Genomic DNA, 50,802 nt, shown 5'->3' with positions numbered 1-50,802 from the left:
AGCCCGCACAAGGCGGGCTTCTATTGGTGCCAGGTAGCGATAAATCGCCATAGGCCAACTGATTCTGGTGCGGAGACAGGAGTCAAATCGCGCTTCAATGTATTGATTAGATTAAAAAAACACCAAAAAATAAAATCTCTACCCTTAAAATTATCCTAATGCTGCTCAGCATTAACTATGCTATTAATTCAACCGATCAGACCGACTACCGGCATTTGCAAGAGGCCTGAGACTACTCAATGCAATTTTTTAACAACTGTAGCTTAACCGCAATATTCACAGCTAGCATTTCGCTGAACAACAAATGCTCCAAAATCAAAATTTTTAAGGCTAAATTCCAGACGCTTATTTGTTACACCCATGAATTCTAATGGAGCACCAAATATCACTTTTATCGCTTCCGTCGCTGTAATCGATGCAGAGAGGCTGCAGAGAGGACCCAAGCTTCCAATTTTTCTATGCTTTCTATTCAGCTTTTTCACGCCAAACAACTCCATCGCATTGATCGGAGCAAGAACCCTGTCAAAACAATGAAAACAAGCTGTAGCGCCTGGAATGACAACCTGCCCTACTAACGTTAGATGCAGATTGTAGCCTCCACCGATAATGTGCGATATTCTATTTTTCAAACAATAATCAGAAATAATCTTAGACGTCTGGTCAACGCTCGGATAATCAGCGCAGTTTATAACCATGCCTGGCAAGCTCTGAAGCTGCTCCAGATCCTCAACTGACTGCATTCTTTTCGTGCAAATAGTCAACTCAACGCCGTAGCAGCGCTTTATATTTTCATAAGCAGCGACTACCTTTGGAACCCCGATATTTTCCTCAAAAAAAAGATCCTGCCTATGGAGATTTGACTCCTCAACGACATCATCATCCATGACAGTAATATTTTGTACGCCTGCCTTGACCAAGCAATGCAAAACCCAAGTACCTACTGCGCCGAGCCCCACAATCAAAACAGCTTTATCCGCTCCTTTCTGGAGCGACTTGTTGACTTCTGACGTAGAGTGAAAAAAGCCTTCGAGTGTATTTATTATCCTAGGAAACGAACATAGAATAGACTGTTCGTACTCCTCATCAACCTCAATCAACACATACTTAGATTTAAGAAACAGTACAAGACTACATAGTTCATCTAGCAACACCTCAGGAAACAGGTCACCAATTGAACTTACTGTCATTACACCATCAAATTGATGAAGCAATTCAATGATACCTGAGTACTCCAGCTCAATTGAAAATCCAACTCGAAGGTTACTGTCAAAAAACTCAACTGTTCCAGCACGATGAACAAGTGCAATGCAGCTTCTAAGCCTAAAAACTTTATTTTCCACAGACATTGCAATTATCCCTAGCTGAAATCTGCACCCACTCAATTTCACCTTTCCCAGTCATAAACTCTCCTCGCTCGGATAGTCTAGACCGATATGCATCACCACCAGCAAGATAACTCAGAAGTTGCATACAAGCGTACGATGCTGCGAATAGGGCCATACTGCCAAGCCCACCACTACCTCCAATTACATGAGTGTCAGTGGTGCTAGACTCATGAACTTTATAAGACGGCTTCCAATCAGCTAATGCTACAGTAAAAAAGCTACTTGAGCAGTCAACACAATTCGACTCACCGGGAATATAAAAGTCCCCTGTACTCATCAGATGGGCGTCAAAACCACCAGCAACATAGAGCGGAATATTCTTCGCCCACAAATAGCGCCCTAGCTTTACTGAAGTGTGACCAATATACGGCTCATCTGCAGTATTGACGATCAATGAGGTGCCATCTACAAGTTCGGAAAGTTCAGTAGATGGCAGTAACTTCTCTTGCACACACACCACATTAACTTCCGAGTTGATTTTCCGAAGATAACGTTCTAATACGTGTACTTTTGGCTGCCCCACATCATGCGTTGAATAGTATAGATGCCTCTCATAAGATTGCAACTGAAGCTTCTTATGATCAACAATCGTAAATTTTGACACACCTGCTCTCGCAAGGCTTATAGCGATTGCCGAGCCAACTGCACCAACCCCAAAAATTACACAGTGAGCATCTACTATTCGCTTATGGGCAACTTCTGCCGGCAACCCAAAAATCCAATCTGACAGGAAGTTTAGTTGCCGCGAATATCGAGAGCTTTGGTCTATATTTGATGGCGACTCAAGGACACCATTATCGATCAAATATTTTAACACTGACACTAGCTCATCGAGATCAAACTCAAATCCCAACTTCTCTATGTGCTCGGATACCGTACTAACACCATCAAGCGCCGACAGCAATTCACTAAAAGCGGGGTCAATCTGGATAGATAACTTTTGCCTAGTGTTTATATGGTAAAACTGAATACTGCAAACATCGGCATCAGACATGGACACGTAAACATCCACGCTATCTTTAATTTTTAAGACAGTATCCTGTATGAAAGCTTCCATTCTTAACCCTACCGAATAAGAAAAGGTGCCAACCTATTGGCACCTTCCCAAAATCAATATTGCAATACGCCAGCGTTTGCCTCGAGATATTCATCCCAAGAATCCAGACTACCGTCGTCGGAACCGATAGCCGGACGAGTGCATACTCTGGTACAGCAATCGCTTCTGCTGCCGGAACAAGTAGTGGTGTACTTCGTTCCAGCTTCAGGGTGTTCATTCACCTCAGAAAATTTTAAGCTAACCTTCTTTTTGACCATTGCTAACTCCGTTTACGTTATGGACACAGAGCGAAAACGATACCATAATGGCATAGTCATGTCACTCACAGATTTTAAACCTGGAGTTACCAATGCAAGGAAGTTCAAAAGAGAGACAATTCGTCGTAACTGGCGCAAAAACAAACAACTTGAAGAATTTAAATGTCGCTATAAATTTAAACACTATCACAGCTATAACAGGCATTAGTGGCGGCGGAAAATCATCATTAGCATACGGTACAATTTTCTCGATCTGCAAACAACAATTTAGCCAGCTTGAGCATGGATCATACGACCATGCAACATATAATGCAGATTCATTTCATGGCGCCCTTCCTGCAGTGGCGCTAACCCAAAATAATTTTAACTCAAACCCAAAGTCTACTATCTACTCGTATTTAGATATACCTAGCTATCTCTATTCAATGGCACCGAGCACTCACACTGACATTGATCAAACCATTCTTCGCTTAAACAAGCCAGGCAATGAGTGTTCTCATTGCGGAGGAAGCCGACACTCGTTTTCACTATGTGAGGACTTATTGGTAGATCACTCCAAGTCTTTAGAAAGGATGCCATTTAAATGTTGGACAGGCGCCAACCTTTCTAAACACGGAGCACTACTTCGAGCCTTTTGCGAAGACGAAGGAATAGACTTAAAGAAAACCATCTCGGATCTGCCAGTTTCACACCGAAAAAAGCTATTGACTGGCGAGTCTTCCAATAAATTTAGAATCAGCTTTACGTTTTCGGGCAAGAGAAGAACTAGAGAAGAACGCTATGTTGGGCCAATGAAAATATTGGAGCAGTGCTCCCAGAGCAATAAAATTTCCGAATACGATCTTTTTAGAAAGTTCTCGAAACCCTCTCCTTGTATTCATTGCGATTCTACAGGGATAGATCGTGAAAAATTTATCAAAAGTAAGCTTTACAGCATTTCACTATTCGACCTCATAAGACTTCCAGTCTCAGATCTTGCTGAGAAATTAAAAAAAGTACGGCATAGCTCTTCTCCACCTCTCAACTCACTAATAAGGCAACTGGACACATTAATAGAGCTTGACCTAGGATACCTTACACTAGCTCGCCAAATCCCAAGCTTATCAGGAGGGGAACTACAAAAGGTCCGGTTTGCCCAGATATGCAACACACAAATATCAGGCATACTATTCGTCCTTGACGAAATATCCTCCCAAGTTTCCAAAAACCATCACCAACTCCTAATCCAAAAAATGAAGGAAATTTGCGACCGCGGAAATACGATCGTGATGATTGAACACAATGACTTCTTCATAAGCGCTGCTGATAATATTATATGTGTAGGCCCCGCCCCGGGAGATGAGGGTGGCTATATAGTTCCGTACACCCCTCCTCCTCCCATCGAAGCTAGGAAATACGAAAAGACCACAGAAAGTGACTTGATTCCCCTCCCGAAAGTTAGCCATAACAATGTGAAAGACATTTCGGCATCAATACCGAAAAACTCAATAACTGCCGTGTGTGGTGTTTCAGGCTCTGGTAAATCTTCATTTGCGCTCGCAATCTCCCAAACCCTACCACAAGTAAACTATGTATCGCAAAAACAGATGCGTGGAAATATTAGATCTACAATTTCAACCGCGTTAGACTTGAGCAATACAGTTGCAAGTATTTACTCCAAAATCATGGGGGTATCAAAAGACTTTTTCCTGCTGCAACCAGGTAAAGCTGGCTGCTGCACTGAGTGCGGCGGCACAGGATTAGTTGAATTCAGTAGAACCTTCGAAAAAACACTGAAAATTTCTTGCCCGACCTGTGATGGAGCATCATTCTCAAACGTAGTTGATGACTTCCGAATATCAGAGCTAAACATAAAAGATTTCTACAGTCGAGAGCTTCACTCTTTCCCTAAAGAGATTTTAGATCAGAGCAAGAAAATCTCCAGCATTGTAAAGATTTCCGAGGCACTAGGAATATCTCACCTAAGTATAGGTAGAAAAGTCGGAAGCTTATCTGGCGGAGAGTCTCGTCGAGTAAAACTTCTACAAGCTCTAATCTCGCCCAACAAAGAAAAAATTCTGATTATAGATGAACCTGGGGCAGGGCTTGACAGCTTATCAGCTGTAAAGGCCATAGGCCATTTACATCAGTATGCTAAGAGCTTTAAGGCGATCTTAGTTATAGATCATAAACCTGAAATCTTAAACCAATGTGACTACCTTTTAGAATTCGGCCCTGGGGCAGGTCCCGACGGTGGCAAGATAATATATGCCGGCCCCCCAGCGTTTAATGCTTAGGCTCTGTACGAAAAGAGTTGTCGCGAACACCGCATTGAACAAGCCAGTGAGACCATGGCGACATAGCTTTTCGCGAGCTTGTCGAAGCGTGTGACGATCCTGCGATTCTCTTTCAGCCAGCCAAACATGCGCTCAATGATGTTGCGCTGCCAGTACTTGGGCCGATCAAAAAGTCTGGGTAAACCAGGCTTGGGTTTGCGCTTCATTGAGCGCAGTGGGATGACAGGCTGCATCCGATATTGACCGCAGTCGCGGCGTAACGCTTCGGCGTCGTAGCCCTTGTCGGCAAGCAGCCATTTATAGCGTTTACGCAGACGACCACGTTGGCTTGAGGGAATGCTGACTCCGTCACTCAGAGGCTGGGCGTAGCTGATGTCACTGGCTTGACCTCCAGAGGGAAGGAAGCGCAGCGGTATCCCGTTGGCGTCGCAGAGCATGTGAATCATGGTTGTCAGGCCGTCGCGACTTCGACCTAGAGCGTGATCGGCCGGCTCGTCAGGCCCCATTTTTTCCGAGCGCCAGATGAGGCTCGGGTTGCGCGTACTGCGGTTGAGTCGATCATCCAGGTTTTCAGTTCGATCAAACCCTGCTCATTTAACCTCAGGTGCAGACGTTTGAGCATCTGATCGAATGTGCCCTGATTTCGCCACACCCGAAACCTTTGATACACCGTTGACCACGGGCCGAAGCGCTCCGGCATATCTCGCCACGCCGCACCCTAACAGAGCACCCTGAGCACGCCATCGAGCATTAGTCGGTCGCTAAGGCGCAGGCGCCCTCGGCCATGGGTTTCGATGAGGAGATCGGAGACCAAACCCCAGGTCTCGACCCAGAGTTCGTAACTCTTTGCCATCACAGAATTCCTTTCCGTCGATGGCGGGGAACTCTACAAAATCTCAACGTTCAAGGCGCGGCGACTGGGTTTCTCAGGATTTCGTAGAGAGCCTAGGGCGCGTGTAAGCAACTCCTACTTATGCTAGCTTTTTGATATGATAGGGATTTGTGGCATCTAAGGATGAGTGAGCTTCCACATGCCCTTGTTAATACCTGAGGATCTAACGGAGCCTGGCACCCACGCCTTGGTCATCGGCATCAGCGCTTACCAGTTCCTGGAAGGCGGTGACGACGTAAACACCGATAACGAACACCTAGGATTAAAGCAGCTATCGTCTGCCGCCCGTTCGGCATCGGAGTTCGCCGCCTGGCTCTTGGACGGCCACAACATGCCTGAGCTTCCTTTGCGCAGCCTGAGGGTGCTCCTTGCTCCTGCACCGGGGGAGGTCATCCACCCTGCGGTTCAGAGCCTGATGAAGGGCGTTCACGCGCCAACCCGTGCGAACGTTGAACAAGCCATACTCGACTTCATGAATGCTACCGAGAGCCATTCCGAGAACATGGCAATTATTTATGTCGCCGGACATGGCGTTCAGTTTACGAACGAAGGTGCCGTATTACTGCTGAGCGACTTTGGAAGCCCGAGCCACAAGCGTAGCAAATATGCCGGTGCGGTTGACATGACCGCTATCCACAAAGCGATGAATTATGAGGATAACGCAAATACGCAGTTTTGGTTCTTGGACTTGTGTCGGGGTCTTGCACCAGACACCGAAGACTACGACAAACTAGGCGGAATATTCGAGCTAGACATAAACCGAGGCGAACCGACTAACGCCTCGCCCATGTTCTTATCCTCCTCCAGTGGTCAAGCCTCCTACGGAACACCTAATAAAGTCACGCTCTTTAATGAAGCGTTGATGGTGGGACTGAAGGAAGGTTACGCTGCAAAAACAGACAAGCCAAACGACCCAACATGGCGCGTATCCACTACCAGTCTCATAGAATATCTACCATCCGCTGTCGAAATTTTGGCCGCCGCAAATGGAAGAATACAAAAAGTCGATATTAGTGGTCGGGTTATAAATTCCTGCCTCCATGAATGCCTTTCTCCTCCAAACGTAGATCTCACTGTTACCATTTGTCAAACTAAGAACCCCAGCAACTATTCAGCCGAACTCAGTTTCAGAGGGAAAAAAGTAGGCCACACATTAACAAGCTGGCCTACCAAGACAAAAATTCGAGCTGGATTATATCTAGTCAAGGTAACTACAGCTTCACCGCCAGATATTCAAATGGATCCCTATAGCATTGAGCCCCCTACTAGCGAGATGGAGCTACCTCTATAATGATCTCCGAGAGCACAAAATATGGGCAGCTAAAGGTTGATATTTTTTCAAAGGTCAACTTTGGTGGAAAAGCCACCCCAATCGAAATCAGAAATGATGAGCTTGTACTGATAGAATCTTCATCCAATCAGCGTCTTTTTGACCTTCCTGTAGGTATCTACGAAGTAAGCGCTGTGCTTGAAGATGGACGGCGACAGAAACATACGGTGGAAGTAAACGAGTCTGAGACCGCTAATGTTTCGCTAAAACCAAATCTATCAACCCAGCCCGAGGCTCCAGTATTTGCGTTCAGCTTTATGTCAGCTGAAAAACTACAGACCCTTGAAAGTCCGACCCAAGATGTCAAATTAATTCGCGCTAGTCGAAATGTTACAATTTACCCTGAAAATGGTTTTTGGATCGTCCGTCACCGGGAAGAAATGGAGCAGGTTGCATATGCAATCATTCAAAAAGGGGAAGATGTATACGACGTAAGCCTTCCCATTAGCGCCGGCGACCACCATCTATCCGTTACGTGCCATATTAAAACGTCGACTCAGCCCCCCAATAACAAGTTGCAGATAAATATCTCCCAAAGTAGAAGTTTATCGGCCGCCTTGGAAAGCATGTTCATTTCGGGGCAAATTGGCTCTGGCGCAAGGCTTGCAGGCAGCGCAGTCACGACCTTAATGAAAAGATATGTAGATCCCACTGGTGCCATACTAGCTGCACTCGTACTCAAGAAAGCTGGAAAGCTTGGTTTGTACCAGAGACAGTTAGAACAAATCATCGCTCAATTTCCCTGGCTACCGGACGCCAAAATATTACTTTCCAGCATCTTGATGGCGAAGCCAGGCGAGCGCGAAAGGGCCATTCAATTGGCTTATGAGGCAAGCCAGGAACGAATCCTTTACACCGAATCATTCTCCATACTGATGAGCCTGCTTCGTTACGCACCTGAAACTGATAACAGTGCCCTTTGCAAAAAAGCGCTGACGAATATTGCCAAGACCGCGCCCGAAGTAGATTGGAGTTCAATTTACCTGTGCAAGACCTTCACGGACAATAGCCATGCTTGAAATTCAATTCCTCCCGGCTCGTGAAGGTGATTCAATCTGGCTGCGATGGGGAGATGATTTGGCCTTCCAAATGCTAGTTGACATGGGAACGGCGAAAACAGGACTTGCGCTTCGTAAGCGGCTAGAAGCCCTTCCTGAAGACAGGCGAAATTTTGAGCTTGTAGTCATCACCCACATTGATTGTGATCACATCAACGGCGTACTCTCAGCGCTGGTTGACAATGCACCTATTCCTGGTCTGTCTGTAAAAGACTTTTGGTTCAATGGCTTAGCTCATCTCGAATACACCCCTAGTTCCGATCCGCTTGAGGAACTGGGTGCAGTGCAAGGTGAAAAGCTTGGTGAGTGGCTCAAAGACAAACCATGGAATTTCCAATTTGGTGGCGGGCCGGTATGCAGAGACCCTAACCAAGCGCCCCCGGTGGTAGAGTTAGCTGACGGGCTGCAGATTACGGTATTAGGACCCACGCCACAGCGCCTCAAGCAACTTCTACCGACTTGGCAAAAAGAATGGCGGGAGGCGCTCGCCAAATACAAAGACAAAGAAGGCGATGAAGGCTGCAAACTTGAGGCCCTAGGCGCATCTAAGCAACTCACATTAACGGACACCTTAAGTCTAATAAAGCTTGCCAACAAGCGAACCAAATCAGACAACAGTCGAGCAAACGGTAGCAGCATTGCATTGCTGATAGAATATAAAGGTAAACGCGTATTGTTGAGCGGCGATGCTTTTGCATCAGATTTGGTGGAAGCAATCCAAAGCATTGATGCAAACGATCCTATTAGGCTGGATGCATTCAAACTTCCTCATCATGGTAGCAGCAAAAATGTCTCCCGCGAGCTAGTTAAGAGCGTTGTGTGCGATCATTGGATCATTTCAACAGACGGCAATCGTTTTCGACATCCTGATGATGAGGCAGTAGCAAGGCTGATCTATTACAGCGCTGCACGTCCGGCACGTCTCGGCTTCAACATCCAGAGCGAGATAAATGAGAGATGGGATAATGAAGCGTGGCGTAAGCAATTCGGCTACGTTACGAGCTATGGTGACAGCGAGAATGGGCTCACACTGACCTACGGCCCACCTAAGCCTGTGTAAGTGCTAGTCAAGCGTCCTCAGCGGAGGGCTTCGAGGCGCTCTTGCCGTGGAATTGCACGCCGCGATCACATAACTGATCGCACTGACGATCTTTGGTCAGGTGGGATTTATGGAGCGCTTACGCAAAGTCCGCCAACACATTCCGACTGCCGCGCATCACTAATACCGGGCCCTTGGTCGGATCAGCACCATTTCACGAAAGGTAACCACCTATCACAGTGCTCCTTGACGCTGCCGTAGTGACCGCCGCCGAACATGTCTTTCAGCGCCTGAGGTCCTGCGTAGCTCAACTGCCTGCCGTAGCCGAAATTGCGGCCATCACGTCTACCCAGCAATGCCATTTCAGTCACCTCATCGTCCGTTCTCCGATCCTCGCCCCACGTCATCCCGCCAAGAGTGCTGAGTGTTATCAGGGATCAAGGCCCCTGCGACCTGTGGGGATGTCCTCTAACGCAGGACTGGCGGCTCCTTACGACCGGGAGCAAGGGCATCTCATGATCTGGCCTCCTGGACACCGTTACCGGTGGGCGGGTGGAGGCTGCACTGGCTGACGAAACCAGCGCCTGAAGATCCTGAGCCGGGTGAACGCAGCAATGCGATGACCGGGGCATGCCTGACTGTCAGTCAGGTGCAGTCCATTCCTTGGTCTGCGGCACCATCATCTACATCGCTGTTGCTGGTGACATCGGCGTTTGTCACGCCGATTGTCACGAGTGAAGTTGCCGCAAAGCCAAATGCGATGAGGGCTGCAGCAGTGTTAGACGCGCCCGTCTCTTTCCAGGAGAAAGAGACGGGCGCAGGTTGGCGCAAGATTCGGCCAAGCGGATAGGTTGCTGCAGAGCAGCGAAATAGGAAGTGTTGTCTGGCACACGAGGGCCATGATCTGAAGTAGGCATCCATCACCGGGGAGGTGACCGGGCGAGCTGCCGGATGCGAATCGCCATTTGGGGGGAGAACCACCGCAGGAGCGGCGTGACCTTGAAGGCTCGGGTCACCTGGGGCGCTGTCAACGACAGCCTTTGCACTGTCTTTTCTACGCTCGCAATCCGAGAGGGTCAAGCGACTCGCCCGCTGGATTTTGCAGTTGAAAATGACGTTGGGCGTGTACGGAATCCCGTGGTTTCCAGTGGCCGATGTGGTGCTTTTGATCTTTTTAGGTAAGGTCCATCCAAACAGGGCGGCTTTGCAGCCCTGTTTGGATGGACCCGCATGGAAAGCGGATCATCGAAACTTCAAAGCCGTGCGCTCACTCGACTGCGCCACGCCTTGCTCTTAGGCTAGAAACGTTTGCCCCGGTCTGATTCGCGAACTCATGCGGCGAGATATGCTCCCGCCGGTTCGCTTCGAGGTAACGGCTCCACCAACTCATAATCATTCGACGTTCCTCCAGGAACTCGGCCTTGTGGATATACGCCGCCCGTACATTGTTGCGCTCCCTGTGGCTCATCTGCCGCTCGATAGCGGTCTCTGACCACAGCCCGGACTCGACCAAGGCACTGCACGCCATGGACCGAAAGCCATGCCCGCAGATTTCGGTCTTGGTGTCGTAGCCCATGTTCCGCAAAGCGCTGTTGACCGTGTTCTCGGACATTGGCTTCCATGAACGAGCGTCACTGGTGAACACCAAATCGAAGTACCCCGTGATCGCATGAATCTGTTCGAGCAACGCCACCGCTTGCTGTGAAAGCGGGACCAGATGGATGTCTCCCGCCATCTTCGTCCCTCTGGTCGAATACGGAACGCCATCCAACGCGGGCCGCGTGTCAGGTATCTCCCAGATACCCCGCTTCAGGTCGAACTCACTCCAGCGCGCGAAGCGCAGTTCGCTGGACCGGACAAACACATGCAGCGACAGCATGACTGTCAGCCGAGTGAGCGTGCGTCCCTTATAGTTCTCGATGCGGTCCATTAACTCAGGCAGGCGTGACAGAGGGAGTGCAGGCCGGTGCGTAACCCGTGGTGCGCTGATGAAGCCCTCAAGGTCATATGCAGGGTTCACCGTGATCAGCCGCTGCCGCTTCGCCTCACGCATGATGCTTTGCAGGTAGTTTTGTACCCTCAAGGCCACATCGATCGTGCCGCGTTTCTTGATCTCTTCCAGCGGCTGCATGAGGTCGAAGGTATCCAGATCAACAATGGCGCGTGCGCCGAGCAGCGGGAACACGTGAGTCTTCAAACGAGTCAGCACAGTCCTCGCATGGCCAGGCGCCCACTTCACGGACATTTCCTTATGCCAGTCCAAGGCAACGCGCTCGAATGTGTGGCCTCTGACAACCGCCTCGGCCTTGGCCTGCTGCTTGGACGCAATCGGATCAATGCCTTCAGCCAGCATTCGCTTAGTCTCCAGACGCTTCTGCCGAGCATCTGCGAGACCGATGACGGGATAGTTGCCAAACGAGGTCAGCCCCTCTCGCCCATCCGGTTTCACATACCGGAAGCGCCAGCCTTTGCGGCCATTGGGGTAAACGAGGAGGTAAAGACCGTCACCGTCGAAAAGCTTGTATGGGCGGTCAGTAGGTTTGGCCGAGCGGCATGCGGTGTCGGTCAGGGGAGCAGTAGTACGAGCCATAAGGGTAAACCCCTTTATCGAATCGACTTTATCCCAAATGTTACCCCTAAATCGGCTGGCAGCTGTCGGAATCCGACGGAACGCCATAACGAAAAAACCCGCCAGAAGGCGGGTTTTACGGGGGTTCCAGAGATTTTGGTAGCCTTCGCTGGAACCTGAACTGGTGCCGGAGACAGGAATCGAACCTGCGACCTTCGCGTTACGAGTGCGCTGCTCTACCGACTGAGCTACACCGGCGTGTAGCGCAACGTACCACTGCTCACACCCGCAACGCAAACCCCTGTTTCCGCTGGTTTATTGCCCTGCCCTCAAGCCCCCTTGCACCCTTTGGGCGCCAGGTCTTCCTCGATGTCGGTCGTGCACGCCCAGCCGCTGGCCGAACGCGTCAGGGTCAGGGCCTTGCCCAGCGCGTTGGCAGGCGCATCCACCAGGGTGCAGACAATACTGCCGCTGCCATCTGCGGCCTTGCCGCTCGCCGTAATCGCACAATGCGCGGTCGCCGGCTGGCCACCCAGGGCGGCAACATCCGCTACATCCTTTCCATCATTCAACCGCAGATCCATCGCCGTCTTCAGCGCGCTGATCTCCAGCAACCCGGCCGCGGCCTTGGAGCGTGCCTGGTGGTTGGTGTACATCGGTAAGGCGATGGTCGCCAGAATGCCGATGATCGCGACGACGATCATCAGTTCGATCAGGGTGATACCGCGTTGCCCTTTCATGAACGTAGTTCCTTTTTGATTCGCTTACACATTGAGGTCAGTTGCGCCCCAACCGGCAGCGGCGCAGTAGGCCTGAACAGACACCTTTTGTCACCCCTGCCCGCACGGGCGTCATCTTCGCTGAACTACTCTAGTGAGCATCACGGACGCGTGCCCTTGCATGGACGCGGCAAGCTGTTTCCAGGCTTGTCGCCGGGGCTGAACAAGGACCTTTGCATGACTTCATCTTCACTTCTCTACCGCTGGCACGGCACCGACGCCAATGGCACGCCGGTCAGCGGCCAAACACCCGGGCGCAGCCCGGCTTATGTGCGCGCCGGGCTGATTCGCCAGGGCATCACGGTGGCGAGTTTGCGGCCGTCCAGCGGGCTGGCGTTCAGCTTGCCAAAGCGGCGCGAAAAGGCTGACCCGGCGGGGTTCAGCCGGCAGTTGGCGACGTTGCTCAAGGCCGGGGTGCCGCTGCTGCAGGCGTTCGAGGTGATGGGCCGCAGCGGTTGCGATGCGGCGCAGGCGACGTTGCTGGAAAGATTGAAACAGGATGTGGCCTCGGGCCTGGGGTTGGCGGATGCGTTGCAGCGTCACCCGGCATGGTTCGATGCGCTGTATTGCAACCTGGTACGGGTGGGCGAGCAGTCCGGTACGCTCGACCGGCAGCTGGAGCAGCTGGCCGGCATGCTGGAGCAGCGTCGGGTGCTGCACAAGAAGGTGCGCAAGGCGATGATCTACCCGCTGCTGCTGTTGCTGACCGGGCTGGGGGTGTCGGCGATCTTGTTGCTGGAGGTGATTCCTAAATTCGAGAGCATGTTCTCGGGCATGGGCGCGGCGTTGCCGACATTTACCCAATGGGTGATCAACTTGTCCACAGGGCTGAGCCGGTTTGCGCCGCTGCTGCTGGTGATGGGCTTGGTGCTGGGTGTTGCCGTGCGCCAGCTTTACCGGCAGCACGCGCCGGCGCGCCTGTGGATATCTCGGCGGGTGCTGGGCTTGCCCGTGTTTGGCAAGTTGCTGGGGCAGGCCGCGCTGGCGCGGTTTGCGCGTAGCCTGGCAACGTCCTACGGCGCCGGGGTGCCGTTACTGGATGCGCTGGGGACGGTGGCGCGGGTAACGGGTGGCGACCTGCACGAGCAGGCGGTGTTGCGGCTGCGCCAAGGCATGGCCAATGGGCAAGGGCTGAACCAGGCGATGGCCGGTGAACCGTTGTTTCCCCCCTTGCTGGTGCAGTTGACGGCCATCGGTGAATCCAGCGGCACGCTGGACCAGATGCTGGAAAAAGCCGCCAGCCATTACGAGGAACAGGTCAGCCAGGCGCTGGACCAGTTGACCAGCCTACTGGAGCCGGCCATCGTGCTGATCCTGGGCTTGCTGGTGGGTGGCCTGGTGGTGGCGATGTACCTGCCGATCTTCCAGTTGGGTAGTTTGATCTGAACATGACTTTATGGGCTTTGCTGGCTGAACAGCCAGCGTATTTCCTCTCCCTTGCCACGGTGCTCGGCCTGCTGGTGGGCAGCTTTATCAACGTGCTGGTGTATCGCCTGCCGATCATGCTGGAGCGGCAATGGCAGCGTGAGGCGCAAGAGGTATTGGGGCTGCCGACCACGCAGCACCCGCGTTTCGACCTGTGCCTGCCGGCCTCCCGGTGCCCACACTGCGCGCACCGGATTCGTGCGTGGGAAAACATTCCGGTCATCAGCTACCTGGCCTTGGGCGGGCGCTGTTCGTCCTGCAAAAACCGCATCAGCCTGCGTTACCCGCTCGTTGAAGTGGCCAGTGCGCTGCTGTCGCTGGTGGTGGCCTGGCGCTTCGGCGCTTCAGTAGAGGCGTTGCTGGCGTTGCCGCTGACCTGGTGCCTACTGGCGCTGAGCCTGATCGATGCGGACCACCAGCTGCTGCCGGATGTGCTGGTGCTGCCGACCATGTGGCTAGGGCTGATCGTCAATGCCTTTGGCATCCATGTGCCCCTGGCCGACGCACTGTGGGGCGCAGTGGCCGGGTACCTCAGCCTGTGGACGGTGTACTGGGTGTTCAGGCTGGTCACCGGCAAGGAGGGCATGGGCTATGGCGATTTCAAGCTGATGGCGCTGATTGGGGCGTGGGGGGGGTGGCAGGTGCTGCCGTTGACACTGCTGTTGTCGTCAGTGGTGGGGGCGCTTGTTGGCCTGTACCTGCTGCGTTTTCGCCGGCATGCCATGGGCAAGGCAATCCCGTTTGGCCCTTATCTGGCAATTGCGGGGTGGATTGCCGTGCTCTGGGGTGATGAAATATACGCCTCATACATGCAACTGCTTGGATACTGATGACCACTGCGGCCTTTACCCCCTGGATTCTCGGCCTGACCGGCGGCATTGGTAGCGGCAAAAGCGCCGCTGCCGAGCGCTTTGTCGAGCTTGGCGTACACCTGGTCGATGCCGACCAGGCGGCGCGCTGGGTTGTCGAACCTGGTCGCCCGGCCCTGGCCAGCATCGTCGAGCGCTTCGGCCCGGGCGTGCTGCAGGGCGACGGCCAGCTCGATCGCGCCGCCCTGCGCCAGCTGATTTTCGCCGACCCGGCGCAACGCAAATGGCTGGAGCAACTGCTGCACCCGCTGATCGGTCAGGAGATTTTCAGCTATCTGGCCAAGGCGCAGTCGCCTTATGCGGTCTATGTGTCGCCGCTGCTGATCGAATCGGGCCAGCACCATAAGACCCAACGCGTACTGGTGATCGATGCGCCGCAGGACCTGCAAATAGCCCGTACCCTGGCGCGGGACAACACCAGTGCCGAGCACGTGCAGGCCATTTTGCAGGCGCAGTTGGCCCGTGAGGATCGCCTGCGCCATGCCGATGATGTGGTGGTCAACGACGGCGGCCTGGCCGCGCTGCATGAGCAGATTGACCGCCTGCACCACTTTTACCTGACTTTGAAAGGAGGCCAGCCATGAGCCAGCCATTGACCGTCGATTGCCCAACTTGCGGCGCGCCTGTGGAATGGAGCGAAAAAAACGCGTTCCGACCGTTTTGTTCGGACCGTTGCAAGCTGATCGACCTGGGCGCCTGGGCAGCCGAGGAGCACAAGATTGCGGGGTCGGAAGGGTCCGAAGATGAGCTGTATTCGGGGGACCTGGAGCCGCGGCATTGAGCTGATCCACAAATACAACGCGGGCCCACAACCCGCGCGGTACCTGTGGGAGCGGGCAAGCCCGCGAAGCAGGCGGCGCAGTGGATGGCACGGGCTTCGCCCGTGTTCGCGGGCATGCCCGCTCCCACAGTGAGAGTGCAACCTCTGAGTGCTGTGCATTACCCCCGAAGAGGCCGGCACAGCCACCACACATTCACCGCTCATCTTCCTTCCAGGGCGCCTGCAAATACCGTGTGCGGTTGAAGGTTTCCAGCCACTCGGGGCAAAACACCACCAGCGCACTGATCACCATGCCGTTGATGAACGCCTCGGGGAACATCATCAGCCACAGGTAGCCGACAAAGTCGCTGAGCCACTCCGGCAGGGCAAAACGCCCGTCCAGCCACAACACCCCTAGCGCTGCGGGGACGCAAATCAGCACGGTCAGCGCTGCCGGGAAGAACCCCGAACAGAAGATATAAACGAACAGGTTTCGCGGCTGGGCGCGCTCGACCACTATCGCGCACACTTCGGTAATCAGCACTGGCAAACCAATCAGCAACAAGCCGTTCACCCCCAACGCCGCCAGGTCTTGTCGCCCAAGCGCCAGCAAGCCAAGCTGGGCCATGAAGCCACCCAGCACCGCCAGCGGCCAGTCCAGCAACAGGGTGACCGCCGTCATGCCAATAAAGTGGTACGACACCCCGGTATCAAAGTCGCGCCGCACCAGCCACAGCGCAAACAGGCAGAACACCGTGCCAAACAGCAAATGCTGGCGGCGCCGGTCGGTAAACAGTTCCACCCAGCGAACCCGGCTCACCGCCCAGATCAACAACGGCACATAACCCAGCCAGCCAAGGGTAAGGGTGGTGCCGGATAACACCTGCGCGCTGATCACCTGAACAATACCCTTTGCGGCCATGTGGATAAAACCGAGTCTACACCCATTCTCCCATTCCTTCGGCTGCGGTAGGCTGACGCTTCCATTCGATGCAGGAAGCATTGGTCATGCTGGAAGGAACCAACCCCGCCCTGCTACTGGCAGCGGCACTCAACGCCATCATCGGCGTACTTCACCTGGCCATCATCGCCGTAGGGCCGCGTTGGTACCGTTTGTTCGGGGCCGGTGAGCGCATGGCGGTGGCCGCCGAAAAGGGCCGCTGCTACCCGGCGCTGATCACCGCCGCTATCGCCTGCGTGTTGCAGGCCTGGTCGGCCTATGCGCTGTCGGCTGCCGGGGCGATCGGGCGGCTGCCCTTGCTGCTGCCAGTCATTTGCCTGATCACCCTGGTGTACTTGCTACGCGGCCTGCTGGGGCCAGTATTGCTGGCGGGCACCGGGCGTTCGCAGCGTTTTATCGTGGTCAGTTCGCTGATCTGCCTGGGCTTTGGCCTGGTGCATCTGGTCGGGCTGGTGCAGCAGTGGCCAGTGCTGGGCTGATTCTCACGCTTAAACAGCATCTTACCGTCATCGATTAGCGGCTAAGCTTGTCTGCATGGATGACTCAGACTACCTGCGCCTGCTTACCATCCAGGCCGAACAAGCCAATGCCTTTCTCTCCAACGCCCGTAAGTGGGAGCGGGAGCGTTGGGTGTGCCAGCGCCTGTTGCAGGGGCTGAACATTCCCTACCGCAGCGAGGACTTCACCCCGGCGGGGCAGGAGCCACCAGACGTGCTGTTCCGCGACGCCGCCTTCGAGGTGTTTTTCGTGCTCGACGAGGGCCGCCGGCTGAACGATGAATGGCGCGAGGAACTGCAGCGGCGGCGCAGTGCGTTTTCCCTGGCGCAGCTGGTACGCCGCGAAGCACGCCCACGGCGCATCAGTGCCACCGAACTGCTGGGGCGCCTGGCGCCCACCTTGCGCAAGAAGGCGCACAATTACCGGGAACGCGGGCTGGAGCTGAACGAGCTGGACATCATCGCGTTCTCCAGCCTCAAGCGCGAAGTGCTCGACCTCAACACCCACTTCCCGCCGCCTACCGAATACCTGCGCCAGGGTTGGCGCTCGCTGTCGCTGGTTGGGCCAACCTTTGCCCGGGTACTGTTTGCCCACCCCGATGCGCCGGATTTCCTGCGCGGCAACCTGGGCCGCAGCATCGTCTTCGACGTAGGCATCAGTCTTTGATCCAGTGCAGCGACTGTTTGCGATGGCGTACACTCGGCGCCAGGGATAGAAAGCATTATCATTTGTTTCAAGCGCCTGCGCGAACGCTGTAGCGTTTGCGCAGTCACAAACGTCTACCTGACGAGGCCCACCATGACCAGTCGCCTGAACCCGGAAGATCAGCGTCGTGTCGATGAGTATCTGCGAGCCCCCCAGCACCAAGTCGAGCGCAGGCCCTTCCGGCCGTGGCTGCTCCTTGTGCTGGTGCTGGCCGTGACCATCGGGTTGGGTCTCATCAGCCGCCTGCTGAGTGGACTGGTGCTATGAGCTGCTTCGCGCTCGCCCTCCCCTCATGCAGTTTGCGGCCGGCCCCCAGGGCCACGAATTCCGTAAACCTTATGAGATATTCCCATGACTCATCGCATCGTGATTGTCGGCGGCGGCGCCGGCGGCCTGGAACTGGCGACCCGCCTGGGTAAAAGCCTGGGCAAGCGCAAGCAGGCCGAAATCACCTTGGTGGACACCAACCTCACGCACATCTGGAAGCCACTGCTGCACGAAGTGGCCGCCGGCTCGCTGAACTCCTCGGAAGACGAACTGAACTACGTGGCTCAGGCCAAGTGGAACCACTTCAATTTCCAGCTGGGGCGCATGAGCGGCCTGGACCGTGAAGGCAAGCAGATTCAACTGGCTGCCACCCTCGACGAAGAGGGCCGCGAGCTGCTGCCTGCGCGCACCCTGGGCTACGACACCCTGGTGATTGCCGTGGGCTCCAACACCAACGACTTCGGCACCCTGGGCGCAGCGCAGCACTGCCTGTTCCTGGATACCCGCAAGCAGGCAGAGCGTTTCCACCAGCAACTGCTGAACCACTACCTGCGTGCCCACGCCGGCGACGTGGCCAGCGAGAAAATCAGCGTGGCCATTGTCGGCGCCGGTGCCACCGGTGTAGAGCTGGCGGCCGAGCTGCACCACGCTGCCCACGAGCTGGCGGCCTATGGCCTGGACCGCATCCAGCCCAAGGACATGCACATCACCCTTATCGAGGCCGGCCCGCGCGTTCTGCCGGCGCTGCCGGAGCGCATCAGCGTACCGGTTCACAAAACCCTGGAAAAACTCGGTGTGAAGGTGATGACCAACGCCGCAGTCAGTGAAGTGACCGAGGACGGCCTGAAAACCAAGGACGGTGAGGTGATCCAGGCCAGCCTGAAGGTGTGGGCAGCCGGTATCCGCGCGCCAGGTTTCCTCAAGGACATCGATGGCCTGGAAACCAACCGCATCAACCAGCTGGTCGTGCGCCCTACCCTGCAAACCACCCGCGACGACAACATCTTCGCCTTCGGTGACTGCGCCGCCTGCCCGCAGCCTGGCAGCGACCGCAACGTGCCGCCGCGCGCACAGGCGGCGCACCAGCAGGCTTCGATGCTGGCGCAAAGCCTGAAGGCGCGCCTGGAGAACAAGGCCCTGCCGACGTACGAGTACAAGGACTATGGCTCGCTGGTGTCGCTGTCGCGCTTCTCGGCGGTGGGCAACCTGATGGGTAACCTGATGGGCAGCGTGAAGCTGGAAGGCTGGCTGGCGCGGATGTTCTATGTGTCGCTGTACCGCATGCACCAGATGGCGCTGTACGGGTTCTTCCGCACGGCGTTGATGATGCTGGGCAGCAAGATTGGCCGGGGTACCGAGCCGCGCCTGAAGCTGCACTGACAGGCGCCCCATGCCCTGTAGGAGCGGGTTTACCCGCGAATGCGGCAGTGCAGCCACCATCGCATTCGCGGGTGAACCCGCTCCTACAAAGGGGCGGTGTGGCAAACAGGTGGGTTTGCACCGATGGGCACATTTTTCGAGGCAAAAGAAAAAGGGCATCTCATGCGAGATGCCCTTTGTTCATGGTGGGTCGTGTAGGATTCGAACCTACGACCAATTGGTTAAAAGCCAACTGCTCTACCAACTGAGCTAACGACCCAAAAATGGTCGGGGTGAGGGGATTCGAACTCCTGACATCCTGCTCCCAAAGCAGGCGCGCTACCGGACTGCGCTACACCCCGAGTGTTTCAAAAAAAAGGGCATCTCTTTGAGATGCCCTTTTCTACATGGTGGGTCGTGTAGGATTCGAACCTACGACCAATTGGTTAAAAGCCAACTGCTCTACCAACTGAGCTAACGACCCGGAAAATGGTCGGGGTGAGGGGATTCGAACTCCTGACATCCTGCTCCCAAAGCAGGCGCGCTACCGGACTGCGCTACACCCCGAGATTGGCTCCGCGACCTGGACTCGAACCAGGGACCCAATGATTAACAGTCATTTGCTCTACCGACTGAGCTATCGCGGAACTGAACTTCGGTACAACTCCGAAGACTGTGTTCGCTTCGGACTCTTTAGCTTCTTCGCTTTCGCGTTGTCGCTGCTGAGGCCGGCTATTCTACATTCTTCGTTTTGCTTGTCAACCACTTTTTTTCATTCAACTTACTGATTTGTAAGTTGTTTTGCGATCACTGATGTTGCTGGTGATTCGCTTAGTGCCTGACAACGCGGCGTATATTAGGGGCACTCTAAATTTGATGCAAGCAAAAATTTCAAAAATTTCAGGCGGTTATCCAAGATTGGCGCAAAGGCCCGAAATAGCTGGGCTGTGCCGGCCCTTTCACGGCTAAACCCGCGCCTACGAGGGGCTGCCTAGCCTGCAAAAATCTGCGCAGGGTTGGCCGCGAAGGGGCCGGCATGGGCAACAGGCAGAAAAAAGCCCCGCAAACGCGGGGCTCATGGTGCAACACAATCAGCCAAAGACGATTTCGTCGCCTTCCACCTTGGCGGTGATCGCCGTACCGGGCAGGAACTTGCCGGCCAGAATCAGCTGCGCCAGCGGGTTCTCGATCCAGCGCTGGATCGCCCGCTTCAGCGGCCGCGCGCCGTACACCGGGTCGTAACCCACGGCAATCAGCTTGTCCAACGCCTCTGGGCTCAGGCTCAGCGACAGTTCGCGCTCCAGCAGGCGGCTGCGCAGGCGGCCGAGCTGAATTTCGGTAATACCGGCAATCTGCTCGCGGCCCAATGGCTCGAACACCACCACTTCGTCGATGCGGTTGATGAACTCCGGACGGAAGTGTGCCCCCACCGCATCCATCACTGCCGCACGCTGTGCCTCGCGGTCACCTACCAGTTCCTGAATCTGCGCCGAGCCCAGGTTGGAGGTCATCACGATCACGGTGTTGCGGAAGTCCACGGTGCGCCCGTGGCTGTCAGTCAGGCGGCCGTCTTCCAGCACCTGCAGCAGCACGTTGAACACATCCGGGTGGGCTTTTTCCACCTCATCCAGCAGCACCACCGAGTAAGGCTTGCGCCGCACGGCCTCGGTCAGGTAACCGCCCTCTTCATACCCTACATAGCCTGGTGGTGCACCGATCAGGCGCGCTACGGAGTGCTTCTCCATGAATTCGGACATGTCGATGCGCACCATCGCCTCTTCGGTGTCGAACAGGAACTCGGCCAGCGCCTTGCACAGTTCGGTCTTGCCCACACCGGTCGGGCCGAGGAACAGGAACGAACCACTTGGCCGGTTCGGGTCGGACAGGCCGGCACGCGAGCGGCGCACGGCGTTTGCTACGGCGGTTACCGCCTCGCTCTGGCCAATCACGCGCTGGTGCAGCAGCTCTTCCATCTTCAGCAGCTTCTCACGCTCGCCTTCGAGCATCTTGGCCACAGGAATGCCGGTCCACTTCGACACCACTTCGGCAATTTCTTCCTCGGTGACCTTGTTGCGCAGCAATTGGTTTTCGGTCTTGCCGTGCTGGTCGACCATCTGCAGGCTGCGCTCCAGGTCCGGGATCACCCCGTACTGCAGTTCGGCCATGCGGTTCAGGTCGCCTTTGCGACGGGCGGCTTCCAGCTCCTGGCGAGACTGCTCGATCTTTTGCTGGATCTGCGCCGAGCCCTGCACTTCAGCTTTCTCCGAAGCCCAGATTTCTTCCAGGTCGGAATACTCACGCTCCAGCCGCTCGATTTCCTCGGTCAGCTTCTCCAAGCGCTTTTTCGCCGCTTCGTCTTCTTCTTTCTTCAGCGCCTGCGACTCCACCTTCAGCTGGATCAGGCGGCGATCAAGGCGGTCGAGCACTTCTGGCTTGGAGTCAATCTCCATGCGGATGCGGCTGGCCGCTTCGTCGATCAGGTCAATGGCCTTGTCCGGCAGCTGGCGGTCGGTAATGTAGCGGTGGCTGAGCTTGGCCGCAGCGATGATTGCACCGTCGGTGATGGCCACCTTGTGGTGCACTTCATAACGCTCTTTCAGGCCACGCAGGATGGCGATGGTGTCTTCCTCGCTCGGCTCCTCGACCAGCACTTTCTGGAAACGGCGCTCCAGGGCGGCGTCCTTTTCGATGAACTGGCGGTACTCGTTCAGCGTGGTGGCACCTACGCAATGCAGCTCGCCGCGGGCCAGGGCCGGCTTGAGCATGTTGCCGGCGTCCATGGCACCCTCGCCTTTGCCGGCGCCGACCATGGTGTGCAGTTCGTCGATGAACAGGATGATCTGGCCTTCCTGCTTGGACAATTCGTTCAGCAGGCTTTTCAAGCGCTCTTCGAACTCACCGCGGTACTTGGCACCGGCAATCAGCGCGCCCATGTCCAGCGCCAGCAGCCGCTTGCCTTTGAGGCCGTCGGGCACTTCACCATTGATGATGCGCTGGGCCAGGCCTTCGGCGATGGCGGTTTTACCCACGCCAGGCTCACCGATCAGCACCGGGTTGTTCTTGGTACGGCGTTGCAGCACCTGCACGGTACGGCGGATTTCATCGTCACGGCCAATGACAGGGTCCAGCTTGCCCTCTTCGGCACGCTTGGTCAGGTCGACGGTGTATTTGTCCAGCGCCTGGCGCGATTCCTCGGCGTTGGCGTCATTCACTGCCGCGCCGCCACGCAGGTTGTTGATGGCATTTTCCAGCGCTTTCTTGCTCACGCCCTGGCTCAGCAGCAGCTTGCCGAGCTTGCTGTTTTCGTCCATGGCGGCCAACAGCACAAGCTCGCTGGAAATGAACTGGTCGCCCTTCTGCTGTGCCAGGCGGTCTGCCTGGTTAAGCAGGCGTGCCAAGTCCTGCGACATGTTCACGTCGCCGGTAGGGTTCTGTATTTTTGGCAGTTGGTCGAGCTCTTTCACCAGCCCCTGGCGCAGGCCATTGATGTCGAAGCCTACCTGCATCAGCAGCGGCTTGATGGAACCGCCCTGCTGTTCGAGCAGCGCCTGTAACAGGTGCACGGGCTCGATGGCAGGGTGGTCCATGCCAACGGCCAAAGACTGGGCATCGGATATTGCAAGTTGCAGCTTGCTGGTTAAACGGTCTATTCGCATGGTGTACCTTCCTTTAAAGGGCAGGTCGGAGCGATGGACAGCGCCTGTTTATAAAGAAACCTGCCTGAGATGCCTTTATAGATAAGGCTGATTCTGGAAGATTCAAGCGTAGCGGGGTTGACCAAAGTCAACCTGTTGGATTAATGGGGGCCATTCGCGGGCATGCTCGCCCCCACAGGTACACCACCGGTTTCAACGTTTGCGGAATCTCTGTAGGAGCGGGCGTGCCAGCGAAGAGGCCGGTACAGGCTAGCGCGGGTCCAGCCAGACCAACGATGCAAAACGCCCACCCTGCGGGGTACGGCGATAGGAGAAGAACCGCGCATCACTGACCGTGCACAAACCACCGCCATAAACAGCAGTCACGCCACGGGCAGCCAGGCGAATACGCGCCAGCTCATAGATATCCGCCAACAGCTTGCCTGGCCGTTCGCCGTCGACGAATGCCCGAGCTGCTTGCGGGTGCACGGCGGTAAACGCATCACGCACTTCCAGCCCCACTTCGAACGCTTGCGGGCCGATGGCAGGCCCCAACCACACCAGCACCTCTGCTGGCGGCAGCGCCAGCCGGTCCAGCGTGGCTTCCAGCACGCCACCCGCCAGCCCGCGCCAGCCCGCATGTGCCGCCGCCACGCGTGTGCCGGCACGGTCGCAGAACAGCGCAGGCAGGCAATCGGCGGTCATCACGGTGCAGGCAATGCCAGGCTGGCGGGTCCAGCTGGCATCGGCCTCGGCGACCACCGCCGGGTCGGCATCCGCCACCACCCGCCCATGCACCTGTTTGAGCCAGGCCGGTTGGATGGTGAACTGTTCGCTCAGGCGGCGGCGGTTCTCGGCGACCGCGGCAGGGTCATCCCCAACATGGTCGCCGAGGTTGAAGGTTTCGTAAGGCGGCAGGCTGACGCCGCCCTGACGGGTGGTGACACAGGCGCGTACCGAGGCCGGGGCCGGCCAGTCGGGGAACAGCAACGCCTGCGTCAGGTCACTCATCCGATGAAGCTCTCGCGGTCCTGGTTCAGCAGCGACAGCAACCAGACGAAGTCATCCGGCAGTGGCGATTCCCACTTCATGACTTCACCGGTAATCGGGTGGGCCAAGGCGAGGAAACGCGCATGCAGCGCCTGGCGCGGGAAGGTCTTGACCGCCTCGACCATGGTCGGGCTGGCAGCGGGCGGAATACGGAAGCGCCCGCCGTACGTCTGGTCGCCAACCAGCGGGAAACCCACGTGGGCCATGTGCACGCGAATCTGGTGGGTACGGCCGGTTTCCAGCTTGACCCGCACATGGGTGTGCGAGCGGAAGCGCTTGAGTACGCGGTAGTGGCTGACCGCCGGCTTGCCGCCGTCGGTTACAGCCATGCGCTGGCGCATGCCGCCGTGACGGCCGATGGGCGCGTCGATCTTGCCACCGGCGGTCACCACCCCAATCACGATGCACTCGTAGATGCGGCTGACCTTGCGGGCCTGCATCTGCTCGACCAGCTTGGTCTGCGCCTGCAGGGTCTTGGCCACCACCATCAGGCCGGTGGTGTCCTTGTCCAGGCGGTGCACGATACCGGCGCGCGGCACGTTGACGATGTCTGGCACATGGTGCAGCAGCGCGTTGAGCAGGGTGCCGCTGGCATGCCCGGCCGCCGGGTGCACAACCAGCCCGGCAGGCTTGTTGATCACCAGGATGTGGTCGTCTTCGTAGACGATATCCAGTTCGATATCTTCTGCGATCCACTCGCCCTGGGCCTCTTGCTCGGCCTCCAGGGCAAGCTGAGAGCCACCATGAACAAGGTCTCGAGGGCGCACGACTGCACCATCGACCGTCAGGCGGCCCTCTTTGATCCACGAAGTTAGCCGCGAACGCGAGTACTCGGCGAACAATTGGGCGGCGACCTGGTCGAGGCGTTGGCCGCCCAGTTCGGACGGTACCTCTGCGCTAAGTTGAATGATCTCGGACATGCTCGATTCGGCGGGCGCACAGCCTTTGGTTTCGGCTGCGAGCTTGTGGTTAAATACGGCTTCTTTTGTCCCGGGGTTGGCCGGGGCGCTCATCATAACAGGACGGCACCGCCCAAGACAGCGGCCGTCAAAGGGACGCAAGCCGCCATGCGAGTGAAACACCTGCTGCTGATCGCCATCCTCGGGCTTACCGCGGCCTGTTCCTCTAATAAAGAGGTCATTGACGAGAACCTCAGCGAGGCCGAACTGTACCAGCAGGCCCAGGCTGATCTGGACAACTCCAGCTACACCAGCGCCGTGAACAAGCTCAAGGCCTTGGAGTCGCGCTACCCGTTCGGCCGCTATGCCGATCAGGCGCAGCTCGAGCTGATCTACGCCAACTACAAGAACTCTGAGCCCGAGGCCGCCAAGTCGGCCGCCGAGCGCTTCATCCGCCTGCACCCGCAGCACCCGAACGTCGATTACGCCTACTACCTCAAGGGCCTGACCTCGTTCGACCAGGACCGTGGCCTGCTGGCGCGCTTCCTGCCGCTGGACATGACCAAACGTGACCCGGGCGCCGCCCGCGACTCGTACAACGAGTTCGCCCAGCTGACCAGCCGTTTCCCCAACAGCCGCTACGCGCCAGACGCCAAGCAGCGCATGATCTACCTGCGCAACCTGCTGGCTTCGTACGAAATCCACGTGGCCGACTACTACCTGAGCCGCCAGGCTTATGTAGCGGCTGCCAACCGTGGCCGCTACGTGGTCGAAAACTTCCAGGAAACCCCGTCCGTCGGTGACGGCCTGGCGGTGATGGTCGAGTCGTACCAGAAGCTGCACCTGGACGAACTGGCCGCCACGAGCCTGGAAACCCTCAAGCTCAACTACCCGGACCACCCGAGCCTGGTCGATGGCGAGTTCCAGCCCAAGCAGACCGAGTCTGACGGCCGCGGCTGGCTGTCCAAGGCCACCTTGGGCCTGATCGAAACCGAGACCCCGCTGCCGCCAGGCGAAACCCGCGCCAACCAGGACGTGGTCAAGCAGTTCCAGGACGCGCGCGACGAGATGCCGCGAGAGCTGCTGCCTAAAGACGAGAACGGCGACCCGATCGTGCCGGAAGGCCCGAAAGAAGCCGAGAAAGACCGTTCCTGGTTCAGCTACATGACCTTTGGTTTGTTCGACTGACCTTCAGCGGTGAATGAAAGGGAGGCCTTGGGCCTCCCTTTTTTATTGGCCGCGTCCTAGACTGTTGGCTTCTTCAATCGACAAGCTGGACACCATGGTTCGCCTACTTTTCTGGATCGCCCTGATCGCCGCCGCGTTCTGGCTGTGGCGCAAGTTCAAAGTCAGCCAGCAGTCGCACCCCGAGGCGAAGCTGGATGCGCCGCTGAAGATGGTGCGCTGTGCCCATTGCGGCGTCCACCTGCCCAACGACCGGGCGCTGCAGCAGGGTAATGAGTGGTATTGCAGCCAGGCCCACCTGCAGCAGGGCCCTGGCCACCAAGGCTGAACACGATGTCTGTTCAATCCTGAAAACAATTCGAAATCTGTGGGAGCGGGCTTGCCCGCGAAGCAGGCACCACGGTGTATGGCACCGGCTTCGCCGGTGTTCGCGGGCACGCCCGCTCCCACAGTTTTTATCTGCAATTTCGTGTTCCACATATCCCTCCCCGACCCTTTCACACCATTTACGACCCCTCCCCCAGCACCAGCATTGACCCGCCCGGCCAAAATTCGCTAAATCCTATTTATCCGCATAAATATGAAAAATAGCGAAATGCTCAAACCCAAACGCAAGCGCCAGAAGCTGTCCGATGTGATCGTCGAATCAGTCAAGCGCTCGATCGTCACCGAAGCGCTGCACCCCGGCGACCGCCTGCCCACCGAACGTGAGCTGATGGAGCATTTCGAATGTTCCAAGGGTACCGCCCGCGAAGCGCTCAAGGCGCTCGAAGTCGAAGGCCTGGTCAGCACCCGCACCGGCCCGACCGGGGGCGCCTACCTGAACGAAGTGGGCACCGAGCCAGCCAGCCGCGCGCTGCGCAACTACCTGCATTTCCAGCACCTGGATGGCGAACAGGTGTACCAGCTGCGCAAAGTCATCGAGGTAGAACTGGCGGTGTCGGTGATGGGCAAGCTGAGCGAGGCCGATTATGCCGCGCTGCAGGCCAACATCGACTTCTGCAGCGCGCCGGAAGACAGCGAAGAAGGCCAGCGTGAGCAGCGCCTGGCGGAGCTTGAATTCCACACCCTGCTGGCCGACCGCTGCCCCAACCCGTTGCTGCGTTTCATGGCGGTGTTCCTCAACGACCTGCTGCGCGACCTGGTGGTGCTGAAAAAGGCCTACCTGCCCAAGCGCCAGCAGTTCGCCGCCGCCAACATCGGCTACCACAAGCAACTGCTGACCGCCTTGCGCACCAGCGACGAACCCGCCGTACGCCGGCTGATGCACGAACACATGTGCGACGCCGAGCACCACATGACCGCGCTGGAAGGCGAGGTTGCCCGTAACTTCCTGCTGGAGTTCGATCACCACCACTGATGCGCCTGTAAAGAGGCCTGCACACAGGCCCGGCCGTACCCGCTTTGTCATTGCCACTCCTGCCTAATAACCACAAACAAGGAGTTACTCATGCAAAGACGTACCCTGCTCAAGGCAGGCCTTGCCCTGGGTGCCTTAGGTAGCCTCCCCTTGGGGGCACACCGGGCATTCGCCGACCAACCGCTGACCTTCTATGGGCTCAAGTCCATGTCGGGCGCCTTCGCCAGCTACGGCAAGTACGCCGACATGGGCTCGCGCCTGGCCATCGCCGAGCACCCGCAGTTGCTCGGCCACCCGCTCAAGTACAAAGTCATCGACACCGAAGGCAACGCCGGCAAGGCGGTGCGCAAGGTGCAGGAAGCCATCGGCCAGGATGGCGCACGCTTCTTCCAGGGGTGCACCCTGTCGTCTTCGGCACTGGCGGTGTCCAAGGAAATCCACAAAGCCGGCGGCGTGTTCATGACGCCTGTGGGCGCCGATGAAATCACCGGCAAGGACTGCAATGCCTCAACCTTCCGCTGGTCGGTGCCCACCTATGGTGCCATCCGCGAAACCCTGGTACCGATGAGCCGCCAACTGCCCCAGGCCAAGCGCTGGTACACCATCACCCCGCAATACGTATTCGGCGATGCCCTGCTGGACAACGCCCGCAAAGTGTTCGCCGAGCTCGGCGTGGAACACATCGGCAACAGCTACCACTCGCTGCAGGAGCAGGAATTTTCCGGCTACCTGACCAACGCCATCGCCGCCAAGCCCGACGTGCTGGTGCTGCTCAACTTCGGTAGCCAGGCCTCCAACGCCCTGCGCCAGGCGGTCAACTTCGGCATCAAGGACCGCATGAAAGTGCTGATGGTGTGGTCTGCGGGCCTCGACCAGTTCCAGGAGCTGGGCAGCGACGTGCTCGAGGGCGTGTACCTGGGTGCGCAGTACTGGCACCAGGTCGACACCCCGCTGAACAAACAGTTGGTCGCCGCCACCCGCAAGGCCTATGGCATCAACCCCAACTACCCGCTGGCCGCCGACTACATCGGCACCAAGGTGATGCTCGAGGCCATCGTCAAGGCCGGCAGCCTGGACGGGGCCGCCGTGTCTGCGGCATTGCAGGGCATGCGCTTCCAGGGCCCGACCGGCGAAGAACTGATCCGCCCGGGTGACCACCAGGTGCTCAAGGATTACTACCTGCTGCGCGGCAAGCCCCAGGGGCAGATGCGCGACGAGGACGACCTGGCCGAAGTCATCAGTTCGGGCCGCTCGTTCGTCGAGGTCGATCACACCGGTTGCGCCCTGGCCTGAAGCTGCGGCGTTAGTCACAAACACTTGTACAGGCAGCCGCCCGGCGCGCTGTCGAGGGCACGCTCATGCTCGATTTGTACCTGTTCCAACTGCTCAACGGCCTGGGCCTGGGGATGATCTACTTCCTCATCGCCGTGGGCCTGACGATCATTTTCGGCCTGCTCAACTTCGTCAACTTCGCCCACGGCGCGTTTTTCTTGCTGGGCGCCTACCTGTGCTACACCGCCGTGGCCGTCACCGGCAACTTCTGGCTGGCGCTGCTGATTGCGCCACTGGTGGTGGCCGCGCTGGCCTGGGCGGTCGAGCGCCTGTTGATCAAACGCATCTACCACCTGCCGCACACCTTCCAGATCCTCGTCACCCTCGGCATCGCGCTGATCATCCAGGAAGCGTCGGTGCTGATCTGGGGCCCGGTGGGCAAGAACATTGCCGTGCCACCTGAACTGCGCGGGGTGCTGATACTCGGCGACTTCATCTACCCCTACTACCGCTTGTTCCTGATCGGCTTCGCAGCGCTGATCGGTATTGGCCTGTGGCTGCTGCTGGAACGCACCCGTTTCGGCGCACTGGTGCGGGCCGGTAGCGAAAGCACCGAAACCGTGTCGCTGTTGGGCACCAACATTTTTCGCCTGTTCTCCCTGACATTCGCCCTGGGCGTGGGCCTGGCAGGTGTGGCGGGTGTGCTGTTTGCGCCGCTACGGGGCGCCCAGCCCTTCGTCGGCCCGGAAATCCTCGGCATTGCCTTCGTGGTGGTGGTGATTGGCGGCATGGGGTCGTTCGGCGGGGCGCTGGTTGGCGGCCTGCTGGTGGGTGTGGTGCAAAGCATGATGACCAGTCTCTGGCCGCAAGGCGCCAGCCTGATGATCTATGGCGCCATGGCAGCAGTGATTCTGGTCCGTCCCTACGGCCTGTTCGGGAGAGCCTGAGATGAGCGAGAAAAACCCATTGCCAGTCGCCAAGGGCCGCGCCCCGGCGCTGCTGTCGCTGGTAGTTGCCAGCCTGGTGGCGCTGCCGCTGTTGCTGCCCTCAGCCACCCTGGCCACCGAGATCCTGATCTTTGCCATGGCCGCACTGGCCTGCAACCTGCTGCTCGGCTACACCGGACTGCTGTCGTTCGGCCAGGGCATCTTCTTTGGCGTGGGCGCCTATGGCGCAGCGCTGCTGATGATCCACCTGCAGTGGGGCATGTTCGCCGCGCTGCTTGGCGCAGCTGTGTTCGGCGCCTTCCTCGCGCTGCTGGTGGGCGCACTGGCGATCCGTCGCACGGGCATCTACTTCGTCATGCTGACCCTGGCCTTCAGCCAGATGGCCTACTTCCTGGCCTATACCCTCAGCGGCTGGACCGGCGGTGACAACGGCCTGCTTGATGTGCCACGGCCGAATATCGAAATCGCCGGCCATGTGCTGGTCGACCTGGCCGATCCGCGGCACTTCTATGTGTTCGTCGCGGTGCTGTTCCTGTTGATCTTCGCCGCAGCCCTGCGGGTGATCCGTTCGCCATTCGGCAGCACCCTGCTGGCTATCCGTGAGAACGAGACCCGCGCCGCCGCCATCGGCTACGACACCCGCCATTTCAAGATTCTGGTGTTCATGCTGTCGGGCGCCATCACCGGCATCGCCGGGGCGCTGTACGCCATGCTGCTGCACTTTGCGCCGCTGTCGAACATCGACCTGATGATGAGCGAGAACATCCTGATCATGACCATCGTCGGCGGCACCGGCTCACTGTTCGGCTCGCTGCTGGGGGCCGGCGCCATCGTGCTGCTGGGTGACGTGCTGTCGGAACTTTGGCCACGCTGGCTGATGCTGCTGGGGGTGATCCTGATTCTGGTGGTGGTGTTCATGCGTGGCGGCCTGTGGGGCGGCCTGACCGAACTGGGCAAGCGCCTGCTGGCCACCCGCAATGCCGATGACAAACCCCAGGCCAAGACCAAGGAGACCCTGTGATGAGCGACTACCTCCTGGAAACCCGCGACCTGGAGCTGGCCTACGGGCCGTTCAAGGCGGTCGCGGGCGTTGACCTCAAAGTGCGAGCCGGCACCATCCACACCATTATCGGCCCCAACGGCGCCGGCAAGACCAGCCTGTTCCACTGCCTGACCGGCGAACGTCAGGCCACTGCCGGCAAGATCCTGTTCAATGGCCAGGACATCATTCGCAAGCCGTCCCACGGGCGGGTGGCACTTGGCATGGCGCGTTCGTTTCAGCTCACCAGCCTGTTCCAGAACCTTTCCGTGCGCGAGAACCTGCGCCTGGCCGCCCAAGGCCGTGATGGCCTGGGCGCGCTGAACTTCTGGCGCAGCGTCGAGCACAAGCGCAGCCACTGGAACACCGCCGACCAGGTGCTGGAGCGCCTGAAACTGAGCGCCCGTGCCGAAACACTGGCGGGCGAGCTGTCGCACGGCCAGCAAAGGGTGCTGGAAGTGGGCATGTCGATCTGCGCCAAGCCCACCCTGCTGATGCTCGACGAACCCACTTCGGGCATGGGCATCGACGACATCCCGGTGATGACCGACCTGATCAGCGACCTTGGCCGCGACCATACCGTTCTACTGATCGAGCACAACATGAGCATTGTCATGTCGATCAGCCAGCGCATCACGGTGATGAGTCACGGCCAGATCCTGGTCGAGGGTACCCCTGAACAGGTGCGCAACGACGAGCGCGTACGCACCGCCTACCTTGGAGAGGCCGCCTGATGCTCAACGTCGATTCGATCCATTCCTACTACGACAAGAGCCATGTGCTCGAAGGTGTCTCGCTCAAGGTCGAGGCAGGCGAACTGGTAACGCTGCTGGGGCGCAACGGCGCAGGCAAGACCACCACCTTGCGCAGCATCCTCGGCATCGTCCGCCCACGACAGGGGCAGATCAGCTTCAACGGGCAGCAACTGGTCGGCCGCGAAATCTTCGATATCGCCCGGCAGGGCATTGCCCTGGTGCCGGAGCACCGCGGCATCTTTCGCCAGCTCAGCGTCGAGGAGAACCTGAAGATTGCCGTGCGCAAGACCAGCCGCTGGCAGTTGGAGGACGTGTACAGCATGTTCCCGCGCCTGAAGGAGCGTCGCCGCAACGGTGGTTTTGCCCTGTCCGGTGGCGAGCAACAGATGCTCGCCATCGCCCGCGCCCTGCTCAACGGCCCCAAGCTGCTGATCCTCGACGAACCCACCGAAGGCCTGGCCCCGGTGATTGTCGATGAACTGGTGAAGATCCTGCGACGGATCAAGGACGAAGGGCTGTCGATCCTGCTGGTGGAGCAGAACCTGATGGTCTGCGATGCCCTTGCTGATCGCCACTATGTGCTGGAGCAGGGCCGCGTCGCTTACCAGGGCAGTGCGGCGCAGTTCCGCGAGGACCCGAGCATCAAGAACCGTTACCTGGCCCTTAGCGCCTGACCCGACCGTGCTTACCTGTACCGGCCCTTTCGCGGGCAAACCCGCGCCTACAAAGGTGTCCCCCCCCCAGCCCTGCGAGGCCTTTGTAGGAGCGGGTTCACCCGCGAATAGGCCGGTACAAGCCACCCAGTAATTTCAGGAGAGATGAACCATGAACACCCGCATCGATCCCTCGCAGCACCTGCTCGGCCAAGGCCCGTTGGTCAGCCGCGAGCGCCTGTGGCAATCATTGATGGACCTGGCCCAACTCGGCGCCACCGCCAAGGGCGGCGTATGCCGCCTGGCCCTGACCGACCTCGACCGCCAGGCGCGCGACCTGTTCGTGCGCTGGTGCGAAGAAGCCGGCTGCACCGTCAGCATCGACGCCATCGGTAACATCTTCGCCCGCCGCCCCGGCCGTAACCCTGCCCTGGCGCCAGTGATGACCGGCAGCCACATCGATACCCAACCCACCGGCGGCAAGTTCGATGGCTGCTATGGCGTCATGGCCGGTCTTGAAGTCATGCGCACCCTCAACGACCTTGACCTGGCCACCGAAGCCCCGCTGGAAGTGGTGGTATGGACCAACGAAGAAGGTTCGCGCTTCCCGCCCTGCATGATGGGCTCGGGCGTGTTTGCCGGTAAGTTCGGCCTGCAGGAAACCCTGGAAAAGATCGATGACCAAGGTCTGTCGGTCGGCGCCGAGTTGCAGCGCATCGGCTACGCCGGCCCGCGCGTGCCCACCGGGCATGCCGTGGGCGCCTACTTCGAAGCGCATATCGAGCAAGGCCCGGTGCTGGAAGACCAACGCACCACCATCGGCGTGGTCCAGGGCTGCCTGGGGCAAAAATGGTTCGACCTGACCCTCACCGGCGTCGAGGCGCATGCAGGCCCCACGCCCATGCACCTGCGCAAGGACGCATTGGTCGGCGCAGCCGAGGTGGTGGCTGCGGTCAACCGCGTCGCTCACGCGCACCAGCCACATGCCTGCGGCACGGTCGGCTGCCTGACCTTGCACCCAGGCTCGCGCAACGTCATCCCCGGCCAGGTGCACATGACCATCGACCTGCGCCACCTCGACCCTGGGCACCTCGACGCCATGGTCAGCGAAGTGCGCGCAGCCATCGAAAACAGCACGGCGAAACATGGCCTGAGCTATCAGCTGACCCCGACAGCCGACTTCCCGCCGCTGTACTTCGCCGAGCAGTGTGTGGATGCCGTGCGCCAGGGGGCGCGTGCGCTGGGCCTGAGCCACATGGATATCGTCAGTGGCGCCGGTCACGATGCAATCTTCCTCGCCGAGCTGGGCCCGGCCGGGATGATCTTCGTGCCATGCGAAGGCGGCATCAGCCACAACGAAATCGAAAATGCCGCGCCCCAGGACCTGGCCGATGGTTGCGACGTCCTGTTGCGCGCCATGTTCCAGGCCGCCAACCCGGGAGCCCGTTGAAATGACCCAGAAAACCGCGATTGGCGAACTCACCGCCGTCGAACTGCTCGAACTGTACCAGCGCCGCCAGTTGTCACCCGTCGAGGTGGTCGACGATGTGCTGGCGCGCATCGACCTGCATAACCCGGCGGTCAACGCCTACTGCCATGTAGACGGCGAAGGTGCCCGCGCCGCCGCCCGCGCCAGCGAACAACGCTGGCAGCGCGGCGAGCCCTGTGGCCGACTGGATGGCGTACCCGCCTCGATCAAGGACCTGACCCTGACCCGCGGCATGCCCACCCGCAAAGGCTCGCGTACAACCTCGGGTACCGGCCCGTGGGAAATCGATGCGCCCTTCAGCGCCTTCATGCGTGAAGCCGGTGCTGTGCTGGTGGGCAAGACCACCACGCCGGAGTTCGGCTGGAAAGGCGTGACCGACAACCCGCTGTACGGCATTACCCGCAACCCTTGGGATACCAGGCTGACTGCCGGTGGTTCGTCTGGTGGTGCTGCGGCAGCCGCCGCGCTGAACCTGGGGGTGCTGCATCAGGGCAGCGATGCCGGTGGTTCGATTCGCATCCCTTGCGCCTTCACCGGCACCTTCGGTATCAAACCGACCTTCGGCTATGTGCCGCAATGGCCGGCCAGCGCCATGACCGTGCTGTCGCACCTGGGGCCGATGACGCGTACCGTGGACGACGCGGTGCTGATGCTTGACTGCGTAGCGCGCCCCGATGTCCGCGACGGTTTGGCCGGCGCACCCCGGCAGGCGCCTTGGCTCAGCCAGCAGCAAGATCTGAGTGGGCTACGCATCGCCTACAGCGCCAACTTCGGTTACGTGCAGGTCGACCCACAGATCCAGGCACTGGTGGCGCAAGCGGTGCAGCGCCTGGTGCGGCTGGGTGCGCAGGTAGAGGAAGTGGACCCGGGCTTCAGCGACCCGCTGGAAACCTTCAATACCCTGTGGTTTGCCGGTGCGGCGCGGTTGGCCAGTGCCTTGAGCGATGAGCAGAAAGCGTTGCTTGACCCGGGGCTGCGCTGGATTGCCGAACAAGGCGCACAGATCAGCCTTGGCGAATACACCCAGGCGCTAGAGGCACGGGCAGAATTGATTGCGAAGATGAATGCCTTTCATCAGCGATATGACGTGCTGGTATCGCCGATGCTGCCGTTGGTGGCGTTCGAAGCCGGACACAACGTGCCGCCTGGGTCGGGGATGGCGCAATGGATGGAGTGGACGCCGTTCAGCTATCCCTTCAACCTGACCCAACAGCCAGCAGCCTCGGTGCCCTGCGGGTTTACCCGCGAAGGGTTGCCGGTGGGTCTGCAGGTGGTGGCCGGGCGCTTTGCCGATGAGCAAGTGCTGCGGGTGTGCAAGGTGTATGAGCAGCATTATCCGAGCCGGCACTTGCAAGCACCGATTACTGGCTGAAATCTGTATTGGCTTATGCGGCCCTTTCGCGGGTGAACCCGCTCCTACACGTACCGATTACTGGCTGAAATCTGTATGGGCTTCTGTGGCCCTTTCGCGGGTGAACCCGCTCCTACACGCACCGATTACTGGCTGAAATCTGTATGGGCTTCTGCGGCCCTTTCGCGGGTGAACCCGCTCCTACACGCACCGATTACTGGCTGAAATCTGTATTGGCTTCTGCGGCCCTTTCGCGGGTGAACCCGCTCGTGTGGGAGCGGGTTTACCCGCGAAGAGGCCCTCAGCCCAAACGCCCTTCTGGCGCATACGGCGCCGGGTCGATAATCGGCTCGGCCCCTGTCAGCAAATCGGTAAACAGCTGGCACGAAGCCGGCGCCAACACCAGCCCATTGCGATAATGCCCGCAGTTCAGCCACAACCCTTCATGCCCTGGCACAGGCCCAATGTAAGGGATGCCTTCTGGCGACCCCGGCCGCAGCCCCGCCCAGTGCGCCACCACTGTGGCGCCTTCAAGCTCAGGCAACAACTCCACCGCCGATGCCTTCAGGCTTTCCAGCGCATCCCCGGTCGGGGTCTTGTCATACCCGGCGTGTTCTAGCGTGCTCCCCACCAGAATGTGCCCGTCACGTCGCGGGATTGCATAACGTCCCTTGGCCAGCACCATGCTCGGCAAGAAGTCTTCAGCACACTTGAACAGGATCATCTGGCCCTTCACGGGCTCCACCGGCAGTTCAAGGCCAAGGGTACGCAACAGGTCGCCACTCCAGGCGCCTGCACTGAGCACAACCTCATCCGCCGCCAGTACGCCATCAGCCGTCTGTACACCGGTCACGCGCCCCTTTTCCTGCACGAAGCCGGTGATCTGGCAGTGTTCGCGCAAGGTCACGTTTGGCAGCGCCAGCAACGCCGCTTTCAGCGACTTGACCAAGCGTGGGTTGCGCACATTGGCCACGCCAGCCATGTAGATGGCGTGCTTGAAGCCCGGGCCCAGCACCGGCACCGCATCGTAGGCCGCCGAAATATCCACGGCACTCAGCGGCCGCTGCTCGCGCGCGGCCCAGGCCAACGCTTCAGCCTCGTCGTCCAGGTCGAGCCAGTACAGCCCGGTGGTGTGAACTTCGGGGTCGACGCCAGTGCTGGCGAACAGACGCTCGCCCAGCTGTGGATAAAAGTCCTGCGACCAATGCGCCAGAGCGGTCACTGCGGCGCTGTAGCGCCACGGGTACAACGGCGAGACAATGCCTCCGCCAGCCCAAGACGACTCTCGGCCAACCTCACCCTGATCGCACACCACCACCTGGCCGACCTTGGCCGCCAGGTTGAATGCCGTCAGCAGGCCGATCACCCCGCCGCCGACCACCACTACTTGCTTGCTCATCTGTCGATCCAACACCTGAAGTAAAACCGCGATGCACTGGGCATCATTGAACCTTCAGCTTCCCCAGCAGTGCGTGCTGTGCTCAACGGCACCCGGATTGCGCTGCATGCCAGCCTGGTCGAGCTGGAAATCGCCACAGCCATCCTGCGCCATCAGCCCATGCGGTAGCCGCCGGGCGCGCAGCGTGAAGGTGTCACTGTCGCGCTGGGCCTGAAGGTTGTAGTAGCGGGTACCTTCGGGCAAGACCAGGTCGCCCTCGGCGTATTGGCCAGTGCGCACGCGGTGGCGCTCCAGGCGCAGGGCGGCATCATGCAGCAGGCCAACCACTTCGCTGCGCGCGGCTCGCCGAAGCTGGTCGCTGTAACTGGGGTAGGCAATGGCTGCCAGAATGCCGGTCACGGCCAGCACAATCAACAACTCGATCAGGCTCAAGCCTTGCTGCATGTCAGTCTCCTCGCAATCTTTGCCGCCAGGTGATGCGTTGGGTTTGATTGCCGGCCACGGCGTAGACCGCTTCCAGCACATGCCGTGAGCGGCTTTGCTTGCTGACGGCGGTAATCCGGAACAGGCGAACCGGCTGCCCTTCGGGCATGTGCGCGGCACATTTGCTGACACCCAGGTTCTGCAGCTGGAAAAAGCCGGTCTGGGTACCTTGCCACTGCCCAACCAGGTCGTGCGGCCTGGGCGGTGGCAGACACGCGTTACAAACGTCAGGGGGCGCCCGTTCAAGTTCGCGTACCCCGGCCAGCAAAGTGGCCTCAGCCTCTTCCAGCGCCAGCAGGCCATCGCTCAGGTAGCCGGTCATCCGTGTTTCCACCAGCGCGTCACGCAGGGCAGATGTGGCAAGCAGGCCCAGCAGGACGCTGAGCACCAACGCCAACAACAGGACAACACCCCGCTGGCGGTTCATGAAGCCGGCACCGGGTTACGCAATGCCACGCTCAGCGCATGGTGCTGCTCAAGCTGCAAGGTCGGCTCATACAATGTCAGCTGAAGATCGATCCGCTCTCCAGCCACCTGCACCACACGCAGTTCGCGCACGTGATCGACCAAGGGCTGATTGCGGTCGCGCCGCTCGAAGTAAAGCGTACTTCCAACGTGAACATAGCGATGCCGGCTGACAGGCACAGCCATAAGCGTGTCGCTACCTTGCGCGCGCTCCTTGTGTACCTCCACCGTGTTGATACAGTTTGTCAGCAAGGTCCAGTCGGGGTCACCGGCATACCCTGGTAACTCAGCGACGACCAGGCTCAAACTTGACGGGCCGCTCGCCAAGGGCCGGGCAAAGGCCTGCTCCGCGCCGGAGACCAGAAAGTCGTCTGGGCTCAGGCGCAGGCAACCGAACATCCCGGCCATGCGGATATCCTGCGCCATGCGCAGCAATGCAAGCCGAGCAGAATCCTGCATGCGCACTGCCGTACTTTGCAGGCGCCAAGTCTGGTGCGCGGAGACAAAAAGCTGGCTGGCCGCCGCCAGCAGCATCAATCCGATCGCCAGCGCCACCACCATCTCAAGCAAGCCAAACCCTGCCTGACAGCGCCTCATCGCCGCCTGCGCTCATGTTCGCTGTGCAGCGCCATCGCCGCCTGGCCATCCCGGCGCGCGCTGTCCGCAGCCTGCAATGCCTGCAATTGCATCGCAGCCGTTGCGAACAGACCTGCGGCCACGATCACGATCGCCAACAGCACTTCCAGAAGCGTCATGCCCCCTTGCCTTGCGTGCATCCCTGCACCTCCTGCGACTTTTCCGGTCATTGCTTTCAACTAGGGCGACTGGACCTCTTGTCCAACCGCCAGGAAGCTATAGCCAAGCACGTCCAGGGAGGAATGCACGGTGAAGCAACGCGGCGTAACACTGATACAAATGTTGTCGGCCTTGGCCGTGGCGGTCTTGCTGACCCAACTGGGCATGCCGGCCTACGCCCGAATGAGCGATGACCTGCACCGGGCGGCGGCTGCCCGAGATCTGGCGCAGGCGCTGCGCAGTGCACGCAGCCATGCCATGCTGCAAAGCCAGCCGGTGCTGGTGCTGGCGCTGGACGGTAATTGGGGGAATGGTTGGCGGGTAGTGCTGGAGCATAACCGGCAGGTGCTACGCGAACAGCGCCTTTCAAAGCCGCTGAAAATAACCAGCAATCGCGGCGAGCAGTTCAAATTCAGTGCGCTGGGCGTGCCAATGACGTCGGGCAACGGCTGGTTGGGCGCAACACTGGAAATGTGCGAACGCGCCGCTGCTCGCAGCCGATATCAAGTGGCGCTGGCATCAAGCGGCAGAGTCAGGTTGCTTACGGAGGACCGGAGCAATGACCGCTGCTAGCGCGGTCATTGCAGGAACAGTCTTGAGTCGCGCAAGGGCTGCAAAGCAGCCCCTGCATTGGCAGCGGTGCAGCCCGTTAGATCAGCGAGCGAACCCGCAGCTCTTTGGGCATTGAAAAGGTGATGTTCTCTTCGCGCCCATCCAGCTCTTCTGCGCCGGTAGCGCCCCAGGCCTTGAGCTGTTCGATCACACCACGCACCAGCACTTCGGGTGCCGAAGCACCGGCGGTGATGCCGATCCGCGCGGTCTGGTCAAACCAGCCGCGTTGCATGTCCTCGGCACCATCGATCAGGTAGGCCGGGGTGCCCATGCGCTCAGCCAGCTCGCGCAAACGGTTGGAGTTGGAACTGTTCGGGCTGCCCACCACCAGCACCACGTCGCTCTCGCCGGCCAGTTGCTTGACGGCGTCCTGGCGGTTCTGGGTGGCGTAGCAGATGTCGTCCTTGCGCGGGCCACCGATGTTCGGGAAGCGCGCACGCAACGCATCGATGACGCGGCTGGTGTCGTCCATCGACAGTGTTGTCTGGGTGACGAAAGCCAGGTGGTTCGGGTCGCGCACCTGCAGGTTGGCAACATCTTCCTCGTCTTCGACAAGGTAGATGGCGCCGCCGTTGCTGGCATCGTACTGGCCCATGGTGCCTTCGACTTCCGGGTGCCCTTCGTGGCCGATGAGAATGCACTCACGGCCATCGCGGCTGTACTTGGCCACTTCGATGTGAACCTTGGTCACCAGCGGGCAGGTGGCATCGAACACTTTCAGCCCACGGCCAGCAGCTTCCTGGCGCACAGCCTGGGAAACACCGTGGGCACTGAAGATGACGATGACATCGTCCGGCACCTGGTCCAGCTCTTCGACAAAGATGGCGCCGCGGTTACGCAAGTCTTCCACCACGAACTTGTTGTGCACCACTTCGTGACGCACATAGATCGGCGGGCCGAAGACTTCCAGCGCGCGGTTGACGATCTCGATCGCCCGGTCGACCCCGGCGCAGAAGCCGCGCGGGTTGGCGAGTTTGATTTGCATGCTCGGCTCCAGGCTTACAGGGCCTTCACCTCGAGGATCTCCACCTCGAAGGTCAGGGTCTTGCCAGCCAGTGGGTGATTGAAGTCGATGGTGACCTGGTCGTCATCGAACGCTTTGACCACACCCGGCAGCTCGGTGTTGGCGGCGTCGTTGAAGATGATCAGCAACCCTTCGGACAACTCCATGCCTTCGAAGTTGGACCTCGGCATAACCTGTACGTTCTGCGGGTTAGGCTGGCCAAAGGCGTTCTCCGGGGCAACCACCACGGTGCGCTTGTCACCGGCCTTGAAACCGAACAGGGCGTTTTCAAAACCCGGCAGCAGGTTGCCATCACCCACTTTGAAGGTGGCCGGGGCTTTATCGAACGTGCTGTCGACGGTGTCGCCGTTTTCCAGGTGCAGCGCGAAGTGCAGGGTGACTTCGGTGTTCTGGCCGATACGGGTGTCAGTCATGGACCGGATCCTCGGACTTCTTGCTCTTGAACATATCCAGCGCCAGCATCACCGCACCAACGGTGATGGCGCTGTCGGCCACGTTGAAGGCCGGGAAGTAATGACGGTTCTGCCAGTGCACCAGGATGAAGTCGACCACATGGCCCAGCACGATGCGGTCGTACAGGTTGCCAATCGCCCCACCCAGCACCAGCGCCAGCGCCACGGCCAGCCAGGTCTCGTTGCGCCCCAGGCGTTTGAGCCACACCACCAGCACCGCGCTGACCACCACGGCGATCAGGGCGAACAACCAGCGCTGCCAACCTGCACCATCAGCCAGGAAGCTGAACGCGGCACCGGTGTTGTAAGCCAGGGTCCAGCTGAAGTAGTCAGGAATGACCACGATCTGCTGGTACATGGTCAGGGCGTTGTTGAAGTACAGCTTGGTGGCCTGGTCGATGACCAGGACCAGCAAGCTCAGCCAAAGCCATGCAAGGCGCCCGAAGCGCCCCGCTGCAGGGTTAGGCATAGTGGCGCACCTCACCCTGGCCGCTCAGGTTGTCGACACAACGGCTGCAGATTTCCGGGTGCTCCGGGTGGCTGCCGACGTCGGCGCGGAAGTGCCAGCAACGGCCGCACTTGGCGTGACCGGACTTGACCACTTTCAGCTTGAGGCCTTCGACTTCGGTGGCTACGGCTTCGGCCGGCGCCTGTGCGAACGGCACCACGCTAGCGGCCGAGGTGATCAGCACGAAGCGCAGCTCGTCGCCCAGCTTGCCCAGGTCGGCACTCAGGCCTTCGTCGGCGTACAGGGTCACTTCAGCCTGCAGGTTGCCGCCAATGACCTTGGCGGTACGCTGGTTCTCCAGCTCTTTGTTCACCGATGCCTTCACCGCCATCACGCGGTCCCAGTAAGCGCGGCCAAGCTCGGTGCCTTCCGGCAGCTCGCTCAAGCCTTGGTACCAGCCGTTGAGCATGACCGACTCGTTGCGCTCGCCCGGCAGGTACTGCCAGATTTCGTCGGCGGTGAATGCCAGGATCGGCGCGATCCAGCGCACCAACGCTTCGCTGATGTGGAACAGCGCGGTCTGGCAGGAACGGCGGGCGACACTGTTGGCGCCGGTGGTGTACTGGCGGTCCTTGATGATGTCGAGGTAGAAGCCGCCCAGTTCCTGTACGCAGAAGTTGTGCACTTTGGAGTAGACGTTCCAGAAACGGTACTCGCTGTAGTGCTCTTCCAGCTCGCGTTGCAGCAGCAGGGTGCGGTCCACGGCCCAGCGGTCCAGCGCCAGCATGTCTTCCGAGGCCAGCAGGTCGCGGGCCGGGTCGAAGCCGGACAGGTTGGAAAGCAGGAAACGCGCGGTATTACGGATACGCCGGTAAGCATCGGCGCTGCGCTGCAGGATCTGCTCGGAAACCGCCATTTCACCGGAATAGTCGGTGGCCGAAACCCACAGGCGCAGGATATCGGCACCCAGGGTGTTGTTGACCTTCTCCGGCTCGATGGTGTTACCCAGCGACTTGGACATCTTGCGGCCGTTCTCGTCCACGGTGAAGCCGTGGGTCAGCAGCTCGCGGTACGGCGCGTGGTTGTCGATGGCGCAACCGGTCAGCAAGGACGAGTGGAACCAGCCGCGGTGTTGATCGGAACCTTCCAGGTACAGGTCAGCGCGCGGGCCGGTAGCGTGGCCGATGTCGTGCGAGCCACGCAGTACGTGCCAGTGGGTGGTACCGGAGTCGAACCACACGTCGAGGGTGTCAGCGATCTTGTCGTACTGGTCGGCTTCAGCGCCCAGCAGTTCGGCGGCGTCCAGCTTGAACCAGGCCTCGATGCCTTGCTGCTCGACACGCTTGGCCACTTCTTCCATCAGTTCGACAGTGCGCGGATGCAGCTCGCCGGTCTGCTTGTGCAGGAAGAACGGGATCGGCACACCCCAGTTGCGCTGACGCGAGATGCACCAGTCCGGGCGGTTGGCGATCATCGCGTGCAGGCGCGCCTGGCCCCAGGCCGGGACGAACTTGGTGTCTTCGATGGCTTTCAGCGCACGCTCACGCAGCGGCTCGCCAGTGCTCGGCTGCTTGTCCATGCCCACGAACCACTGCGCGGTCGCGCGGTAGATCAGCGGAGTCTTGTGGCGCCAGCAGTGCATATAGCTGTGGCTGATGGTTTCGGTGTGCATCAGCGCACCGACTTCGCTCAGCTTCTCGACGATGGCCGGGTTGGCCTTCCAGATGAACTGGCCGCCGAAGAATGGCAGCGACTCGACATACACGCCGTTGCTCTGCACCGGGGTAAGGATGTCGTCGTTGACCATGCCGTAGCGCTTGCAGGTGACGAAGTCGTCTTCACCGTAGGCTGGCGCGGAGTGCACCACACCGGTACCGGCGCCCAGCTCGACGTAGTCAGCCAGGTACACTGGCGACAGGCGGTCGTAGAACGGGTGACGGAAGTTGACCAGCTCCAGCGCCGAACCTTGGGCGGTGGCAAGAACCGAACCTTCCAGGTTGTAGCGCTTCAGGCACGACTCGACCAGCTCTTCAGCCAGCACCAGCAGGCGCTCGCCGGTGTCGACCAGGGCGTACTTGAATTCCGGGTGGATGTTCAGGGCCTGGTTGGCCGGGATGGTCCACGGGGTGGTGGTCCAGATCACGATGGCGGCCGGCTTGGTCAGCGAGGCCAGGCCGAAGGCGGCGGCCAGCTTGGCCTCATCGGCAACCGGGAAGGCCACGTCGATGGTCTGCGACTTCTTGTCGGCGTACTCGACTTCCGCTTCAGCCAGCGCCGAACCGCAATCAAAGCACCAGTTCACCGGCTTCAGGCCCTTGAACACGAAGCCTTGTTTGACCATCTCGGCCAGGGCGCGGATTTCACCGGCCTCGTTGGCAAAGTTCATGGTCTTGTATGGGTTGTCCCAGTCACCCAGCACGCCCAGGCGAATGAATTCGGTCTTCTGCCCTTCGATCTGCTCGGCAGCGTACTCGCGGCAGAGCTCGCGGGTACGGTCGGCGGAAAGGTGCTTGCCGTGGGTAACCTCGACCTTGTGCTCGATCGGCAGGCCGTGGCAGTCCCAGCCTGGCACGTACGGCGCATCGAAGCCGGCCAGGGTCTTGGAGCGGACGATCATGTCCTTGAGGATCTTGTTCAGCGCATGACCGATGTGAATCTTGCCGTTGGCATAGGGCGGGCCGTCGTGCAGGACGAACTTGGGACGATCCTTGCCAATTTCGCGCAGCTTCTGGTACAGGCCAATGCTGTCCCAGCGCTGCAGGATCTGCGGTTCGCGCTGAGGCAGGCCGGCCTTCATGGGGAAGGCGGTGTCCGGAAGGTTAAGCGTGGCTTTGTAGTCGGTCATTTCAGGCTCTTCGTTAGCGGTTGAGCGTGCCAATGTGCACGTGCGGCGGCGATATCCGCATCGATCGCCGACTTCAGCGCCTCCAGGGAGGCGAATCGCTGCTCTTCACGCAGCTTGTGGTGGAACTCCACCGTCAGGCGCCGGCCGTAAAGATCGCCGGCAAAGTCCAGAAGATGAATCTCCAGGTGCGGGCGCCCATCACCGGCAACGGTGGGGCGCACGCCGATATTGCCGACACCCGGCCAAGCTTTGCCGTCGATCACGATGCTGGCCAGGTATACCCCGGACAGCGGCACGCGACGGCGCTTGAGCTGGATGTTGGCGGTTGGTGTGCCGAGCTGGCGGGCCAGCTTCTGGCCGTGCAGCACGCGGCCTGTAATGCGGTACGGGCGGCCCAGCAGGTGTTCGGCCAGCTCGAAGTTGCCCTCGGACAAGGCCTTGCGCACTTCGGTGCTGCTGACCCGCAGGCCATCCTGGATGACCGTGTTGGCGGCCTCGACGGTAAAGCCATACGCGTTGCCGGCCTCGACCAGGAAAGCGAAGTCGCCAGCGCGGTCGCAGCCGAAGCGGAAGTCATCGCCCACTTCGAGATGACGCACGCCCAGGCCGTCGACCAGGATGGCTTTGACGAAGGCATCGGCACTGAGCTTGCTCAGACGCTGGTTGAACGCCAGGCACAGCACCCGGTCGATACCTTCGGTCGCCAGCAGCTCTATCTTGTCGCGCAGCCGGGCCAGGCGCGCTGGCGCGGTATCGGGTGCGAAGTACTCGCGTGGTTGCGGTTCGAAGATCACCACGCAGGTCGGCAGGCCCAAGGCCTGACCGCGCTCGCGCAGGCGCGCCAGGATTGCCTGGTGGCCGCGGTGAACCCCGTCGAAGTTGCCAATGGTGGCGACACAGCCCCGGTGCTCGGGGCGCAGGTTGTGAAGACCTCGAACCAGCTGCATAACGCGCTTCTTGCTCATAAAGTGGCCGATTATAACCACACCCGGGCGCTGGTGACAGGCAGCAGCGCCCAAGGGCGGCGTGGAATGCGAAAAACCGACGCCTGACCCGCCAAAAGCCTCAGTGCAAGGCCTTGCGAGCGAAATGCCGGGGTCTGAAGCCACACAGGTACAGGCAGCCAAAATACGTCACGACGCCCGCCAGGATCAGCGCCCCAAGCCGCAGGAAGCGCTCAAGCATGATGCCCTGCTCCCAGGCCGGCATATAGTGCATGCCCGCCAGCAGTACTGCCGACATCAGCGTCACCGCCAACACAAGCTTGAGCAGGAACACTGCCCAGCCAGGCTGAGGCTCGAACAGCTGCTGACTGCGCAGCTTCCAGAACAGCAAACCGGCATTCAGGCAGGCACCGAGGCTGATCGCCAATGCCAGGCCGGCATGTGCAAGCGGGCCGACCAGGGCAAGGTTGAACAGCTGGGTGCAGACCAAGGTGAAGACTGCGATCTTCACCGGCGTGCGAATATTCTGCTGCGCATAGAAGCCAGGTGCCAGTACCTTGATCAAAATGATCGCCAGCAAGCCCACGGAATAGGCGATCAACGCCCGCTGGGTCATGGCCGCATCAAACGCGCTGAACTTGCCATATTGAAACAGCGCAACGGTCAGCGGCTCGGCAAGAATGGCCAAAGCCAGGGTGCAGGGCAGCACCAGCAGGAAGCACAGGCGCAGGCCCCAGTCGAGAATCCGTGAGTACTCCTCGCGGTCCTTGTTGGCATAGGTCTTGGCCAGGGTCGGCAGCAGGATGGTGCCCAGGGCAACGCCCAGCACACCGGAAGGCAGCTCCATGAGGCGGTCGGCGTAGTACATCCACGACACCGAGCCGGCCACCAGGAAGGAGGCGAAGATGGTGTTGATGATCAGCGAGATCTGGCTCACCGACACCCCCAGGATCGCCGGCAGCATCTGCTTCAGTACCCGCCACACACCAGCGTCCTTGAGGTTCAGGCGCGGCAGCACGAGCATGCCGATCTTCTTCAGCGCTGGCAGCTGGTACAGCAACTGCGCCAGGCCACCCGCCAGCACGCCCCAGGCCAACGCCATGATTGGCGGGTTGAAGTACGGCGTCAGCAACACGGCGAAGGCGATCATCGCCACGTTCAGCAAGGTAGGCGTGAAGGCCGGCACCGAAAAGCGGTTCCAGGTATTGAGGATCGCTCCGGCCAGGGAAGACAGCGAGATCAGGAATATATAAGGAAACGTCACCCGCAACAGGTCGGTGGTCAGCGCGTATTTTTCGGTGCTGTCGACAAAACCCGGGGCCGTCGCCCACACCACCCACGGTGCAGCGAGGATGCCGATGGCGGTCACCAGGGCCAGCACCAGGGTCAGAAGGCCGCTGACATAGGCAATGAAGGTGCGCGTCGCCTCCTCGCCCTGCTGGGTCTTGTACTCGGCCAGAATCGGCACGAAGGCCTGGGAGAATGCGCCTTCGGCGAAGATGCGCCGCAACAGGTTGGGCAGTTTGAACGCGATGAAGAAGGCATCGGTAGCGACACCAGCACCAAAGATGCGGGCCAGGATGGTGTCGCGAACAAAGCCCAGCACCCGCGAAATCATGGTGATCGAGCTTACTGCAGCCAGGGATTTGAGCAGGTTCATCGAAAAGATTCACGCCAATGACAGAGGACGCTGCCAGACAGCGTCCGAATGTGCGATACTCCCGCGCCTTCGCAGGGGAGCCAAAAATTCCCGAGTGTACAGGTCGCGCAGCAGAAAGGAATCTTTCCCGCTTGTTGGCGCACCGCTCGGCGGAACCTTGCAGGTGGCCTTGACATCCGCTCGACTGATCGGCATGATTCGCGGCCTATTTTGTTTGCTATTTACCTAAAGTCTTTCGAGGAGCTCGACGGTGGCCAACACACCTTCCGCCAAGAAACGTGCAAAACAGGCTGAGAAGCGTCGCAGCCACAACGCCAGCCTGCGTTCCATGGTCCGCACCTACATCAAGAATGTAGTTAAAGCCATCGACGCAAAAGACGCCGAAAAAGCGCAAGCCGCTTACGTTCTGGCTGTACCTGTAATCGACCGTATGGCCGACAAGGGTATCATCCACAAGAACAAGGCTGCTCGTCACAAAGGCCGTCTGAATGGCCACATCAAGGCGCTGAAAGAAGCTGCAGCTGCCTAAGCGACGCGCTAGTCGAAAAACCGACCCTAGGGTCGGTTTTTTGTTGCCTGCGATTTATGCATGCGGGCCCAGCTCCATGTGGTACTTGATCTCTGTGGGAGCGGCCTTGCGTCGCGGAAGAGCTGCGGGGCAGCCCCGGCAAGCTCAGCTTCTGCGCTGAGGCCGAGGGGCCGCTACGCCCCCCCCTGTCGCGACGCAAGGCCGCTCCCACAAAAAAGCGGGGCCGCGTTTGGCGGCCCTACTTTTACATCACTTGGCGATTTGAATCTTCGGTGCCCACTGCAGCCATTCATCCTCGGCCTTTTCGAACAAGGCAAAGGTCTGCTGCGGCCGTGCCGGGTTACCCATCTGCTCGCCATCTGGCGTTGCAAAGGCGATACCGCCATCGATCAGGGTTTCCACCGACTCGGTACGCACTGTAGCGCCCTTGAACAGACCCCAGTCGAAACCGAAACCACTGCTGTTCCAGAAGCGGCTACCGCTGCGCACCAAGGCGGCATAACGCGGCTCGATGAGGATATGAATCAGCACGCGGTCAGCGCTCTGGCCCAGCTCGAAGCCTGTCACCTTGCCCACCGTAACCTCACGATAGGTAACCGGCACACCCGGCTTGATCGAGCCGCGGCGTGGCGCACTGAGCGTCAATGGCAGGCCGACCTCTGGCCCTGCTACCTCCGGTGCTTCGGCCAGGGCGATGAAATCGCGCTGTGGCCCACGGTTCTTGGCTGCTGGCTGCACTTCCAGGTACTGCCCACCTATCAAGGTGTCCAGGTTTTCAGTGCGCACCAGGCCCAAGGCCGGCTTGACCACCCAGAACTGCGTACCAGCACGGGCAATGCGATCCGCCGATTCGGTAATGCGCGCCCGTAGCAGCACCGCCTGCAGGTCATCGGTGAGGTCGACGCTCTCGATGCTGCCCACATCCAGGCCGCGGAAGCGGATGGCCGTGCCCGGTTTCAGGCCATCGGCACGCTCCACGCGGATGGTGATCAACGTACCCGCACGGTTTACCGCCTCCTGGCTGTCATGCAGGCGGAAGCGTGGAATGTGTCGCTTCAGCGGTACATCGGGCCGTGGCGTATCGAACGCAATACCGCCGGCCATCAGTGTTTGCAGCGACTCACTCTTGATCTTGATGCCCGACAGGCCGCCGGTCAGGGTGATCCCACTGACGTTCCAGAAGCGCGACGAACCATTGACCAGCTTCTCGTACTCCTTCTCGATATGCACACCGATCAGGATGCGGTTGCTGTTACGGGCGAACTGATAGCTCTGCACGCTACCCACCTTCACCTGGCGATACATCACCGGGCTGCCGATTTCCAGCGAACCCAAGGTGTCGGCGAACAACACCATGTGCAGGCCCGGCGCTTTGAGGTCGAGCGGCGGCGCCTTGGCACGCGCCTCGAACTCACGCTCTGGCCGTGCGCCCTTCTCACCAGGACGAATGGCGATGTAGTTACCTTTGACCAGCGCTTCCAGGCCCGTGATTCCCGCCAGGGAAATCGACGGTTTGACTACCCAGAACTGTGTTCCGTCTACCAGGTAGTCCTCGGTCAGCGGGTCGAGTGTCAGCTCGGCCGAAGCGCTGGCCAGGTTGTCTTCCATCTTCAGGGCTTTCAGCGAGCCCACCTGAATGCCCTTGTACATGACCGGCGTGCGACCCGCCTGCAGGCCTTCATAATCGCTCAGCTTCACTTTTACCCGGATACCCGCCTGTGCTGCATCGAAGTCCTCGTACAGGCGGAACGGCAGGCTTGGATCGGTGGGCGGGCTGTCCTTGCGGTACTCCGGCGTGGCGAAGGCGATACCACCCGCCACAATGCTCGACAACGACTCACTGCGCACCTTCACACCCGAAAGCGAAGCATCAATGCTGACACCGCTGGCGTTCCAGAAACGCGTGTGCTTGCGCACCAGGCTGGCGTAGGCCGGCTCGATGAAGACTTTCACCTCTACGGTGCTCTGGTCCTCGGACAGGCGATAGCTTTTCACCCGGCCAACCTGAATCTGCTTGTAGAACACCGGGCTGTCACGGTTGAGCGAGCCCAGCCTGTCGGCCTTGAGGGTCAGGTGCAGGCCGGGTTCAGAATCCGAGAGCGGTGGCGCCACCTTCAATGCCACAAAGCGTTTGGTACGTTCCCCCTCCCCCGGGCTAACAGCGATGTAGTTACCCGATACCAGTGTTTCAAGGCCAGATATACCGGCCAGGCTGACACTCGGCTTCACCAGCCAGAAACGCGTGCCTTTGGTTAGATGGGGCTCGGCAGCCTTGTTCATCTCGATGGTAGCGATCACCCCCTGCGTGTCGCCCTTGGCGTCGAGCACCAGGCTTTTCACCTTGCCAACCGGCATGCCTTTGTAGATGACCTCGGTCTTGTTGGCGACGATACCCTCTCCCGACTCGAAGCGGACTTCAATTTCCACGCCAGCGTCGCGGTAGGCCTGCCACGCGAGCCAGCCACCGATCATTAGCGCAATCAAGGGCAGGATCCAGATGGCCGACCAGTTCGAGGCGGGGCGGGTTTTAGCCGTTGGCAGGTCACTCATGGTCGTCATCCGACTCCGTGTTATCCCAAATCAGTCGGGGATCGAAAGTTAAAGCGGCAAGCATTGTCAGGATCACCACAGTTGCGAAGGCGACAGCGCCCAGGTTGGCTTCGACACTGGCTATTCGGCCAAAATTCACCACTGCCACCAGGATGGCAATGACGAAGATATCCAGCATGGACCAGCGCCCGATGAATTCGATGAAGCGGTACATCAATATCCGCTGCCGGGCCGAAAGCGGTTGCCGCCGCTGGACGGAGTACAACAGCAAGCCGATGCCCACCAGCTTGAACGTGGGGACCAGGATACTGGCAATGAACACCACAGCCGCAATGGGCACCATGCCATGCTTGAGCAGGGTGATGACACCGGACATGATGGTGTCCGGGCTGCCCTGACCGAGGGTACTCACGGTCATGATCGGCAGTATGTTGGCTGGGATGTAGAGGATCGACGCCGCAATCAGCAACGCCCAGGTGCGCGCGATACTGTTCGGCCGGCGTGCATGCACGATAGCGCCGCAGCGTGTGCAGGTTTGCGAAGTGCTGTCTGGCTCTTGCCTGTTCAGCTCGTGACACTCATTGCAGACAACAATGCCTGCGTCAATCGCCCGCATGCAGGTCCTCCCCCGATAGCGCACTCCAGATCTGGTGGGGCGACATCACCACCTCGAGCCACACCTGGATCAATAACAGACTGATGAAACAGAACAGCCCAAGGCCCACGGTCAGTTCGGCCAGGTCCACCAGTTTGACGATGGCCACCAGCACCCCCATGAAATAGACCTCGAGCATGCCCCAGTCACGCAGATGGTGATAGATGCGGTAGAAGACCAGGCCGTAGTCACGCCCGAAGTTCAAGCGGATGCTCAACAGCACAGCCAGCTGACAGAGCAGTTTCGCCAGCGGAATGACCATGCTACAGAGCAACACCACTACGGCAACACCGCGCATTCCGGAGTTATACAGGCCTAGCACGCCACTCCAGACCGTATCGTCCGAAGTCTGACCAAGCAGGTGCAACTGCATGATCGGCAGGAAATTGGCCGGCACGAACAGCAAAAGGGCCGCCAGTACCAAGGCCAGGCTGCGATTGACCACATTGTGCCGGTGGGCATAGAGCTCGTAGCCGCAGCGCGGGCATTGGGCTTTCTCATCATGCTGCAGCACGGGCTTGCGCAGCAGCAGGTCACATTCATGGCAGGCGACAAGCTCGTCCAACGGCAGCTGGTCCAGGGTTTCAGGTTCGACAGAATTGGACATATGGCGCTTCTGAATAGGTGCGTGGTGGCTATTCTAGTGTTCTGGCTCGAATTGTGGGAGGCGACATTGGCCTGGAGGGTATGCGCCCCTGCCTGGCGTTGCCCCCTTCCCCGTAGGAGCGGGTTTACCCGCGAACACCGGCGAAGCCGGTGCCATCTCCGCTCTCGAGCAGGTCCAGTTTTTTTGCCCACAAAGACAAAACCCCTACCTGCG

At 59.3% G+C, this 50,802-nt stretch carries 46 protein-coding genes, 6 tRNA genes and 2 pseudogenes; 24 read left to right on the top strand and 30 right to left on the bottom strand.

What is annotated here, in order from left to right; all coding sequences use genetic code 11:
* Positions 1-263: 263 nt before the first annotated feature.
* Both ACK59Z_RS19945 and ACK59Z_RS19940 read right to left on the bottom strand, forming a co-directional pair.
* Complete coding sequence (locus ACK59Z_RS19945) at positions 264-1,346, bottom strand: HesA/MoeB/ThiF family protein (protein WP_409293595.1); 1,083 nt, start codon at positions 1,344-1,346, stop codon at positions 264-266.
* Positions 1,330-2,442, bottom strand: a complete 1,113-nt coding sequence (locus tag ACK59Z_RS19940) for a HesA/MoeB/ThiF family protein (RefSeq protein ID WP_409293594.1) — start codon at positions 2,440-2,442, stop codon at positions 1,330-1,332. Before ACK59Z_RS19940 ends, ACK59Z_RS19945 begins: the two co-directional genes overlap by 17 nt.
* Before the next feature lie 349 nt (positions 2,443-2,791).
* Here ACK59Z_RS19940 and ACK59Z_RS19935 point away from each other — a divergent pair, with 349 nt between their 5' ends.
* Positions 2,792-4,975 (top strand): ATP-binding cassette domain-containing protein, encoded by a 2,184-nt coding sequence (locus ACK59Z_RS19935; protein WP_409293593.1) that lies wholly within the window; start codon positions 2,792-2,794, stop codon positions 4,973-4,975.
* Here the strand turns inward: ACK59Z_RS19935 and ACK59Z_RS19930 are convergent.
* Positions 4,972-5,828: pseudogene (locus tag ACK59Z_RS19930) on the bottom strand (IS5 family transposase). The gene ACK59Z_RS19935 and the pseudogene ACK59Z_RS19930 overlap by 4 nt on opposite strands.
* Before the next feature lie 178 nt (positions 5,829-6,006).
* Between ACK59Z_RS19930 and ACK59Z_RS19925 the strand changes: the two are divergent.
* The 3 genes from ACK59Z_RS19925 to ACK59Z_RS19915 are packed head-to-tail and all read left to right on the top strand — an operon-like array spanning position 6,007 to position 9,315.
* Positions 6,007-7,158, top strand: coding sequence for a caspase family protein (locus ACK59Z_RS19925; RefSeq protein WP_409293592.1), 1,152 nt, complete (start codon positions 6,007-6,009; stop codon positions 7,156-7,158).
* Positions 7,158-8,216, top strand: a complete 1,059-nt coding sequence (locus ACK59Z_RS19920) for a hypothetical protein (protein ID WP_409293591.1) — start codon at positions 7,158-7,160, stop codon at positions 8,214-8,216. The genes ACK59Z_RS19925 and ACK59Z_RS19920 overlap by 1 nt, the downstream gene beginning before the upstream one ends.
* Positions 8,209-9,315, top strand: coding sequence for a ComEC/Rec2 family competence protein (locus ACK59Z_RS19915; RefSeq protein WP_409293590.1), 1,107 nt, complete (start codon positions 8,209-8,211; stop codon positions 9,313-9,315). The genes ACK59Z_RS19920 and ACK59Z_RS19915 overlap by 8 nt, the downstream gene beginning before the upstream one ends.
* A 185-nt stretch (positions 9,316-9,500) precedes the next feature.
* Here the strand turns inward: ACK59Z_RS19915 and ACK59Z_RS19910 are convergent.
* From ACK59Z_RS19910 to ACK59Z_RS19895, 4 genes and pseudogenes are all read right to left on the bottom strand, one after another.
* A pseudogene (locus ACK59Z_RS19910) lies at positions 9,501-9,656 on the bottom strand (integrase); the annotation flags it as partial.
* Between the two features lie 905 nt (positions 9,657-10,561).
* A complete protein-coding gene (locus tag ACK59Z_RS19905) occupies positions 10,562-11,884 on the bottom strand; it encodes a tyrosine-type recombinase/integrase (RefSeq protein WP_409293589.1) in 1,323 nt (440 codons plus the stop codon).
* A 161-nt stretch (positions 11,885-12,045) separates the two neighbouring features.
* Positions 12,046-12,121 (bottom strand) — tRNA-Thr (locus tag ACK59Z_RS19900).
* A 71-nt stretch (positions 12,122-12,192) separates the two neighbouring features.
* On the bottom strand, positions 12,193-12,603 hold the full coding sequence (locus tag ACK59Z_RS19895; protein ID WP_012051131.1) for a pilin: 411 nt from the start codon (positions 12,601-12,603) through the stop codon (positions 12,193-12,195).
* Between the two features lie 216 nt (positions 12,604-12,819).
* On the opposite strand from ACK59Z_RS19895, the gene ACK59Z_RS19890 reads away from it, so the two are divergent.
* Genes ACK59Z_RS19890 through yacG form a run of 4 tightly spaced genes read left to right on the top strand, consistent with a single transcriptional unit; the run spans position 12,820 to position 15,717 of the window.
* Entirely contained in the window at positions 12,820-14,028 is a 1,209-nt protein-coding gene (locus tag ACK59Z_RS19890) for a type II secretion system F family protein (RefSeq protein WP_108191152.1), read from the top strand.
* A 2-nt stretch (positions 14,029-14,030) separates the two neighbouring features.
* The gene (locus ACK59Z_RS19885) at positions 14,031-14,897 is read left to right on the top strand and encodes an A24 family peptidase (RefSeq protein ID WP_108191153.1); all 867 of its coding nucleotides are present in this window, start codon (positions 14,031-14,033) and stop codon (positions 14,895-14,897) included.
* The gene (gene coaE, locus ACK59Z_RS19880; protein ID WP_004575721.1) at positions 14,897-15,520 is read left to right on the top strand and encodes a dephospho-CoA kinase; all 624 of its coding nucleotides are present in this window, start codon (positions 14,897-14,899) and stop codon (positions 15,518-15,520) included. Before ACK59Z_RS19885 ends, coaE begins: the two co-directional genes overlap by 1 nt.
* On the top strand, positions 15,517-15,717 hold the full coding sequence (gene yacG / locus ACK59Z_RS19875) for a DNA gyrase inhibitor YacG (RefSeq protein WP_003247540.1): 201 nt from the start codon (positions 15,517-15,519) through the stop codon (positions 15,715-15,717). Before coaE ends, yacG begins: the two co-directional genes overlap by 4 nt.
* A 193-nt stretch (positions 15,718-15,910) precedes the next feature.
* Here yacG and ACK59Z_RS19870 read toward each other — a convergent pair whose 3' ends face one another.
* The gene (locus ACK59Z_RS19870) at positions 15,911-16,618 is read right to left on the bottom strand and encodes an energy-coupling factor ABC transporter permease (protein ID WP_014859437.1); all 708 of its coding nucleotides are present in this window, start codon (positions 16,616-16,618) and stop codon (positions 15,911-15,913) included.
* Between the two features lie 86 nt (positions 16,619-16,704).
* On the opposite strand from ACK59Z_RS19870, the gene ACK59Z_RS19865 reads away from it, so the two are divergent.
* From ACK59Z_RS19865 to ACK59Z_RS19850, 4 genes are all read left to right on the top strand, one after another.
* Complete coding sequence (locus tag ACK59Z_RS19865; RefSeq protein WP_108191155.1) at positions 16,705-17,136, top strand: hypothetical protein; 432 nt, start codon at positions 16,705-16,707, stop codon at positions 17,134-17,136.
* Positions 17,137-17,191: 55 nt separating this feature from the next.
* Positions 17,192-17,821, top strand: a complete 630-nt coding sequence (locus tag ACK59Z_RS19860) for a DUF1780 domain-containing protein (RefSeq protein ID WP_003247546.1) — start codon at positions 17,192-17,194, stop codon at positions 17,819-17,821.
* A 132-nt stretch (positions 17,822-17,953) separates the two neighbouring features.
* Positions 17,954-18,127 (top strand): DUF3094 domain-containing protein, encoded by a 174-nt coding sequence (locus ACK59Z_RS19855; protein WP_008091951.1) that lies wholly within the window; start codon positions 17,954-17,956, stop codon positions 18,125-18,127.
* 84 nt (positions 18,128-18,211) lie between these two features.
* Positions 18,212-19,507 (top strand): NAD(P)/FAD-dependent oxidoreductase, encoded by a 1,296-nt coding sequence (locus tag ACK59Z_RS19850; protein WP_003247549.1) that lies wholly within the window; start codon positions 18,212-18,214, stop codon positions 19,505-19,507.
* Between the two features lie 183 nt (positions 19,508-19,690).
* Here the strand turns inward: ACK59Z_RS19850 and ACK59Z_RS19845 are convergent.
* The 8 genes from ACK59Z_RS19845 to rluD all read right to left on the bottom strand — a co-directional run bounded on the left by ACK59Z_RS19845 (position 19,691) and on the right by rluD (position 25,091).
* A tRNA-Lys gene (locus tag ACK59Z_RS19845) sits at positions 19,691-19,766 on the bottom strand.
* 5 nt (positions 19,767-19,771) lie between these two features.
* Positions 19,772-19,848: transfer RNA gene (locus tag ACK59Z_RS19840), tRNA-Pro, on the bottom strand.
* A 46-nt stretch (positions 19,849-19,894) separates the two neighbouring features.
* Positions 19,895-19,970, bottom strand: a tRNA-Lys gene (locus ACK59Z_RS19835).
* Positions 19,971-19,976: 6 nt separating this feature from the next.
* Positions 19,977-20,053, bottom strand: a tRNA-Pro gene (locus ACK59Z_RS19830).
* A gap of 4 nt (positions 20,054-20,057) precedes the next feature.
* Positions 20,058-20,133, bottom strand: a tRNA-Asn gene (locus ACK59Z_RS19825).
* 444 nt (positions 20,134-20,577) lie between these two features.
* Positions 20,578-23,142, bottom strand: a complete 2,565-nt coding sequence (gene clpB / locus ACK59Z_RS19820; protein WP_003247550.1) for an ATP-dependent chaperone ClpB — start codon at positions 23,140-23,142, stop codon at positions 20,578-20,580.
* Positions 23,143-23,391: 249 nt separating this feature from the next.
* Positions 23,392-24,132 carry a peptidoglycan editing factor PgeF gene (gene pgeF / locus ACK59Z_RS19815; RefSeq protein WP_409293588.1) on the bottom strand — a complete coding sequence of 247 codons (741 nt, stop codon included), beginning with the start codon at positions 24,130-24,132 and terminating at the stop codon, positions 23,392-23,394.
* The gene (rluD, locus tag ACK59Z_RS19810) at positions 24,129-25,091 is read right to left on the bottom strand and encodes a 23S rRNA pseudouridine(1911/1915/1917) synthase RluD (RefSeq protein WP_049588123.1); all 963 of its coding nucleotides are present in this window, start codon (positions 25,089-25,091) and stop codon (positions 24,129-24,131) included. Before rluD ends, pgeF begins: the two co-directional genes overlap by 4 nt.
* A 147-nt stretch (positions 25,092-25,238) precedes the next feature.
* Between rluD and ACK59Z_RS19805 the strand changes: the two genes are divergently transcribed.
* The 10 genes from ACK59Z_RS19805 (at position 25,239) to ACK59Z_RS19760 (ending at position 35,142) form a co-directional block, all read left to right on the top strand.
* Positions 25,239-26,258 (top strand): outer membrane protein assembly factor BamD, encoded by a 1,020-nt coding sequence (locus ACK59Z_RS19805; RefSeq protein WP_003247556.1) that lies wholly within the window; start codon positions 25,239-25,241, stop codon positions 26,256-26,258.
* A gap of 94 nt (positions 26,259-26,352) precedes the next feature.
* Positions 26,353-26,583 (top strand): PP0621 family protein, encoded by a 231-nt coding sequence (locus ACK59Z_RS19800; protein WP_014755231.1) that lies wholly within the window; start codon positions 26,353-26,355, stop codon positions 26,581-26,583.
* 267 nt (positions 26,584-26,850) lie between these two features.
* Complete coding sequence (locus tag ACK59Z_RS19795; RefSeq protein WP_108192020.1) at positions 26,851-27,615, top strand: FadR/GntR family transcriptional regulator; 765 nt, start codon at positions 26,851-26,853, stop codon at positions 27,613-27,615.
* 90 nt (positions 27,616-27,705) lie between these two features.
* Positions 27,706-28,908, top strand: coding sequence for an ABC transporter substrate-binding protein (locus ACK59Z_RS19790; RefSeq protein ID WP_003247562.1), 1,203 nt, complete (start codon positions 27,706-27,708; stop codon positions 28,906-28,908).
* Positions 28,909-28,973: 65 nt separating this feature from the next.
* Entirely contained in the window at positions 28,974-29,834 is an 861-nt protein-coding gene (locus tag ACK59Z_RS19785) for a branched-chain amino acid ABC transporter permease (protein WP_003247565.1), read from the top strand.
* A 1-nt stretch (position 29,835) separates the two neighbouring features.
* The gene (locus ACK59Z_RS19780) at positions 29,836-30,855 is read left to right on the top strand and encodes a branched-chain amino acid ABC transporter permease (protein WP_003247567.1); all 1,020 of its coding nucleotides are present in this window, start codon (positions 29,836-29,838) and stop codon (positions 30,853-30,855) included.
* On the top strand, positions 30,855-31,607 hold the full coding sequence (locus tag ACK59Z_RS19775) for an ABC transporter ATP-binding protein (protein ID WP_003247568.1): 753 nt from the start codon (positions 30,855-30,857) through the stop codon (positions 31,605-31,607). Before ACK59Z_RS19780 ends, ACK59Z_RS19775 begins: the two co-directional genes overlap by 1 nt.
* On the top strand, positions 31,607-32,302 hold the full coding sequence (locus ACK59Z_RS19770) for an ABC transporter ATP-binding protein (RefSeq protein ID WP_100774543.1): 696 nt from the start codon (positions 31,607-31,609) through the stop codon (positions 32,300-32,302). The genes ACK59Z_RS19775 and ACK59Z_RS19770 overlap by 1 nt, the downstream gene beginning before the upstream one ends.
* Before the next feature lie 151 nt (positions 32,303-32,453).
* A complete protein-coding gene (locus tag ACK59Z_RS19765) occupies positions 32,454-33,731 on the top strand; it encodes a Zn-dependent hydrolase (protein ID WP_108192019.1) in 1,278 nt (425 codons plus the stop codon).
* Position 33,732: 1 nt separating this feature from the next.
* Positions 33,733-35,142 carry an amidase gene (locus ACK59Z_RS19760; RefSeq protein ID WP_108192018.1) on the top strand — a complete coding sequence of 470 codons (1,410 nt, stop codon included), beginning with the start codon at positions 33,733-33,735 and terminating at the stop codon, positions 35,140-35,142.
* A gap of 280 nt (positions 35,143-35,422) precedes the next feature.
* On the opposite strand, the gene thiO is transcribed toward ACK59Z_RS19760, so the two are convergent.
* From thiO to ACK59Z_RS19735, 5 genes are read right to left on the bottom strand one after another with little or no spacing between them, the layout of a single operon-like run.
* Positions 35,423-36,520, bottom strand: coding sequence for a glycine oxidase ThiO (thiO, locus tag ACK59Z_RS19755; protein ID WP_004577282.1), 1,098 nt, complete (start codon positions 36,518-36,520; stop codon positions 35,423-35,425).
* A 54-nt stretch (positions 36,521-36,574) separates the two neighbouring features.
* Positions 36,575-36,964, bottom strand: a complete 390-nt coding sequence (locus tag ACK59Z_RS19750) for a type IV pilin protein (protein WP_108192017.1) — start codon at positions 36,962-36,964, stop codon at positions 36,575-36,577.
* A 1-nt stretch (position 36,965) separates the two neighbouring features.
* The gene (locus tag ACK59Z_RS19745) at positions 36,966-37,430 is read right to left on the bottom strand and encodes a hypothetical protein (protein ID WP_108192016.1); all 465 of its coding nucleotides are present in this window, start codon (positions 37,428-37,430) and stop codon (positions 36,966-36,968) included.
* Positions 37,427-38,065: a PilW family protein gene (locus ACK59Z_RS19740; RefSeq protein ID WP_108192015.1), complete on the bottom strand. Its 639-nt coding sequence runs from the start codon at positions 38,063-38,065 to the stop codon at positions 37,427-37,429. The genes ACK59Z_RS19745 and ACK59Z_RS19740 overlap by 4 nt, the downstream gene beginning before the upstream one ends.
* Positions 38,062-38,244, bottom strand: a complete 183-nt coding sequence (locus tag ACK59Z_RS19735) for a prepilin-type N-terminal cleavage/methylation domain-containing protein (RefSeq protein WP_003247582.1) — start codon at positions 38,242-38,244, stop codon at positions 38,062-38,064. Before ACK59Z_RS19735 ends, ACK59Z_RS19740 begins: the two co-directional genes overlap by 4 nt.
* 109 nt (positions 38,245-38,353) lie before the next feature.
* On the opposite strand from ACK59Z_RS19735, the gene ACK59Z_RS19730 reads away from it, so the two are divergent.
* Positions 38,354-38,836: a GspH/FimT family pseudopilin gene (locus ACK59Z_RS19730; protein WP_409293587.1), complete on the top strand. Its 483-nt coding sequence runs from the start codon at positions 38,354-38,356 to the stop codon at positions 38,834-38,836.
* Between the two features lie 76 nt (positions 38,837-38,912).
* Here ACK59Z_RS19730 and ispH read toward each other — a convergent pair whose 3' ends face one another.
* The 6 genes from ispH to murJ all read right to left on the bottom strand — a co-directional run bounded on the left by ispH (position 38,913) and on the right by murJ (position 46,248).
* On the bottom strand, positions 38,913-39,860 hold the full coding sequence (gene ispH / locus ACK59Z_RS19725; protein WP_004577287.1) for a 4-hydroxy-3-methylbut-2-enyl diphosphate reductase: 948 nt from the start codon (positions 39,858-39,860) through the stop codon (positions 38,913-38,915).
* A 14-nt stretch (positions 39,861-39,874) separates the two neighbouring features.
* On the bottom strand, positions 39,875-40,312 hold the full coding sequence (fkpB, locus tag ACK59Z_RS19720; protein ID WP_003247607.1) for an FKBP-type peptidyl-prolyl cis-trans isomerase: 438 nt from the start codon (positions 40,310-40,312) through the stop codon (positions 39,875-39,877).
* Entirely contained in the window at positions 40,305-40,820 is a 516-nt protein-coding gene (gene lspA / locus ACK59Z_RS19715; RefSeq protein WP_003247609.1) for a signal peptidase II, read from the bottom strand. Before lspA ends, fkpB begins: the two co-directional genes overlap by 8 nt.
* Positions 40,813-43,644 carry an isoleucine--tRNA ligase gene (gene ileS, locus ACK59Z_RS19710; protein WP_108192014.1) on the bottom strand — a complete coding sequence of 944 codons (2,832 nt, stop codon included), beginning with the start codon at positions 43,642-43,644 and terminating at the stop codon, positions 40,813-40,815. Before ileS ends, lspA begins: the two co-directional genes overlap by 8 nt.
* On the bottom strand, positions 43,641-44,591 hold the full coding sequence (ribF, locus tag ACK59Z_RS19705; RefSeq protein ID WP_003247613.1) for a bifunctional riboflavin kinase/FAD synthetase: 951 nt from the start codon (positions 44,589-44,591) through the stop codon (positions 43,641-43,643). Before ribF ends, ileS begins: the two co-directional genes overlap by 4 nt.
* Positions 44,592-44,709: 118 nt before the next feature.
* The gene (gene murJ, locus ACK59Z_RS19700) at positions 44,710-46,248 is read right to left on the bottom strand and encodes a murein biosynthesis integral membrane protein MurJ (RefSeq protein WP_004577288.1); all 1,539 of its coding nucleotides are present in this window, start codon (positions 46,246-46,248) and stop codon (positions 44,710-44,712) included.
* A gap of 250 nt (positions 46,249-46,498) precedes the next feature.
* Here murJ and rpsT point away from each other — a divergent pair, with 250 nt between their 5' ends.
* Positions 46,499-46,777: a 30S ribosomal protein S20 gene (rpsT, locus tag ACK59Z_RS19695; protein WP_003247625.1), complete on the top strand. Its 279-nt coding sequence runs from the start codon at positions 46,499-46,501 to the stop codon at positions 46,775-46,777.
* Positions 46,778-47,026: 249 nt separating this feature from the next.
* Here the strand turns inward: rpsT and ACK59Z_RS19690 are convergent, their stop codons facing one another.
* Genes ACK59Z_RS19690 through ACK59Z_RS19680 form a run of 3 tightly spaced genes read right to left on the bottom strand, consistent with a single transcriptional unit; the run spans position 47,027 to position 50,589 of the window.
* A complete protein-coding gene (locus ACK59Z_RS19690; RefSeq protein ID WP_108192013.1) occupies positions 47,027-49,327 on the bottom strand; it encodes a PqiB family protein in 2,301 nt (766 codons plus the stop codon).
* Positions 49,320-49,943, bottom strand: a complete 624-nt coding sequence (locus ACK59Z_RS19685) for a paraquat-inducible protein A (RefSeq protein ID WP_003247629.1) — start codon at positions 49,941-49,943, stop codon at positions 49,320-49,322. Before ACK59Z_RS19685 ends, ACK59Z_RS19690 begins: the two co-directional genes overlap by 8 nt.
* On the bottom strand, positions 49,930-50,589 hold the full coding sequence (locus tag ACK59Z_RS19680) for a paraquat-inducible protein A (protein WP_003247631.1): 660 nt from the start codon (positions 50,587-50,589) through the stop codon (positions 49,930-49,932). Before ACK59Z_RS19680 ends, ACK59Z_RS19685 begins: the two co-directional genes overlap by 14 nt.
* Between the last annotated feature and the right edge of the window lie 213 nt (positions 50,590-50,802).

The organism is Pseudomonas sp. KCJK9058, from assembly GCF_046230975.1.
Lineage (GTDB): Bacteria > Pseudomonadota > Gammaproteobacteria > Pseudomonadales > Pseudomonadaceae > Aquipseudomonas > Aquipseudomonas alloputida.
Note: the sequence above shows the minus strand (reverse complement) of the source record. Positions and strands in the feature narration are given on the sequence as shown.

What these genes read in the sequence shown, in the direction of transcription:
- ACK59Z_RS19850 (WP_003247549.1), top strand. Translation starts at nt 18,212, where the DNA reads ATGACTCATCGCATCGTGATTGTCGGCGGCGGCGCCGGCGGCCTGGAA.
- ACK59Z_RS19750 (WP_108192017.1), bottom strand. Translation starts at nt 36,964, where the DNA reads ATGCAGCAAGGCTTGAGCCTGATCGAGTTGTTGATTGTGCTGGCCGTG.
- ACK59Z_RS19935 (WP_409293593.1), top strand. Translation starts at nt 2,792, where the DNA reads ATGCAAGGAAGTTCAAAAGAGAGACAATTCGTCGTAACTGGCGCAAAA.
- ACK59Z_RS19690 (WP_108192013.1), bottom strand. Translation starts at nt 49,327, where the DNA reads ATGAGTGACCTGCCAACGGCTAAAACCCGCCCCGCCTCGAACTGGTCG.
- ACK59Z_RS19865 (WP_108191155.1), top strand. Translation starts at nt 16,705, where the DNA reads ATGCTGGAAGGAACCAACCCCGCCCTGCTACTGGCAGCGGCACTCAAC.
- ACK59Z_RS19735 (WP_003247582.1), bottom strand. Translation starts at nt 38,244, where the DNA reads ATGCACGCAAGGCAAGGGGGCATGACGCTTCTGGAAGTGCTGTTGGCG.
- fkpB (WP_003247607.1), bottom strand. Translation starts at nt 40,312, where the DNA reads ATGACTGACACCCGTATCGGCCAGAACACCGAAGTCACCCTGCACTTC.
- ACK59Z_RS19890 (WP_108191152.1), top strand. Translation starts at nt 12,820, where the DNA reads ATGACTTCATCTTCACTTCTCTACCGCTGGCACGGCACCGACGCCAAT.
- pgeF (WP_409293588.1), bottom strand. Translation starts at nt 24,132, where the DNA reads ATGAGTGACCTGACGCAGGCGTTGCTGTTCCCCGACTGGCCGGCCCCG.
- ribF (WP_003247613.1), bottom strand. Translation starts at nt 44,591, where the DNA reads ATGCAGCTGGTTCGAGGTCTTCACAACCTGCGCCCCGAGCACCGGGGC.
- coaE (WP_004575721.1), top strand. Translation starts at nt 14,897, where the DNA reads ATGACCACTGCGGCCTTTACCCCCTGGATTCTCGGCCTGACCGGCGGC.
- yacG (WP_003247540.1), top strand. Translation starts at nt 15,517, where the DNA reads ATGAGCCAGCCATTGACCGTCGATTGCCCAACTTGCGGCGCGCCTGTG.
- ACK59Z_RS19790 (WP_003247562.1), top strand. Translation starts at nt 27,706, where the DNA reads ATGCAAAGACGTACCCTGCTCAAGGCAGGCCTTGCCCTGGGTGCCTTA.
- ACK59Z_RS19945 (WP_409293595.1), bottom strand. Translation starts at nt 1,346, where the DNA reads ATGTCTGTGGAAAATAAAGTTTTTAGGCTTAGAAGCTGCATTGCACTT.
- rluD (WP_049588123.1), bottom strand. Translation starts at nt 25,091, where the DNA reads ATGTCCGAGATCATTCAACTTAGCGCAGAGGTACCGTCCGAACTGGGC.
- ispH (WP_004577287.1), bottom strand. Translation starts at nt 39,860, where the DNA reads ATGCAAATCAAACTCGCCAACCCGCGCGGCTTCTGCGCCGGGGTCGAC.
- ACK59Z_RS19785 (WP_003247565.1), top strand. Translation starts at nt 28,974, where the DNA reads ATGCTCGATTTGTACCTGTTCCAACTGCTCAACGGCCTGGGCCTGGGG.
- ACK59Z_RS19920 (WP_409293591.1), top strand. Translation starts at nt 7,158, where the DNA reads ATGATCTCCGAGAGCACAAAATATGGGCAGCTAAAGGTTGATATTTTT.
- ACK59Z_RS19760 (WP_108192018.1), top strand. Translation starts at nt 33,733, where the DNA reads ATGACCCAGAAAACCGCGATTGGCGAACTCACCGCCGTCGAACTGCTC.
- ACK59Z_RS19800 (WP_014755231.1), top strand. Translation starts at nt 26,353, where the DNA reads ATGGTTCGCCTACTTTTCTGGATCGCCCTGATCGCCGCCGCGTTCTGG.
- clpB (WP_003247550.1), bottom strand. Translation starts at nt 23,142, where the DNA reads ATGCGAATAGACCGTTTAACCAGCAAGCTGCAACTTGCAATATCCGAT.
- ileS (WP_108192014.1), bottom strand. Translation starts at nt 43,644, where the DNA reads ATGACCGACTACAAAGCCACGCTTAACCTTCCGGACACCGCCTTCCCC.
- ACK59Z_RS19795 (WP_108192020.1), top strand. Translation starts at nt 26,851, where the DNA reads ATGCTCAAACCCAAACGCAAGCGCCAGAAGCTGTCCGATGTGATCGTC.
- ACK59Z_RS19895 (WP_012051131.1), bottom strand. Translation starts at nt 12,603, where the DNA reads ATGAAAGGGCAACGCGGTATCACCCTGATCGAACTGATGATCGTCGTC.
- ACK59Z_RS19870 (WP_014859437.1), bottom strand. Translation starts at nt 16,618, where the DNA reads ATGGCCGCAAAGGGTATTGTTCAGGTGATCAGCGCGCAGGTGTTATCC.
- ACK59Z_RS19805 (WP_003247556.1), top strand. Translation starts at nt 25,239, where the DNA reads ATGCGAGTGAAACACCTGCTGCTGATCGCCATCCTCGGGCTTACCGCG.
- ACK59Z_RS19680 (WP_003247631.1), bottom strand. Translation starts at nt 50,589, where the DNA reads ATGTCCAATTCTGTCGAACCTGAAACCCTGGACCAGCTGCCGTTGGAC.
- ACK59Z_RS19765 (WP_108192019.1), top strand. Translation starts at nt 32,454, where the DNA reads ATGAACACCCGCATCGATCCCTCGCAGCACCTGCTCGGCCAAGGCCCG.
- ACK59Z_RS19915 (WP_409293590.1), top strand. Translation starts at nt 8,209, where the DNA reads ATGCTTGAAATTCAATTCCTCCCGGCTCGTGAAGGTGATTCAATCTGG.
- ACK59Z_RS19855 (WP_008091951.1), top strand. Translation starts at nt 17,954, where the DNA reads ATGACCAGTCGCCTGAACCCGGAAGATCAGCGTCGTGTCGATGAGTAT.
- ACK59Z_RS19685 (WP_003247629.1), bottom strand. Translation starts at nt 49,943, where the DNA reads ATGCGGGCGATTGACGCAGGCATTGTTGTCTGCAATGAGTGTCACGAG.
- ACK59Z_RS19905 (WP_409293589.1), bottom strand. Translation starts at nt 11,884, where the DNA reads ATGGCTCGTACTACTGCTCCCCTGACCGACACCGCATGCCGCTCGGCC.
- murJ (WP_004577288.1), bottom strand. Translation starts at nt 46,248, where the DNA reads ATGAACCTGCTCAAATCCCTGGCTGCAGTAAGCTCGATCACCATGATT.
- ACK59Z_RS19775 (WP_003247568.1), top strand. Translation starts at nt 30,855, where the DNA reads ATGAGCGACTACCTCCTGGAAACCCGCGACCTGGAGCTGGCCTACGGG.
- ACK59Z_RS19745 (WP_108192016.1), bottom strand. Translation starts at nt 37,430, where the DNA reads ATGAACCGCCAGCGGGGTGTTGTCCTGTTGTTGGCGTTGGTGCTCAGC.
- ACK59Z_RS19770 (WP_100774543.1), top strand. Translation starts at nt 31,607, where the DNA reads ATGCTCAACGTCGATTCGATCCATTCCTACTACGACAAGAGCCATGTG.
- ACK59Z_RS19740 (WP_108192015.1), bottom strand. Translation starts at nt 38,065, where the DNA reads ATGAGGCGCTGTCAGGCAGGGTTTGGCTTGCTTGAGATGGTGGTGGCG.
- ACK59Z_RS19780 (WP_003247567.1), top strand. Translation starts at nt 29,836, where the DNA reads ATGAGCGAGAAAAACCCATTGCCAGTCGCCAAGGGCCGCGCCCCGGCG.
- ACK59Z_RS19885 (WP_108191153.1), top strand. Translation starts at nt 14,031, where the DNA reads ATGACTTTATGGGCTTTGCTGGCTGAACAGCCAGCGTATTTCCTCTCC.
- ACK59Z_RS19940 (WP_409293594.1), bottom strand. Translation starts at nt 2,442, where the DNA reads ATGGAAGCTTTCATACAGGATACTGTCTTAAAAATTAAAGATAGCGTG.
- ACK59Z_RS19860 (WP_003247546.1), top strand. Translation starts at nt 17,192, where the DNA reads ATGGATGACTCAGACTACCTGCGCCTGCTTACCATCCAGGCCGAACAA.
- lspA (WP_003247609.1), bottom strand. Translation starts at nt 40,820, where the DNA reads ATGCCTAACCCTGCAGCGGGGCGCTTCGGGCGCCTTGCATGGCTTTGG.
- ACK59Z_RS19925 (WP_409293592.1), top strand. Translation starts at nt 6,007, where the DNA reads ATGCCCTTGTTAATACCTGAGGATCTAACGGAGCCTGGCACCCACGCC.
- thiO (WP_004577282.1), bottom strand. Translation starts at nt 36,520, where the DNA reads ATGAGCAAGCAAGTAGTGGTGGTCGGCGGCGGGGTGATCGGCCTGCTG.